Raw genomic sequence first — 56,322 nt, forward strand, 5'->3', positions numbered from 1 at the left:
AATACGTACTCCAAATTTATTTGAGAGTTGCTTTAAGCTGATTCCTTGTTTTTTTAGTTCATAGATTTGCACTTTATCTTCATAACTCAATTTCATAATAAAATACCCCAAAAGTTAGATTTTTTCTATCTAATTTTTGGGGTGCAGATCAGAAGTTCATTCTCTTTTTTTATGTTCAAAACAATGAGAATGTATTTTTTTAAAATTTTCATTTTTAGAGAATGAGTTACACTGTTTCATTTATCGAGAGGATTGTATTATCTCAATCAAATTAAGATTGTTTGGTTTTTAGACTGCTCATGGATGATTATATTTTGTAATAGATTTCCAGGTGAGATGCCTGACGAGTTCACCTATAAATAATACACTCTGGGGAGATTACGCATAGCAATCAATCAAAATTTGAAAATTTTTAGTTCGTACTCCTACCTACCCTATGCTGTTGCTTTTATCATCAGCTACTACATCAAGATTTTGGGGTTAATATAATGCAAGTGGCTGAGCAAAAACTCAATTCATGGTCAAAGTGTAATAATCGCTTATAGCGAAAAAAGCTTAAAATCAAGTTAATTAAAAGATTGATTTTAAGCTTTTTGACTATTTTTATGAATTTTTACCTAGACTCTCAATTTTTATTCAAAAAAAGCTTTGTAAAGTGCTTTTATAGCTGCTTTTTCTTGTTCGGAATTGATAACAATCATGATAGAAACTTCACTAGATCCTTGGGAAATCATTTGGATATTAATGTGATTATCTGATAGTGCTTTAGTTGCGGTAGCAGTCAAACCGATGTGACTTTTCATTTTTTCACCGACAATCATAATGATTGAGAGATCATGTTCGATTTCTGCGTGGTCAACTTCTAACTTTTGTCTTAATTGACGAAGAATTTCTTCCTCTTTAATGGGGGTTAACTCACGATCCCGAAGAATAATAGATAAGTCATCGATACCGGTAGGCATGTGCTCCCAGCGGATATTTAGATCTTCCAATATTTGCAGAACTTTTCTACCAAAACCTATTTCACGGTTCATGAGGTATTTAGACATGTTAATACTGGTGAAATGGGCATCTGCAGCAATACCTACTACAGGGAAGTCCCTGTTGCTGTGCTTTAAAACAATTTTTGTACCAGGATGAGTAGGGTTATTTGTATTTTTTATAACGAGTGGAATTTTCCCACGGTAAGCTGGAATGAGTGCTTCGTCATGTAATACAGTAAAACCTGCATAAGCTAATTCGCGCATTTCGCGATAAGTTAATTCTGGAATGGAGTGTGGCATGTGGATAATGCCAGGGTGTGCTGCAAAAATACCATCAACATCTGTAAAATTTTCATAAAGATCAGCTTTTACACCTGCAGCAATAATAGAGCCAGTAATATCAGACCCACCACGTGAAAAGGTGCAAATCTGGTCGTTTTTTGTTACTCCAAAGAATCCTGGTATAATCAATACTTCATCAGCTTCATTTAATTCTTCGATTTTATCATAACTGGAAGGGAGAAGTCGAGCATTTCCTGGTTCGCTGGATACAATGAGTCCTGCTTCTCTAGGGTGAACATAACGAGCATCTACGCCATTTTGTGTAAAATAAGCCGCAATGAGTTTCGCATTGTTATTTTCACCTGCAGCAAGAAAAGTATCGTACAAGAACTTATTATTTTCGATAGGAAGGCTTGCGAGCTTTTGGAAACTTTTTGAAATTCTCTCTAGAATATTTGGTTTGAGTTGCAGTTCTAACGCCATATCTCGATAACGCTGAATAATCCATTGTTGGTGCTTTGTTACGTCATTACCAGCAACATAGTCTCTATAATATTTAATGAGGGCATCTGTTACCTTTGTATCCTGAGTGCATCGCTTCCCAGGCGCAGAGACAATCACGAATCGACGTTCAGGATCAGCTTTTATAATCTGTAATACTTTTTCTAATTGACCAGCAGAGGCAAGTGAACTTCCTCCAAATTTAACAACTTTCATAAATTCTCCTATAGGCTGATTGTTTAAATTATAGCAAAATTCTGAAATCTTTTCAAATTTACTTGTGCTTACTTGCTAAAGCAAATATTTTATGTTAGAATGTAACCATATTATTTGATATTCAAATAATTTAATTGACAAAGAAAATAATTGTCGGAGGCAATTAAATGCAATTTGAAAATATTTTATATAACGTTAATGACGGTGTTGCAACATTGACTTTGAATCGCGCAGAGGTTTCCAATGGGTTTAATGTTCCCATGTGTGAAGAAATTTTAAGAGCGATAAAAATGGCTTCTGAAGATGAAGAAATCCAAATTTTGCTCATCAATGCAAATGGGAAAGTATTTTCTGTTGGCGGTGATTTGGCAGAAATGCAACGAGCGGTGGAGGCAGATGATATTCAGTCTTTGGTCAAAATTGCTGAATTAGTCAATGAAATTTCTTACTCAATGAAACAACTATCTAAGCCGGTCATTATGAGTGTAGATGGACCAGTTGCTGGTGCGGCAGCTAATATGGTGGTAGCTGCAGATTTCTGTATTGCAACGGAGCGTTCTCGTTTTATTCAAGCTTTTGTGGGGGTAGGTCTTGCTCCTGATGCGGGTGGTCTATATTTACTTGCTAGAGCGATTGGTGTGACGAGAGCAACTCAATTAGCAATGACAGGTGAACCGTTAAACGCAGAAAAAGCTTTAAATTATGGTCTTTTGTATAAAGTTTGTGAAGTTGAAAAGTTAGAAACTACAACGAATCAAGTGATTAAGAAGTTGAAACGTCATTCACTTAATTCTTATCGTGCTATTAAAGAATTGGTATGGAAGAGTTTGTTTACTGGTTGGGATGAGTATGCAAAACTCGAACTACAGTTGCAGAAGACATTGGCTTTCACAGAAGATTTCAAAGAAGGGGTGCGAGCTTATGCTGAGAAGCGTCGACCAAAATTTTCTGGGAAGTAAAAAAGTAGTTGCAATTTAATTTGATATTTGATATACTTTTCTAGTCAAATGTTTTGATGTTGAAAGTTTTTTGTTAGAGGAGGATAGATTTTTGGATTACCAATTGGTCAATGATTATTTAACATCTATTTTCAATAATGTATTGGTTATTGAAGAATCTAGTTTGAGAGGCAGTCGCTTCAAAGATATCTCTATCAAAGAAATGCACACGATTGATGTTGTTGGAAAAAATCCCAATGCGACTCCTAGTAGCGTAGCAAAGGAATTGATGGTGACATTAGGAACCGTAACAACTAGTTTAAATAACCTTGAAAGAAAAGGCTATATTGAACGGACACGTTCAGAAGTTGATCGTCGTGTCGTTCATCTGAATTTGACAAAAAATGGTCGCCTGATTTATCGCTTGCACAGAAGATTTCACAAGAGAATGGTTGAAAGAATCATTGAAGGAATGGATGCTGAAGAGATGAAGGTCATGGGAAAAGGTCTGACTAATCTGTATCATTTTTTAGAGGATTTGAAATAATGAACTATGCTAAAATTAGTCAAGTTGCTCATTATGCTCCAAGTCAGGTAGTTACAAATGATGATTTGGCAAAAATAATGGATACGAGCGATGAATGGATTTCAAGTCGAACAGGAATAGAGCGTCGTCATTTATCACAAATAGAATCAACGAGTGTTTTGGCTACCAAGGTGGCAGAACAATTGTTGAAAAAGGCGAATATCCATGCAGATGAGCTAGACTTTATCATTGTGGCAACTATCACCCCAGACTCTATGATGCCTTCAACGGCTGCACGAGTTCAAGCAAATATTGGTGCAAGGCATGCCTTTGCATTTGACTTAACAGCGGCTTGTAGTGGTTTTATCTTCGCTCTGTCAACAGCTGAAAAGTTGATTTCTTCAGGTCGTTACCAGAAGGGTTTTGTTATAGGAAGTGAAACCTTATCAAAAGTCCTTGACTGGTCTGATCGTTCAACTGCGGTTCTTTTCGGTGATGGTGCTGGTGGTGTTTTGCTAGAGAGCTCAGAGCAGCAGCATTTTTTAGCTGAAAGTCAATATACAGACGGTTCGCGTGGGGAAAGCTTGACTTGTGGTAAAGTTGGTTTATCTTCACCTTATTCTGAAAAGGAAGAGGCGGCACCATATTTGACAATGGATGGTCGAAAAATTTTTGATTTTGCTATTCGAGATGTGGCAAAATCTATAAAAAATACGATTGAATCCAGTGATATTCAAGTGGAGGATATTGACTATTTACTATTACATCAGGCCAATATTCGTATTTTAGATAAAATGGCGAAAAAGATTGGTGTAACAAGGGAAAAACTTCCTGCAAATATGATGGAATATGGGAATACGAGTGCAGCGAGCATTCCAATTCTTTTATCTGATTGTGTTGAAAAAGGACTCATTCACCTTGATGGCAGTCAAACAGTTTTGCTGTCAGGATTCGGTGGAGGTTTGACATGGGGCACACTTATTGTTACAATTTAGTTATTATGTGGTAAACACATGAATATAAATATTTATTTTTAAAGGAGTCTATCATGGCAGTATTTGAAAAAGTACAAGAAATTATTGTGGAAGAACTTGGTAAAGAACCTTCAGAAGTTACTCTTGAGTCAACTTTTGATGATCTTGACGCAGATTCATTGGATTTGTTCCAAGTTATCTCAGAAATTGAAGATGCATTCGATATTCAAATCGAAACCGAAGAAGGATTGAACACAGTTGGTGACTTAGTTGCCTACGTTGAAGAAAAAACAAAATAAAAAGATGAAACGGGGCTGAGATAAGATTCTCGCCCTCTTTTGAAAAAGGTATTGAGGTAGGCAGTAAAGTTGACTGTATAACCGATTTTCTTTTGAGAAAAGAGCAAGAGACAGTTGATTTTGCTGGGGTGGAACAATAAAATCTATGGTTGGATGGCATGTTTCACTCCCTCTTGTTTAGGTAATAGTTTGATTTTCAAAGTATACAAGTGCTTGAACTGAAAGGATTGAGCCATTACTTAAGCAATATAAAGGAAGGTATTATGCAAACACGTGTTACAGAATTGTTAAATATTAAATATCCTATTTTCCAGGGTGGGATGGCCTGGGTTGCTGATGGTGACTTGGCTGGTGCAGTTTCTAAAGCGGGAGGTCTTGGCATTATCGGTGGTGGTAATGCACCGAAAGAAGTTGTCAAAGCTAATATTGATAAAATTAAGTCATTGACAGACAAACCTTTTGGCGTGAATATCATGCTGTTGTCACCGTTTGTGGAAGATATTGTTGACTTAGTGATTGAAGAAGGTGTCAAGGTTGTGACAACTGGTGCAGGAAATCCAAGTAAATATATGACTCGTTTCCACGACGCAGGTATTACAGTCATTCCAGTAGTTCCAAGTGTAGCATTGGCTAAGCGAATGGAAAAAATTGGTGCAGATGCAGTCATTGCTGAAGGAATGGAAGCAGGTGGGCATATTGGAAAATTAACCACCATGACTTTGGTTCGTCAGGTAGTTGAAGCAGTTGATATTCCTGTAATTGCAGCAGGAGGGATTGCCGATGGTCGCGGTGCAGCTGCAGGCTTTATGCTTGGTGCAGAGGCTGTTCAAGTGGGAACACGTTTCGTCGTTGCAAAAGAGTCAAATGCGCACCAAAATTATAAAAATATGATTTTGAAAGCTCGGGATATTGATACAACCATTTCTGCTCAACATTTTGGTCATGCAGTACGAGCTTTGAAAAATAAACTAACTAGAGAATTTGATCAAGCAGAAAAGGATGCTTTTAAGCAAGAAAATCCTGATTTAACTGTTTTTGAGAGTTTAGGAGCGGGTGCTCTGGCAAATGCAGTTGTTCGCGGTGATGTTGAACATGGCTCTGTCATGTCAGGACAAATTGCGGGGCTTGTCAGCAAGGAAGAAACAGTTGAAGAAATTTTAAAAGATATTTACTACGGTGCAGCAGAGGTAATCCAAAAAGAAGCTAGCCGTTGGGCAGGAGTAACTAGAAATGACTAAAACAGCCTTTCTATTTGCAGGTCAGGGTGCTCAGTATCTGGGAATGGCTCGTGACCTTTACGATCAGTTTGATGTAGTGAGGGCAACCTATGATGAAGCAAGTCAAGTATTGGGCTATGATCTACGATATCTGATAGATAATGAGGAAGAAAAGCTCAACCAGACACGCCATACTCAGCCAGCAATTTTAACCACTTCGGTTGCTATTTACCGATTATTGCAAGAAAAAGGAATGCAAGCTGATATGGTAGCAGGCCTTTCTCTTGGGGAATACTCTGCCATGGTAGCAGCAGGTGCTTTGGATTTTAAAACAGCGGTTGCTTTGGTTGCGAAACGTGGTGCTTTTATGGAAGAAGCAGCTCCTGCTGGCTCTGGTAAAATGGTTGCGGTTTTAAATGCCGATTTAGCTACAATTGAAGCAGCTTGTCGAAAGGCAAGCCAGCTAGGCATTGTCTCTCCTGCCAACTACAATACACCTAGTCAGATTGTTATTGGTGGTGAAGTTGAAGTGGTTGACAAAGCAGTGGAATTGTTAAAAGAAGCTGGTGTTAAGCGTCTCATCCCTTTGAATGTCTCTGGTCCATTTCATACAGCTTTGCTAAAACCTGCAAGTGATAAATTGGCAAAAGTTTTAGAAACAGTTGAATTTGCTGATTTCAAACTTCCTTTGGTAGGCAATACCAAAGCAACTGTCATGGAACAAGGACAAATTAAGGAACTCTTAACTCGTCAAGTTATGGAACCAGTTCGTTTTTATGATAGTATTGCAACGATGCAAAAAGCTGGTGTAACTAATTTTATTGAAATTGGTCCAGGTAAGGTTCTTTCTGGTTTTGTTAAAAAAATTGATAAATCAGCAAAGGTTGCTCACGTTGAAGATGTTAGAAGTTTATCTACTCTTCTAGAAAATAAGGAATAGGTATGGAACTGAAAGGTAAAAATGTTTTTATAACTGGTTCAACACGTGGAATTGGTCTTGCAATGGCACATAAGTTTGCAAGTCTAGGTTCCAACATTGTTTTAAACGGTCGCCGTGAGATTGATGAGGTGCTCGTATCTGAATTTTCAGATTATGGTGTACAAGTGGCTTCTATCTCTGGTGATGTGTCAGATAGCACGGATGCTAAGCGGATGGTAGAAGAAGCTATCGAAAAACTTGGAAGCGTGGATATTCTAGTCAATAATGCAGGGATTACAAAAGATAAACTCATGCTAAAATTGACAGAGGAAGATTTTGAACAGGTCTTGAAAGTGAATCTTGTTGGTGCTTTTAATATGACTCAAGCGGTTTTGAAGCCAATGTCGAAAGCTCGTCAAGGTGCTGTTATCAATGTATCAAGTGTGGTTGGTTTGATTGGCAATGTCGGTCAAGCAAACTATGCGGCTTCTAAGGCTGGACTGATTGGATTTACTAAGTCTGTAGCGCGTGAAGTAGCAGCTCGCAATGTACGAGTGAATGCTATTGCGCCAGGTATGATTGAGTCAGATATGACCGATGTTTTGTCTGATAAAGTGAAAGAAGCTACGTTAGCACAAATTCCAATGAAACGCTTTGGGAATACCAGCGAAGTGGCAGAAGTGGCAGCCTTTCTAGCTCGTCAAGAGTATTTAACTGGGCAAGTCATTGCCATTGATGGCGGGTTAACCATGAGGTAGAAGATGACTAAAACGTACGAGTTTTAAGCATGTGATATATTTTCTTAATAAAGGAGTTTGAAATGAAACTAAATCGAGTTGTTGTAACAGGATATGGAGTAACTTCACCTATTGGAAACACACCCGAAGAGTTTTGGGATAGTCTAAAAGAAGGGAAGATTGGTATTGGTCCAATTACGAATTTTGATCCTAGTGTGATTGGTGTACATAATGCAGCAGAAATTAAAGATTTCCCGCTAGAAAAACATTTTGTTAAAAAAGACAAAAATCGTATGGATATGTATTCTATTTATGCCATTCATGCAGCTTTAGAAGCGTTAGAAAATGCTCATCTAGATACCGAGACAGTTGACCATGATCGATTCGGTGTCATTGTATCTAGTGGGATTGGTGGCTTAAAAGAATTGCAAGATCAAATTATCCGAATGCATGAAAGAGGAGCCAATCGTATCCAACCGCTCTTCATTCCTAAAGCACTTTCAAATATGGGAGCCGGAAATATCGCTATTCGTGTGGGAGCTAATGGGGTATGTAAATCTATTACAACTGCTTGTGCGTCTTCTAATGATGCTATTGGAGAGGCATTCCGTGAAATCAAATTTGGTTTTCAAGATGTTATTTTAGCAGGTGGTTCTGAATGCTCTATCAACGAAATTGGCATCGGCGGTTTTGCAGCTCTTACAGCTCTGTCCACAAATGAAGATCCAAAACGTTCATCTATTCCATTTGATAAAGATCGAAATGGATTTGTAATGGGAGAAGGTGCAGGTGTTTTGGTAATTGAAAGCCTAGAACATGCTGAAAAACGTGGGGCAACGATTTTAGCAGAAATTGTGGGGTATGGAAATACTTGTGACGCTTATCACATGACAACACCATCACCAGCTGGTACAGGGGCTGCTAAAGCTATGAAACTAGCCATTGAAGAAGCAGGATTACAACCTTCAGACATTGCCTATGTGAATGCTCACGGGACTTCCACACAAGCCAATGAAAAGGGTGAAAGTCAAGCGATTGTTAATGTTCTTGGAAAAGAAGTACCAGTTTCTTCTACGAAATCCTTCACAGGACACCTTCTTGGTGCAGCTGGTGCAGTAGAAGCTATTGCAACGATTGAGGCAATGCGTCATAACTTTGTACCGATGACTGCAGGAACGCAAGAACTTTCAGATGATATCGAGGCGAATGTCATCTATGGTCAAGGGCAAGAACATGATATTCCATATGCGATTTCAAATACCTTTGGCTTTGGTGGGCACAATGCTGTACTTGCATTCAAGCGCTGGGAGGCTTAAATGAATATCAATGAAATCAAAGATTTGATGGCTCAATTTGACCAATCAAGTCTGCGTGAATTTTCTTATAAAAATCAAAGTGATGAATTAACGTTCAGTAAAAATGAAAGAACAGTTGAATCAATTGCTCCTTCTGCAGAGGATTCAACAGCGAACACCAATCTTGTTTCACAAGTCGAAGTTCCCCAGCCAACTGTTCCTCCAATTGTGGAGGAAACGGTTAGTCCAGAAGTGCTAACAGCTGAAGGCGATGTGGTTGAAAGTCCCTTGGTTGGAGTTGCTTATCTTGCTTCAGGTCCTGATAAACCTTCTTTTGTTTCTGTTGGCGACCAAGTGAAGAAGGGGCAAACCTTGATGATTATTGAGGCCATGAAAGTGATGAATGAAGTTCCGTCACCTAAGGACGGTATTGTGACAGAAATTCTTGTCCAAAACGAAGAAATGGTCGAATTTGGGAAAGGTTTGGTGCGGATTAAATGATTGATATCAATGCGATAAAAGAAGCTCTTCCCCATCGTTATCCTATGCTATTGGTTGACCGTGTGCTGGAAGTGAAAGAAGATGAGATTGTAGCGCTTAAAAATGTTACAATCAATGAGCCTTTCTTTAACGGTCATTTTCCTGAATATCCTGTCATGCCAGGAGTTCTCATCATGGAGGCTTTGGCTCAAACAGCCGGTGTTTTGGAATTGTCCAAGGAGGAAAATAAGGGGAAATTGGTCTTTTATGCCGGAATGGACAAGGTGAAATTTAAAAAACAAGTTGTTCCTGGTGATCAGCTCATCATGACAGCGAAGTTTGTGAAGCGTCGTGGCACCATTGCGGTTGTGGAAGCGAAAGCAGAAGTTGACGGGAAGTTGGCAGCGAGTGGTACTTTAACTTTTGCCCTCGGACAATAAAAAAGGAGATTTCACCATGTTTCGTAAGATTTTAATTGCCAACCGTGGGGAAATTGCGGTCAGAATTATTCGGGCAGCTAGAGAGTTAGGGATTGCGACAGTCGCAGTCTATTCTACTGCTGACAAAGAAGCTCTCCATACTTTACTGGCAGATGAAGCGGTTTGTATAGGTCCAGCAAAGTCGACAGAATCCTACCTCAATATGAATGCGGTTCTTTCTGCCGCAGTTTTGACTGGGGCAGAGGCGATTCATCCAGGCTTTGGTTTTTTGAGTGAGAATTCTAAATTTGCGACCATGTGCGAGGAAGTTGGTATTAAATTTATCGGTCCTTCTGGAGCGGTAATGGATTTAATGGGTGATAAAATCAATGCGCGTGCTCAGATGATTAAGGCTAATGTGCCTGTAATCCCAGGTTCTGATGGCGAAGTTCATACGTCAGACGAAGCACTTGCAGTTGCAGAAAAAATCGGCTATCCAGTCATGTTGAAAGCTTCTGCTGGCGGTGGTGGCAAAGGCATTCGGAAGGTTGAAAAAGCAGAAGATTTAGTAGCTGCTTTTGAATCGGCTTCTAGTGAAGCCAAGGCGGCTTTCGGAAATGGCGCCATGTATATGGAGCGGGTTATTTATCCGGCTCGGCATATTGAAGTCCAAATTTTGGCTGACCAACATGGTCATGTTGTCCACTTAGGCGAGCGCGATTGTTCACTTCAAAGAAATAATCAAAAAGTGCTGGAAGAAAGTCCGTCGGTTGCGATTGGCAAAACGCTTCGTCAGAAGATTGGGGAAGCAGCTGTTCGAGCTGCAAAATCTGTCGGATATGAAAACGCTGGAACGATTGAATTCTTATTTGATGAAGGCAAAAGAGAATTTTATTTCATGGAAATGAATACTCGTGTCCAAGTGGAGCATCCGATAACGGAATTTGTAACGGGGGTGGACATTGTTAAGGAGCAAATCAAAATTGCTGCGGGGCAAGAGCTGCCTTTTAACCAAGAAGATATTCATATAACAGGTCACGCGATTGAATGCCGAATCAATGCAGAAAATCCTGCATTTAACTTTGCACCAAGTCCGGGAAAGATTTCCAATCTCTATCTACCGAGTGGGGGAGTGGGGTTGCGTGTGGATTCTGCAGTTTATCCTGGCTACACGATTCCGCCGTATTATGACAGCATGATTGCCAAGATTATTGTTCATGGTGAAAATCGTTTTGATGCACTTATGAAAATGCAGCGTGCGCTCTATGAATTAGAAATCGACGGCGTTGTGACAAATAGCGGTTTTCAGTTAGATTTGATTTCAGACCCACATGTCATTGCTGGCGATTATGATACAGCTTTTCTTATGGAGAAATTTTTACCAGCTTATCAAAAGAAAAAGTAGAGGAGTAAAGGATATAAGTCATGGCTTTGTTTTCCAAAAAGGATAAGTATATTCGGATCAATCCAAACCGTTCCAGTCGTGAGAAACCTCAAGTGAAACCAGAGTTTCCGGATGAACTGTTTTCAAAGTGTCCAGGATGTAAGCATATCATTTACCAAAAAGATTTGGGAAGTGAACGGATTTGCCCGCAATGTGGCTATACGTTTCGTATTTCAGCTTTTGAACGCCTCAATTTAACGGTAGATGCCAATAGTTTTGAGGAATTGTTTACAGGAATTGAAACATCAGACCCCTTGAAGTTTCCTAAATATCGTGAAAAATTAAGAACTGTCCGTGAGAAAACAGGTTTGGATGAAGCGATACTAACAGGAATTGCGACAATCGGTGGTCAAAAAACTGCACTGGGGATCATGGATTCCAACTTTATCATGGCTTCTATGGGAACAGTCGTTGGAGAAAAAATTACTCGTCTTTTTGAATATGCTACAGAACATCAGTTGCCAGTCACCTTGTTCACAGCTTCTGGTGGCGCTCGCATGCAAGAAGGCATTATGAGTTTGATGCAAATGGCAAAGGTTTCCGCTGCTGTGAAACGCCATTCTAATGCTGGCTTGTTTTATTTGACGATCTTAACAGACCCGACCACGGGTGGAGTGACGGCTTCTTTTGCTATGGAAGGAGACATCATTTTGGCTGAAACGCAAGCGCTTGTTGGCTTTGCAGGCCGCCGAGTAATTGAAACAACTGTTCGTGAAAAATTGCCAGATGACTTTCAAAAGGCGGAATTTTTGCTTGAGCATGGTTTTGTTGATGCCATTGTCAAGCGCTTGGAATTGCGCTCCACCATTGCAATGCTCTTGGCTTTCCATGGAGGTAAACAATGACGAATATTACTCGAATTATTAAAGAAGCACGAGATCAGGCGCGGTTGACAGCTTTGGATTTTGCACAAGGAATTTGCGAGAATTTTATTGAATTACATGGCGATCGTTCTTTTCGAGATGACGGAGCGGTTATCGGTGGAATCGGAACTTTAGATGGTCAGCCCATCACCGTTGTTGGGATTCAAAAAGGGCGCAATCTACAGGATAATTTGCAACGGAATTTTGGGCAACCTCATCCAGAAGGTTATCGAAAGGCACTTCGCTTGATGAAGCAGGCAGAGAAATTTGGTCGTCCTGTCGTTACGTTTATCAATACAGCCGGTGCTTATCCGGGAGTTGGGGCTGAAGAGCGCGGTCAAGGAGAAGCTATTGCGCGTAATTTGCTCGAGATGAGCGATTTAAAGGTGCCGATTATCGCTATTATTATCGGTGAAGGCGGATCTGGAGGAGCGCTAGCTTTAGCTGTTGCAGACAAGGTCTGGATGCTAGAAAATTCAATTTACGCGGTGCTTAGTCCCGAAGGTTTTGCTTCTATCTTGTGGAAAGACGGCAGTCGTGCTATGGAAGCTGCAGAACTCATGAAAATCACTTCTCATGAGCTTCTTGATATGGGAGTAGTGGACAAGGTGATTCCAGAATCAGGACTCAGCAATCAAGATTTATTGTATGCTGTGAAACAAGAAATAGTCGCTGAATTAGCAAATTTGTCTCAACTACCACTTGAACAACTTTTAGAAGCACGTTACCAACGATTTCGAAAATACTAATAAAAATCAGAAGTGGATTGGCTTGTTGTACCGTTCATTTCTGTTTTTTTATTTTTAAAATACGCTTTTCTGTAGTATTTTCTGCTATAATAGAGAATGGACAAAAGGAGAAGAGATGTTTATTATTGATTTTATCTTGCATATTGATGCACACATTTATAATATTGCTCATGCTGTAGGTGGCTGGACGTATTTGATTTTGTTTTTGGTGATTTTTATTGAGACAGCTGCGGTAGTATTTCCATTCTTGCCGGGAGACAGCTTACTTTTTGCTGCAGGCGCTCTATCAGCTAATCCAGCAATGCATTTTAATGTTCTACTTTTTATGCTTCTATTTTTTGTGGGAGCTTTTGTCGGTGATACCTGTAATTTCTTCATTGGCAGAACCTTGGGTTATCGTTTTGTACATTATAAATTTTTCAGTAAATTGATAAAAGAAGAAAATATCAAAGAAGCAGAAGTGTATTTTGAAAAACATGGCTCTACTTCTATTATTTTAGGACGCTATATTCCCATTATTCGCACCTTTGTGCCTTTTGTAGCAGGTATTAGCCAATTCCCTGTTCAGTCTTTTCTGAAACGAGCTTTTATCGCAGCTTTGTCTTGGTCTTTGATTGCGACAGGGGCAGGCTATCTTTTTGGGAATATTCCCTTTGTGAAAACTCATTTTTCAGCTATTATTTTGGGAATTGTCATTGTCACCTTACTCCCAACTGTGATAAGTGTGGTTCGAAGTGCAATGATTAAAAAGCGAAACAATCAAATGAAGAGATAAGAAAACTCTGAGATGATTTGAAAATCTCAGAGTTTTTATGTTATTTTGGAGCAATCACTTTCACACCGCCCATGTATGGACGAAGAATTTCTGGAATAGTGACAGAGCCGTCTTCATTTTGATAATTTTCAAGAATAGCTGCAACGGTACGACCAACTGCAAGACCGGATCCATTCAACGTGTGTAGGAGTTTGACCTTGCCATCTGCTTCGTCACGGTAACGGATTTGGGCACGACGAGCTTGGAAATCTTCGGTATTGGAACAGCTAGAAATTTCACGGTAGGTATTCTGTGCTGGAATCCAGACTTCCAAGTCGTAGGTCTTCGCTGCAGAGAAGCCCATATCCCCTGTAGAAAGTGCAACGACACGGTAAGGAAGATTCAACTTTTGCAGGATATTTTCCGCATTAGCGGTCATTTTTTCTAATTCTTCATAAGAATGCTCTGGCTTGGCAAATTTGACCATTTCTACTTTGTGGAATTGATGCAAACGAATCAAACCACGGGTGTCACGACCGGCAGAACCAGCTTCAGAACGAAAAGACGGACTCATGGCTGTGAAGTAGATTGGCAAGTCTTTTCCGTCTAAAATTTCCCCTCGGTAGTAGTTTGTCAAAGGAACTTCAGCAGTTGGAATGAGAACGTAATTTGTATCGCTCAATTCAAACGTATCTTCTTTGAATTTTGGATATTGACCAGTCCCAAACATAGAATCGTGATTAACCATGTAAGGAGGGATGACTTCTGTGTAGCCCTCTCTTTGATGCTCGTCTAACATGAAATTATAAATAGCGCGTTCTAGACGAGCTCCTAATCCTTTGTAAAAGAGGAAGCGAGCGCCGGTTACTTTTGCCCCGCGTTCCCAGTCGAGAATATCAAGATTTTCACCAAGATCCCAGTGAGCTTTTACATCAAAGTCAAACACACGTGGCGTCCCCCAACGGCGAACTTCTACATTATCGTCTTCGTCAGCACCTACCGGCACACTATCGTGAGGAATATTTGGCAAAGTCGTTGTAAACTCGGTTAATGTAGCGTCAATTTCTGCTAACTCTGCGTCTAATGCTTTAATTTCAGCAGATAATTTTTGCATGGCAGCAATTTTATCATCAGCATTGTCTTTATTACGTTTCGCTTGGGCAATTTCTGCTGAAACCGTGTTACGCTCTGCTTTTAAATTTTCAACCTTGACCAAGAGTTCACGGCGTTTGCTATCAAACTCTTTCATTTTATCAAGTGTTGCAGCGTCAACGCCACGAGTAGCTAGTTTTTTTGCGATGATATCAAAATCTGTGCGAATGCGTTTAATATCTAACATCAGAACCTCCTTAAATAAAAATGCACCTATGGAAAGTGTTGGAGTGGCAGAGCCACGGTTCCATCCAACTTCACATAAGTGCACTTGATTGTTTATGAAATTAGTATCACGGTAGAATTTCAAGCTAGCTCTCTATCTGCTCACAGCTGCCGCAGACTTTCTGAAAGAGATTCTAGATTTACTTATCCGTTTCTTACGATTATACAAGAATTCTTATTTTTTTGCAAATAGATTTTTAAAAAATTGACCAATTGTTTGAATCAGTGTCGGTAGTTTAACGACTTTTTCATTACCAATATGATTTCGAGCGTGTTTCAGAATGGTTCCAGCATCTTTTGAGGCAAAGAGAAATTTGCCTTTGTCAGTAAAGACTTCAAAATGACGACTAATTCGTTTGCCCGAAACATTGGCGCCAATCTGTTTGATAGTATCCCAAGGAATTTGAATGTAGTCTTCGACATTGGCATCTGCATAAAATTCAAGTGCCTTATCTCCAACTAAGAATTTTCCAACTTTCCCTCCAATTCCCAGATAAGAAGTTCCTGTTGTCTGAAAATCAATTTTTGTATTTTGTGACTGTGCCATGTTCAATCCTCGTTTATCTATTATCTTTTCTATTATAGCACATTTATTGTCAATAAAAAAGAAGGCCGAAACCTTCTTTTTCCATGTTTACATCAAACCAATAACTTTGGCAATGATACCAACGATGAAGAGTCCGATGATGATAGTGATTGGTGAAACTTTCTTCTTAAGCAACCACATACAAAGGAAAGTAAGGAGAAGTCCCATCAAACCAGGAATCAATGAATTCAATTGTCCTTGAAGTGTGTTTGCTTTTTCAGGAGTTAAGCTAAGTCCATTTGCAACATCACCTAAGATTTTTTGCAGTTGAGAACCAGTTACAGCTCCCTTAGGGAAGTTGATATAAGCACCTTCAGATAGTTTTGTTGAAGGAAGTTGAAGAGCAAAGCTTACGTTTACCCAGCGTTCAACGAGTACAGCAAGGATAAACATACCAAGGATTGAAGCTCCTTTAGTGATGTCTTGAAGGATGCCACCTGACATGTCTTTAGTAATTTCAGAACCAGCTTTGTAACCAAGTTCTTGAGTGTACCACAAGAAGGCCATACGGATAAGATTCCAAAGAACGAAGAAGAGGATTGGACCCATGATGTTTCCTGTTGAGGCAAGAGAAGCACCAAGAGCACCAAGGATAGGACGAACGGTAAACCAGAAGACTGGGTCACCGATACCAGCAAGAGGTCCCATCATACCGATTTTAACCCCTTGAATAGCAGCGTCATCAATTTCAACACCGTTTGCTTTTTCTTCTTCCAAAGCAAGTGTCACACCAATGATAGGAGCAGCTACGTATGGGTGAGTGTTGAAGAATTCCAAGTGACGTTCAAGAGCAGCAGCTTGGTCTTCTTTTTTAGTATAAAGTTTTTTGATAGCTGGAATTAATGCATAAGCCCAACCTAAGTTTTGCATCCGTTCATAGTTCCAAGAACCTTGCAAGAAAGTTGAACGCCACCAAATTTTTTGACGATCTGATTTTGATAATTGAATTTTTTCTGTCATGATATTAGTAGCTCCTTTCTTAGTAGTCTTCTAAAATATCACCAATTGGGTCGCTTGATGTAGCAGAACCTCCGCCACTACCATTCCCACCTTTTTTAGAAAGGTTCAGATAGATAAGAGCAATTGCAACACCGATTGTACCAAGAGCGATAAGGGTTAATTGACTAACAGCTGCAAGTGCAAAACCGATAGCAAAGAATGGCCATACTTCGCGAGTTGCCATCATGTTGATAACCATAGCGTAACCAACGGCAACGACCATACCACCACCGATAGCCATACCATCTGACAACCATGCAGGCATCATTGCGAGTAAGTTTTGTACAGCTTCAGCTGGAATAGCAAGTAGAAGTGCAGCAGGAAGAGCGATACGCAAACCTTGAAGGACAAGAGCAAATAAGTGAGCGCGTTCTACGCCTGCGATGTCACCTTTTTTAGCAGCAGCATCAGCACCGTGAACAAGGGCAACTGAGATAGTACGTACGATCATTGTAAGGAAAAGACCAGCAACAGCAAGTGGGATAGCAACAGCAGTTGCGACAGCAACACCTTTGTTTGTAAAGTCTCCACCTTGTACCATAATGATAGCGGCAGCAACAGAGGCAAGGGCAGCGTCAGGCGCAACCGCAGCACCGATGTTTGCCCAACCAAGAGCGATCATTTGTAGTGAACCACCAAGCATTACACCTGCTTCCAAGTGTCCTGTTACAAGACCAATCAAGGTACAAGCAACAAGTGGTTGGTGGAATTGAAATTGGTCCAAGATTCCTTCGAGTCCAGCAAGAAAGGCAACGAAGACCACTAAAATCATAGAAATAATTGACATATTCTAAATCCTTTCCATTATTGAACGTTGGCTTTTTTAATTAAGTCAAACAAATCTTTTTTGGAGTCATTTGGCACTTTACGTACGTCAAATTCCACTCCGAGGTCACGCAATTTTTCAAAGGTTGCAACATCATCTTTGTCCATTGACAAAACGTTATTGACCATTGTTTTACCAGTTGAGTGAGCCATTGAGCCAACATTAAGTGTTTTGATATCAACACCGCCTTCAACAGCACGGAGTGCATCTTGAGGAGTTTCAAAAAGAATCAGTGCATGTGTGTTACCAAAACGAGGGTCTTTTGCTACCGCAATCAATTTGTCAATTGGGACAACATTTGCTTTGACATTACCAGGAGCAGCTTGTTTGATCAACTCTTTACGAAGTTTATCAGCTGATACGGAGTCAGAAGCAACGATGATACGGTCTGCTTTAGAATCTGGTGTCCAAGCAGTTGCAACTTGACCGTGAAGAAGACGTGTATCGATACGAGCAAGATTGATTTTCAACTTGCCATCGCCGATAACGGTTCCTTCTGGAATGGCAGCTTGAGCAGTTGGTGCAACCGGTGCACTTGCTACCTCAGCTACAGGATTTAGTTCTTCAGGAAGAGCTTTCACTCCGTCCTTGGCTTCTTTGATGATGTTTGCGGCAACAGCGTCAACGCCAGCATTGGCATCCATCATTCGTTCTGTATAAGCTTGAATCAACATTGGCAGATTCAAACCTGTAATGATCGCGAACTTACGGTCAGGATTTTCACCCATTACGCGGCTAGCTTGGTTAAATGGAGAGCCACTCCAAAGGTCAGCCAAAACTAGAACTTCATCGTTCGCGTCAAAAGCAGCCACAGCGTCATTGAACTTAGCATACAAATCATCAGGACCTTCGTTTGGCATAAAAGTTACAACTTGAACTTTTTCTTGCTCACCAAAAATCATAGAACCTGATTGATGAATACCCGCAGCAAATTCACCATGGCTTGCAATAATGATTCCGATACTCATTATTGTCTTTCCTCCTTATAAAATGTTTGACTTAAGTTTAAGAAAAATTTAAGACTACTTAAGTATAAAACGTTTTCATGAAAAATGCAATAGTTTGAGCTAAAAAAATCAAAATCTTTCATATTTTTGACAGATTGTAAACGGACAAAACTAGCCATTTAAACAATATATTAACCTTGAAAAACGATTGGAAAAATAATGAAAATTTTGAAAAAATAATTCTATCTACATGAATTATTAAATAAGAAAGAGGAAAATCAATAAAAAATCTAGAAACATTTTAAATTTAAAAAACAAAATTTATAATATTCAATTTATAGCATAAATAAACTGATAGGAAATAATTGAAAATCAACAGCTGATGAGACCGCCCCATGATTGCTAGTGCACAATCAGTCGTAGAAAAATGAAATCTGGGAAGATTACGTGTAAATATTAAAGAGTCAGGCAGAAAATCTGTCCAACTCTAAGTCTCATTATAAAAATAGTTTCGATAATTGATGAGCGACTCCGTCTTGGTCATTGGTAAGCGGCAGTTGCTCATCTGCGTAAGGAAGAAGTGTTTGGCTAGCGTTTTTCATGGCATAGCCAGTACCGGCAAAAGCTAACATCTCTGTATCATTGTGCTCGTCACCAAAAGCAATCAAATCTTTTCGCTCTACGTTCAGAACCTCTAATAAATATTTCAAAGCAAAAGCTTTGTTGACGCCTTTTGGAGTGCATTCAAGGATATTGAGCGGACCGCCCCAAGTGTTGATAGATAATTGTTGTTGATAAAATTGATTCAACTCATCCGCCAAAGCATATTTATCATTGGCATGCGTTTGCAAAAGGATACAGTTGGGATTTTTGGTAACCAATTCTGGATTAAATTGATTTTCAGGTTGAAAAGATTCTACACCAAATAATTTCGGGTTGGCAATCGTTTCATTGGGGGCTGTGATATAAAATTTCTTTCGATATTCTCCAGCAATGAAGTCTGCTTCAATCTCTTCCTTCCTTTTGACAATGTCTAATAGATATTCTTTATCTAAGGTGATACATCTTTCCTGTTGCCATTTTTTCTCCGGGATATGGGTCAAAGAGCCATTAAAGTTGATCATTGGAGTGTGTAGTTCCAATTCTTTATAAAATTCCCGTGCCATTCGATAAGGGCGTCCGGTTGTGATGACAACATGATGTCCTTTTTTAGAAATTTTTTTAATTGTTTCTTTTGTAAATTCAGATAGTTTGCTGTCAGAATTGAGCAAGGTTCCGTCTAAATCTACTGCAATTACTTTTTTTGTCATAGTCTACTCTTTCATTTGTGCTGTTTTCTATTATAGCAGATTTTAAGATGAAAGTGCAGAATTTGTGATATAATGTTTTCTTATATAACGAAGGAGGAAATCGAGTATGCGTAAAACAATTATCATTCATATTTTCTTTGCGATTATTTCTGCTATCATTTATGCTGAAGGAATTTTGACAAAAGGTCCAGATTTGATTTGGAATATGTTTCTAGCTTTGGTTGCCTATGATGCGGTTTTTATAGCCATTCAATTTAAGAAAAAATGGTTTTTCTTGCCTATAGCAATTCTTTGGCTAGTGTTTTATCCCAATACGTTCTATATGATTACAGACTTGGTACACATGCACTGGGTGAGTGACACCTTGTGGAACCGAGAAAGTCTACACCTTTTTATGGCCTTTGTTCCAAGTATTTTCTTCGGGGTTCTATGCGGAATAGAGAGCTGGAATTTGATTTCGGGCTATTTGAAGCTCAAATGGTGGCTGGAATATTTGGCTATTGGAGCCGTCTCATTTTTATCGAGTCTCGCAATTTACATTGGTCGCTATGATCGGCTCAATTCTTGGGATCTAGTCAGCCATCCTACGTTAGTCTTTGAGCGGTTGGCAGCTGCTTTGCAGAGGGAGCGCCTGTTATTCATTTTAGGGTTTACCTTTATTCAAATCATGTCCTTGGTCTTTTTGAGTAAAAATCAGTCTAAATAAAGATTTTCTGTATAAAACATTGAATTAATTTGTTTGCTTTTAAAACTTCTGTTGAAATCGTGAATGTTTTGTGATATTATATCTATTATCGTTCGTAAAATTTAAGGAGATTTTAAAAATGGACAAGTTTTTTAAACTAAAAGAGAACGGTACGACGGTTCGTACAGAAGTTCTTGCTGGTTTAACCACTTTCTTTGCAATGAGTTATATCCTCTTTGTCAACCCTGAAATGCTCAGTCAAACAGGCATGCCAGCACAAGGTGTTTTCTTAGCGACTATCATTGGGACTGTTGCAGGGACGCTGATGATGGCTTTGTATGCCAACATTCCTTACGCTCAGGCGCCTGGTATGGGACTGAATGCTTTCTTTACTTATACCGTTGTGTTTGCACTGGGGTATACTTGGCAAGAAGCGCTTGCCATGGTTTTCCTCTGCGGGATTATCAGCATTGTTGTTACGCTAACCAAAGTTCGTACAATTATTATTCATGCAATTCCAGAGAGCTTGAAATACGCTATTTCTGGTGGGATTGGGATTTTCTTAGCTTATATCGGAGTGAAAAAAGCAGGACTTTTGAAATTTTCAATCGATCCAGGAACCTATACTGTTGCGGGAAAAGGCGCTGATAAGGCACAAGCGGCTATTACGGCTAATGGAATGGCAACACCGGGCTTGGTAGATTTTAACAATCCAGCTGTTCTTGTCGCTTTGTTTGGAATTCTCATCAGCATTTTCTTTGTCCTTAAACGCATTCGCGGAGGGATTGTTCTCTCCATTGCGGCAACAACAATCGTAGCCATTTTGGTAGGGGTCGTAGACCTTTCAAAAATCAATTTTGCTTCCAATAATATCGGTGCTGCTGTTCAGGATTTAGGAAAGATTTTTGGTGCAGCTTTAGGCAAAGACGGTTTGTTAGCTTTATTTGCAAAACCAGCTCGCATTCCAGAAGTACTTCTTGCCATTTTGGCCTTTTCATTAACAGATATTTTTGATAATATTGGAACTTTGATTAGTACAGGGCGTAAAGCAGGTATCTTTAATATTGCAGATGAAGAAGCTGCTAAAGATTCGTCTGGGCTTCAGACTAAAATGGACAAGGCGCTGTTTTCAGACATGGTTGGGACAACGATTGGCGCGATTGCAGGGACTTCAAATGTTACGACTTATGTAGAAAGTGCAGCTGGAATTGAAGCGGGCGGTCGTACTGGCTTGACAGCGCTTGTCGTTGCAGCTTTGTTTGCTGTGTCAAGTTTCTTTAGTCCACTTCTTGCTATTGTACCAACAGTAGCGGTAGCACCTATTCTTATCATTGTGGGAATTATGATGCTCTCTAGCATGAAAGATATTGAATGGGACGATTTATCAGAAGCAGTACCAGCATTCTTTACATCCGTTTTCATGGGCTTTACTTATAGTATTACTCATGGTATTGCCGCAGGATTCATCATGTATGCTTTTGTGAAAATCATCAAAGGTGAAGCCAAGGAAGTTCATCCAATTATCTGGGTGTTGGATGCTTTGTTTATCCTAAATTTTATCAGTCTAGCTTTGGCTTAATGATTGAAAAATCGGGAGTGGGACAAAAATCGGTAATTTCGAAGAAATTTGATTTTGTCGTCCCACCCCCGCACAGTTGAGTAGGGATGTAAAGGTTTATTTATCAACCGAATAGAACCCACTCAACCACTGCGACTTGCAAGAAACTCATAAAAATCTGACGAGGTTAAGGACTTTTGCCCCAGCCTCTTTTCTTTTGTTAAATTTCAGCAGAAAATGAAAACTTCTGGTATAATAAAAGAATGTTTAGCCATAATGAAGATGAGTTGATGGCGTGGGGCGAGAAATTAGGCGCTTTACTCCGAAAACAAGATGTTTTGATTTTAACGGGTGACTTGGGTGCTGGGAAAACAACCTTCACCAAAGGTTTAGCGCGTGGACTGGGTATCAAACAAATGATTAAAAGTCCGACCTACACTATTGTACGAGAATATGACGGACGCCTGCCTCTTTATCATTTGGACGTTTATCGCATTGGGGAAGATCCAGATTCTATTGATTTAGACGATTTTCTCTTTGGAGATGGAGTGACGGTTATTGAATGGGGCGAATTGTTGGGAGATAGTTTGCCAAGTGACTATCTCAAATTGACAATTTTAAGAAAAAGTGATGGTCGAGAATTGGTCTTTGACGCAAAAGGACATCGAGCTGAGAAACTGCTTGAGGAATTTGTCAATGGCTGAGTTAGAGCTAGTTATAAGAGAAGCAGAACCTCAAGATGCCAAATCTTTAATTGATTTTCTTAATCAGGTTGGGCAAGAGTCAGATTACATGACATTAGATGACGCAGGGATTTTGATGACAGAAGAGCAGATGAGCTCTTTCATTCAACATCAAGCTGCGTCAGATAATCAGATTTATCTAATTGCACTATTAGAAAATGAAATTGCTGGGCTTGTGAGCATTACAGCTGATTTTCATGAGCGAATTCGTCATATCGGGCAGGTCTTTATCGTGGTTAAAAGAGCATTTTGGAATCAAGGTTTAGGAAAACTTCTTTTGGAAGAGGCAATTGACTGGGCAGAGAATTCTGGAGTGATTCGGCGATTAGAATTAACTGTACAAGTAAGAAATGAACGTGCTGTTCATTTGTATCAGACGTTTGGGTTTGAGATTGAGGGCATTCAAAAAAGAGGAGCCTATCTTGCAGAAGGGAAATTTCTTGATGTTTACCTAATGGGAAAACTGATAGATTAGAATAATATGTTAAAAAAAATTATCTTAATGTTTTTAAGCTTGTGTCTTGTAACGGTTGCAGGACTAGGCGTTTATGGATTTACTATTTATAACCAATCAACAGATGCTTTGTCTAAGACTTACAAGAGTTTTGGGAAAGATACAGATGTCATTGCAGCTACCAAACCGCTTACCTTGCTCTTAATGGGGGTGGATACGGGTAGTGGTTCACGCTCAGATCGGTGGGCTGGAAATAGTGACTCCATGATTCTCATGACGGTCAATCCTAAAACAAAAAAGACCACGATGATGAGTTTGGAGCGGGATATTCTCACCAATATAAAAAATGGCGATGAAACCATGCAAGCAAAGCTTAATGCGGCTTATGCAAATGGTGGAGCTGAGCTAGCTATTTCCACAGTGCAAAAGATGATGAATATTCACATTGACCGCTATGTGCTTATCAATATGAAAGGTCTGGTACAATTGGTTGATGCTGTTGGCGGTATCACGGTCAATAACACACTTGGTTTCCCTATTTCGATTGAAGAAAATGAACCAGAATACAAAGCAGTTGTTGAACCAGGTAAGCAACACATCAACGGAGATCAGGCGTTGGTTTATTCTCGCATGCGTTATCAAGATCCAGAAGGAGATTATGGTCGTCAAAAGCGTCAACGAGAAGTCATTCAAAAAGTGATCCAAAAAGTGCTGAGCTTAAACAGTGTCAGCCACTATCAAGCAATTTTAAAAGCTGTTAGCAACAATATGCAGACCAATGTTGAGTTGTCTTCGGGTAGCATTCCGCAATTATTAGGTTACCAAGATGCTTTTAAAAATATTGAAAGTAAACAATTGAAAGGTGAGGGGGCCACTTTACCAGACGGTGGATCTTACCAAATCGTAACTTCGGAGCATATGTTGGAAATGCAAAATGTTCTGAGAAAATCGCTTGGCTTGGACGAAGTGACTGAATTGGAAACCAATGCAGTTTTATATGAAGAATTGTATGGCAGTGCCGCTCCTAGTTCCAATCAGTCAGGAAATGGCGCAACAACTGGTGCTGCTGATTCTTCTGCGTATTCCAGCAATCCTTATGGAACAGACCAAAATGGACAGTATTACGGTCAATACGGACAATGACATAATAAAAAAGAATTTAGCGTGTGTCTAAATTCTTTTTTATTTCTTAGTTGATGTGAGCCTTCCAGATATCTTGAATTTGCTGAAGTCGAGCAGTAGCGTCTTGCTCAAAAAGTTTGAATTGGTAAGTCAAATCCTGTGAAATTGTTTGGAGATTATCTTTTTGCTCTTGAACGACTTGGAGATTTCGTTGAATATTTTGTAGATTGTCTTGAATCCTGTCCATTAGCTCATAACTTTCAACAGCCTCGTTCATGAGTTTTTCTCTATTTTTAACAAGGAAAAAGCTGGCTGCAGCTGCACCGGTGAATAACAATAGATTACTAAGTTTCATGGTTTCTCCTTATGCTTTTGAAATTTTTTCAGCTAATTCTGCAAGAGCAGGGAAGTTTGGTTCGTGCGCCACGAAAGTCAGTTTTAAATCATCATTTTCTGTATAGCGTGGTGCTAAATGGACATGTGTATGGAAGACAGATTGACCGGCAATTTCTTCGTTGTTATTGATGATATTCATTCCCTTTGCACCAGTCGCCTTCATCACTTTACGAGCAATATCTGGAATGCGTGCAAAGAGTTGACTGGCAGCTTCACCGTCCATTTCAAGCATGTTGCGGAAATGTTTTTTAGGGACAACCAAGGTATGTCCGGGCGTTACTTGTGAGATGTCTAAAAATGCTAGAATTTCATCGTCTTCATATACTTTAGAAGCTGGAATTTCTCCTGCAATAATCTTACAAAAAATGCAATCTGCCATCAAATTTACCTCTACTTTGTTAGATTTTGTTATAATATAAGAACATTATACCAGAATTTGGAGAAAATATGTTAGAAATAAAAGGGCTTACAGGGGGCTATGTGAATATCCCTGTTTTAAAAGATATCAGTTTCACAGTAGGAAATGGGGAATTGGTGGGGTTGATTGGTTTGAATGGTGCAGGTAAATCCACTACAATCAATGAAATTATCGGACTTTTAACTCCTTATAAGGGTGAAATTTTAATTGACGGTGCCAAACTGCAAGATAGTCCTACGACTTATCGTGAGAAAATTGGTTTTATTCCGGAAACACCTAGTTTGTACGAAGAATTGACTTTAAGAGAACATATTGAAACGGTTGCTATGGCTTATGATGTGGAGCAAAAGGTGGCTTTTGCGCGCGTGGAGAAATTATTGACGATGTTTCGCTTGAAAGAAAAATTGGATTGGTTTCCGGTGCATTTTTCTAAGGGGATGAAGCAAAAAGTCATGATTATCTGTGCATTTGTGGTTGACCCCAGCCTTTTTATCGTTGATGAACCATTTTTAGGACTTGATCCAGTTGCCATTGCTGACTTGATAGAGCTTTTGGAGGATGAAAAGGCAAAAGGCAAGTCAATTCTTATGAGTACGCATGTGCTGGATTCGGCAGAAAAGATGTGTGATTCATTCGTGATATTGCATAAGGGAGAAATCCGAGCTAAAGGCAATTTAGCAGAATTACAAGCAGAATTTGCCATGCCAGAAGCTAGTCTCAATGACATTTATCTAGCTTTGACAGAAGAGGCGAGCCTATGAGAAATCTGTTTCAAAAGCGCAGGCAAGTATTTCGCAATCAATGTTTGAAGTATTCACGCTATGTTTTTAATGACCATTTTGTCCTCTTTTTATTGGTCTTTATTGGCTTTTTAGCTGTTCAATACAGTCAACTGTTACGAAATTTTCCTAAAAATCACCTGCCAATCATTCTTGTTTTAGTGGTTCTTTTGTTCTTATTATTGCCTTTGGGACGAATCGCGACTTATATGGAAAAACCAGATAGTTTATTTTTGTTAGTCAAAGAGGAGGAATTAAAAAGCTACTTACAAGAACAAACGCGTTTATCTTATCGATTATGGGCCTTGCTTCAAACGGCTGTTCTATTGCTAGCTGCGCCACTTTTTCTTGCTTTAGGTCTGCCATTTTTGGGATGGCTTATTCTTGTATTTCTTATGTTGCTAGCAAAATGGTTCGTATTTTTGCAGAAAAGTCAAAAATTTTACCAAGGTGCAGGGGTGAATTGGAGCTATCTCATTGCTTATGAAGAAAGACGCAAGCAGACAATCCTACGTTTCTTTGCTCTCTTTACCAATGTTAAGGGAATTTCCAATAGCGTAAAACGCCGAGCATATCTTGATGGTTTGACGAATATTCTACCAAAAAGACAGTCAACTACTTGGCAAAATATGTATTTGCGTTCTTATTTGCGCAATGGTGATTTTCTTGCCTTGACTATACGGTTGCTGTTTCTGTCTCTTTTGGGAATTGGTTTTATCAGTCAATCGTGGATTGCTGCCATATTTGTGGCATTGTTAAATTATCTCCTGCTATTTCAGTTGACAGCCTTGTACCATGCCTTTGATTACCAATATTTGACGTTCTTATTCCCTTTAGAAATCAACTCAAAGTTAAAAGGAGTGAAACAAGTGATTGCTCTTATTGGCTACAGCGTGCTTTTTGTGGAAACAATGATGGCTTTGCTGTTTTTCCAAGATAGAGTAGCTTTGCTTTTTATGATAGGAATCACATTCCTACTCTATGTCATTTATTTACCATTCAAATTAAGAAGTTTGGTTGACTAAAGGAAGTAAAATTAGTAAAATAGATAGGAAACTTTTTACGGAGGGGAACAATGGACTTGGTTGATAATGAGCTAACTCTGACACCAATTGCAGGTAAAAGTGGGAAAGCCTACATGGGCACCTATCCAGATGGGGCGCGCGTTTTCGTCAAGATGAATACAACCCCAATCTTAGTAGGTTTAGCTAGAGAACAAATCGCACCGCAATTATTGTGGAGTCGTCGCATGGCAGACGGCAATGTCATGAGTGCACAGGAATGGCTATCAGGAAAAATTTTGACGCCGACTGAAATGGACAAAAAACAAATTGTAAATATTTTGACACGGCTGCATCGTTCACGTCCTTTGATGACACAGTTGCGTCGGTTGGGTTATGCTTTGGAGACGCCAGCAGATTTATTGGAATCTTGGTTAGAACATGCACCATTGGCAATTGGAAATAATCATTACTTGCGGTCGGTTTTAAATGATATGCGTAGTCATTTACCACAATTTCGCGAGGATTATGCAACAATTGTGCATGGCGATGTGCGTCATAGTAACTGGATTGAGACAGATAGTGGATTGGTGTATTTAGTAGATTGGGATTCTGTTCGATTGACAGATCGTATGTTTGATGTGGCTCATATATTAAGCCATTATATTCCAGAGGTGCGTTGGAAAGAATGGTTGACCTACTATGGCTATCGGTATAATGAAACGGTATTGAAAAAATTGTACTGGTATGGTCAGTATGCTTACCTATGTCAGATTGCTAAGTATTATGAAAATGCAGACTTGGAAAATGTGAATCGGGAGATTTATGCACTACGTAACTTCCGTTCAAAATACGGGAAAAAGGTGTCATGAGAGTTAGAAATCGTAAAGGGGCGACGGAATTACTAGAAGCAAACCCACAATATGTAATTTTAAATCCTGCTGAAGCAAAGGGCAAGTGGCATGAGATTTTTGGGAATAAGCACCCCATTCATATTGAAGTGGGAAGTGGAAAGGGTGCGTTTGTTTCAGAAATGGCAAAAGCTCATCCAGAAATTAACTATATCGGAATTGATATTCAAAAATCCGTTTTGAGTTACGCCTTGGATAAGGTTTTAGCAACTGATGTTCCCAATATCAAGCTCCTTTGGGTAGATGGTTCTGATTTGACCAACTACTTTGAAAATGGAGAGATTGATCGTTTGTATCTGAATTTTTCTGATCCTTGGCCCAAGAAACGCCATGAAAAACGGCGCTTGACCTACAAATCTTTTCTCGATACCTTTAAGCAAATTTTACCAGAACATGGTGAGATTCATTTCAAAACAGATAATCGTGGTCTTTTTGAATATAGCTTAGTGAGCTTTTCTCAATACGGGATGAAACTAAATGGTGTTTGGTTAGATTTACACGCGAGCGACTTTGAAGATAATGTGCTGACAGAGTACGAGAAAAAATTTGTCAACAAAGGTCAAGTCATCTATCGGGTTGAGGCAGAGTTTTAAGGTGAAATAGATAATTGAAAGAGGCTGGGCAAAAAGTGTCCCAGCTTCTATCAGATTTAGTAATAAACGAATAACGCAGTAGGTGATTGGGCTCTTCATTCGCTGTTCAAGCTCGGAAGAGCACTTTTGGCGAAAACTTCGTTTTCTTCATCTACAACCTTAAACAGCTTGATAACTGTTTAAGCACTCTTGCGGGGGTGGGACTACGAACTAAAAATTTTCAATTTTTAGTTCTGTCCCACTCCCTTTTCTGATTTTCAGGAGAAAAGATTGCTAAAAGACAAGAGGAACAAAAGAATGTCTCAAGCGACAAAATGAACGTTAGAAGCTTCATTTAAACATTTTGTTATAAAAACTATTAACAAAATTTACGATTCAGGACATTGTAGAAGATTGTGGTATCAATCGGATGACCTTTTATCATACATATATATGTGTGTGTGTGATTTGGTAGAATGGTCTTGTTTTGAGCTTGCTAAAAAGTAAAACGTTGCTGTCCAAGTAGATGTTCAAGAAATTTTATTAATATAGTAGAACTTTTCTCATTTTGTTCTTTTCTCTTGTGCTTGATTAAGTTTTTATTTATAATAATTCTAAATAAAGTAAAAAGAGAAGGTTGACGATGATGAGAGAACAAGAAATTGATAAGAATTTTAGCGGTCGGCTTAATATTTTGCGAGCTGGAGTATTGGGGGCCAATGATGGTATTATTTCTATCGCGGGTGTGGTAATAGGGGTAGCAAGTGCAACAGAAAGTATTTGGATTATCTTTCTTTCTGGGTTAGCAGCAGTCTTTGCGGGAGCTTTTTCCATGGCAGGTGGTGAATATGTATCTGTCTCCACTCAAAAGGATACGGAGGAGGCCGCAGTTGTCAGAGAGCGAGATCTTTTAATGAAAAATCCAGATATTGCTAGGCAGTCGCTCTATGCAGCTTATATCCAGAATGGCGAGTGTGAGACTTCTGCCCAGCTTTTAACCAATCGAGCTTTTTTAAAGGATCCTCTCAAAGCTTTGGTAGCGGAAAAGTATGGTATTGAAGTGGAAGAATTTACTAATCCTTGGCATGCAGCAATCTCCAGCTTTATCGCTTTTGTAGCAGGAGCTATCTTTCCCATGCTGAGCATTGTCTTCTTTTCTGCTAGTTATAGAATTCCGGCGACAGTAGTCATCGTTGCTTTATCGCTATTGGGAACGGGATACACCAGTGCCAAGTTAGGAAAAGCACCGATAAAAAATGCCATGATTCGAAACTTAGTCATTGGACTTTTGACTATGACAGTAACTTATCTTGTAGGTCAATTATTTGCTATTTAATTTCGAAATAAAAAACCTTTATGAGGAGTGATTTTGATTGTAGATTATTCTATTTGACTTTATAGTCAATTCTTTTTAGAATTATCTGTCAACCACAATGCTGAAATCAATCAATTTTCTTACGATTGATAAGTATAATAGCATCAAATAAAATACAAGAATAAATTTTCTTGTATTTTCCTTTTTCTTATGCTATAATGTAGATAATGAATATGAAAGAGAGGCGAGGAAATATCTTCGCCTCTTATCTGTGAGGAGGTGTAGTCTTATCACAACGATTGTCAAATTAGTAAAAGAAGTTGTTGAACCAGTCGTTCAAGAACCGTATGAATTAGTGGATATTGAGTACGGTAAGATGGGGAGCGACCATGTTCTTAGTATTTTTGTAGATAAGCCGGGAGGAATTACTGTAAATGATACGGCAGAATTGACGGACATCATCAGTCCACTTTTAGATATGATTAAGCCGGATCCCTTTCCTGAGCAGTATTTTCTTGAAGTAACTAGCCCAGGGTTGGAACGTCCGCTGAAAACGAAAGAACAATTAGCAGATGCAGTTGGGCAATATATCCATGTTAGTCTGTATCAGGCAGTTGATAAAAGTAAAACCTTTGAAGGAACATTGCTTTCTTTTGAGGAAGATCATTTAACAATGGAATATAGGGATAAGACGCGTAAGAAAGTTGTTCAAATTCCTTACAGACTAGTATCTAAAGCAAGATTAGCAGTCAAATTTTAGCAAGAAAAAAGAAAGGATTGCTTTTGTTTTTACAAAAGCGAAAAAGACATGAGTAAAGAAATGCTAGAGGCCTTCCGCATTTTGGAAGAAGATAAAGGGATTAAAAAAGAAGACATTATCGAAGCAGTGACTGAGTCACTTCGTTCAGCTTATCGTCGCCGTTATGGTCAGTCAGATAGTGCAGCTATTGAATTTAATGAAAAAACAGGAGATTTTCGTGTCTATACGGTTCGTGAAGTGGTGGACGAAGTTTTTGATAGCCGTTTGGAAATCAGCTTAAAAGATGCTCTTGCTATTAGCTCGGCTTATGAACTTGGTGATAAAATCAAATTTGAAGAAGCACCGGCTGAATTTGGTCGGGTAGCAGCTCAATCTGCTAAGCAAACAATTATGGAAAAAATGCGCAAACAAACGCGGGCAATTACTTACAATAAGTACAAAGAACATGAGAATGAAATCATGTCAGGAACAGTCGAACGTTTTGACAATCGTTTCATCTATGTCAATCTTGGCAGCATTGAAGCGCAGTTGTCTAAACAAGACCAAATTCCTGGAGAAGTCTTTGCTTCACATGATCGCATTGAAGTTTTTGTTTATAAGGTTGAGGACAATCCTCGCGGTGTGAATGTTTTTGTTAGCCGCAGTCATCCAGAAATGATCAAACGCTTAATGGAGCAAGAGATTCCTGAAGTTTATGACGGAACGGTTGAAATCATGAGCGTTTCTCGTGAAGCAGGTGATCGAACCAAGGTTGCGGTACGCAGTCACAACCCAAATGTAGATGCAATTGGTACAATCGTTGGACGTGGTGGCGCAAACATCAAGAAAATCACCAGCAAGTTTCATCCAGCTAAGTATGATGCAAAATCAGACCGTATGATTCCTATTGAAGAAAACATCGATGTGATTGAGTGGGTAGCAGATCCTGCTGAATTCATCTACAATGCGATTGCTCCGGCAGAAGTGGATCAAGTCATCTTTGACAGTCAAGATAGCAAGCATGCTCTTGTCGTTGTGCCAGATAACAAATTGTCTCTTGCAATCGGTCGTCGCGGACAAAACGTACGCTTGGCAGCTCATTTGACAGGTTACAGAATTGACATCAAATCTGCAAGTGAATTTGAAGCTATGGAAGAAGCAGGTGAGCTGGGTGGATTTGCTGAAGAAGCAGATGAATTTGCAACAATTGAAAGTCCTGTAGAAACAGAATTTGTGGAAAGTGAAGTTGAAGCAGCAGACTAAAGGAGGGAAAGAATGGCAAAAACAAGAAAAATCCCTTTACGAAAATCAGTAGTTTCAAATGAAGTCATTGACAAGCGTGATTTACTCCGCATTGTCAAAAACAAAGAAGGTCAAATTTTCATTGATCCGACAGGTAAGGCGAACGGACGTGGAGCTTATATCAAACTTGATAATGAAGAAGCGCTTCAAGCTAAGCAAAAACGAGTCTTTAATCGCAGTTTCAATATGGAAGTGGAAGACGATTTTTACGATGAACTGATTGCTTATGTGGATCACAAGGTCAAAAGAAGAGAGTTAGGTCTTGAATAAGCAAAAACTAGCAAATTTACTTGGCTTAGCACAACGAGCAGGTCGCATCATATCGGGTGAAGAATTGGTTGTTAAGGCAATACAAGATAAGAAAGCAAAGTTAGTCTTTTTATCCAATGATGCTGCTCCAAATTTGACCAAGAAAATTACTGATAAAAGTCATTACTATAAAGTAGAAGTATCAACCGTGTTTTCAACACTGGAATTAAGCACCGCAGTAGGCAAGGCAAGAAAAGTGCTTGCCATCACTGATGCTGGATTTACAAAGAAAATGAGGTCTCTTATGGAATAGAAGAGGAGGACAAGATTTGTCTAAAGTAAGATTGTACGAAATCGCGAAAGAACTGGGAAAAGAAAGCAAGGAAATTGTGGCGCGTGCAAAAGAGCTTGGTATTGAGGTAAAAAGTCATGCCAGCAGCGTGGAAAGTGAAATAGCAACACGTATCACAGCTAGCTTTTCTCAAGCAGCAGCTCCTAAAAAAGAAACGACTCAAAAGCCGACTCAATCGTTGCCTAAAGAGCAACCTTCAGCTCAAACAGCAGCGAAAGAAACGACCGTGGCTGAGAAGAAAGCAGAGCCGAAGGCAGCAGCTCCGACGCAAAAGTCGGAAGTGGAAATGAAGTCGGCGCCTGCAAAACCAAAAAGTCGTAATTTTAAGGCTGAACGAGAGGCAAGAGCAAAAGAGCAAGCAGAACGACGGAATAAACAGCGAGACAATCGTCCGCAAACACAACAAAATGGCGATAAGCGAAATCGAGATGAGAGCAAACAGCGTAATGATCGAAGCAATCAAAATCGCAATGACCGAGGAAATCGCAACGAACAACGCGACAATCGCAATCATCGGAACCAAGACAACCGTCGCCAAGGGCAAAATCGTTCACATGCTACAAATCAAAACCGCCCTCAAACGAATCAAGGACCACGCATTGATTTTAAAGCACGTGCAGCAGCTCTGAAAGCTGAACAAAATGCTGAATACGCTCGTGGTAGTGAAGAACGTTTCAAACAAGCTCAGGCTGCGAAAGCAGCTCAACGCGAGCAGAATAAACGGAAAGAACCTGTAGAAGAATTATTTCAAGTAGCAGCTCCTATCGTGGAAGCAACAAAGCCAGCTCCACAGCCCCAAGTTGCTCCTGAAGCGAGTCAGACTCCCGCAGTTGACACTCGTCGTAAAAAACAAGCTCGACCAGACAAGAAACGCGATGACTCTGATCGCGAAGAAGATGGTCCAAGAAAACAACAAAAGAATCGAAGCAGTCAAAATCAAGTGAGAAATCAAAAGAATAGTAATTGGAATCATAACAAGAAAAATAAAAAAGGCAAGAATAATCGGAACAATAACCAAACTCCAAAACCAGTTACAGAACGCAAGTTCCATGAATTGCCAAAAGAGTTTGAATATACAGAAGGCATGACCGTTGCAGAGATTGCAAAGCGGATTAAGCGCGAACCTGCTGAAATTGTCAAGAAACTCTTTATGATGGGAGTTATGGCAACGCAAAATCAATCGTTGGACGGCGATACCATTGAACTTCTGATGGTGGATTATGGCATTGAAGCACATGCTAAAGTTGAAGTGGACAATGCAGATATCGAACGCTTCTTTGTGGATGAAGATTATCTTGATCCAGATGGTTTAGTAGAACGTCCGCCAGTTGTGACCATCATGGGACACGTTGACCATGGGAAAACAACACTTTTGGATACCTTGCGTAATTCTCGTGTTGCTACAGGTGAAGCAGGTGGGATTACACAACATATTGGTGCTTACCAGATTGAAGAAAATGGTAAGAAAATTACCTTCCTTGATACACCAGGGCATGCGGCCTTTACTTCTATGCGGGCACGTGGTGCTTCTGTCACAGATATTACGATTCTTGTTGTGGCAGCAGACGACGGGGTAATGCCTCAAACAATTGAAGCGATTAACCACTCAAAAGCAGCAAATGTACCAATTATTGTAGCGATTAATAAGATTGATAAGCCAGGTGCTAATCCTGAACGGGTTATCGGTGAATTAGCTGAATATGGCGTTATGTCAACTGCTTGGGGCGGTGATTCTGAATTTGTTGAAATCTCAGCGAAATTCAATCAAAATATTGAGGAGTTGCTCGAAACAGTTCTCCTTGTAGCCGAAATTCAAGAATTAAAAGCCGATCCAAATGTTCGCGCAATTGGTACGGTTATCGAAGCGCGCTTGGATAAAGGAAAAGGTGCAGTGGCAACTCTGCTCGTTCAACAAGGTACTTTGAATGTGCAGGATCCAATCGTTGTCGGAAATACCTTTGGACGTGTACGTGCCATGACCAATGACCGTGGACGCCGAGTGAAAGTTGCGGGGCCATCGACACCAGTATCTATCACAGGTCTAAATGAAACACCGATGGCTGGTGATCATTTTGCAGTGTATGAAGATGAAAAAGCAGCGCGTGCAGCTGGTGAAGAACGTGCAAAACGTGCTCTCATGAAGCAACGTCAAGCAACTCACCGTGTTAGTCTTGAAAATCTCTTTGATACCCTTAAAGCAGGCGAAGTCAAGTCTGTCAATGTCATTATCAAAGCAGACGTGCAAGGTTCTGCCGAAGCCTTAACAGCTTCCCTTCAAAAGATTGAAGTAGAAGGCGTTAAAGTCACGATTGTTCACTCAGCGGTTGGTGCTATTAACGAGTCTGACGTGACTCTTGCGGAAGCTTCAAATGCCTTTATCATTGGTTTCAACGTTCGTCCTACTCCACAAGCTCGTCAACAAGCTGAAGCGGATGACGTCGAAATGCGTCTTCACAGTATCATTTATAAAGTGATTGAAGAAGTAGAAGATGCCATGAAAGGGATGCTTGATCCAGAATTTGAAGAAAAAATTATTGGCGAAGCTGTCATTCGTGAAACCTTCAAGGTTTCTAAAGTCGGTACCATCGGCGGATTTATGGTGGTTAGCGGTAAAGTAACTCGTGATTCTAAGGTTCGTGTGATTCGTGATGGTGTTGTCATCTTTGATGGTGCGCTTGCTAGCCTCAAACATTATAAGGATGATGTGAAAGAAGTCGGAAATGGGCAAGAAGGTGGTCTTATGGTTGAGAACTACAATGACATCAAGGTAGACGACATGATTGAAGCCTACATCATGGAAGAAATCACAAAATAAGATATGAATGGAAGAGAGACAGACTATGATTTATTGAAGTCTGCCTCAACCTTTTTCTAAAGTAAGTGAAAGGAGATATCATGGCAAATCAATTTCGTGTGGATCGTGTGGGCATGGAAATCAAACGTGAAGTCAATGAAATTTTGCAAAAAAAAGTTCGTGATCCGCGTGTTCAAGGAATTACCATTACAGATGTGCAAATGTTGGGCGACTTGTCAATGGCAAAAGTATACTACACGCTGATGAGCAACCTTGCTTCTGAGCAAGAAAAAGCTCAAATTGGTTTAGAAAAAGCCAAAGGAACGATCAAACGTGAATTGGGTCACAACTTGAAGATGTATAAAATTCCTGATTTGACATTTATCAAAGATGAATCCATTGAATACGGGAATAAAATTGACCAAATGCTCCGCGATTTAGAACAAAAATAAAACGTGATTTTAGCTATATCAATATATTTAAAAAGAAAGGAAATTCTATTTTTCTTTCTTTTTTTGATAAAAATGCTAAAAAAGGCTTGTTACTTTTACACTTATCCTTTAAAATAGAAAAGGAGATAATCCGCTACAGATTTTTCGGAGGAGAAAAGATGTCCATCAATTGGCAGCAAATTATATTTAGCTTTTTAGGCGGTTTAGGACTTTTCCTATATAGTATTCGAATGATGGGAGATGGTTTGCAGCAGGCTGCGGGTGATCGGCTTCGTTATTTCATTGACAAATATACCAGCAATCCATTTTTTGGCGTTCTAGTTGGGATTGGTCTAACAGCCTTGATTCAGTCAAGTTCAGGTGTGACAGTTATTACAGTTGGATTGGTGAGTGCAGGCCTTTTAACACTCAGACAGGCAATTGGGATTGTCATGGGGGCCAATATTGGAACAACGGTAACCTCTTTTATCATTGGTTTTAAACTGGGCGATTATGCATTACCCATTCTCTTTTTAGGAGCGATTTGTCTCTTCTTTACCAAAAAACGCTCTATCAATAATATCGGTCGCGTTCTATTTGGGGTAGGGGGTATCTTCTTTGCTTTGAATTTGATGAGTGGTGCTATGGAGCCATTGAAAAATTTAGATGCTTTTCGTGAATATATGATAAAGTTAAGTGGAAATCCAGTCCTTGGTGTGTTTGTAGGAACAGGGATTACATTGCTCATTCAAGCTTCGTCTGCTACCATTGGGATTTTGCAGAATCTGTATGCAAGTGGCTTGATTGAGCTAAAAGGAGCTTTGCCAGTTCTTTTTGGGGATAATATCGGGACAACGATTACAGCGATTATTGCATCTTTAGGTGCCAATATTGCAGCAAAACGTGTGGCAGGTGCTCATGTAATGTTTAACGTGGTTGGTACCATTTTGTGTTTGATTGTGTTAGGACCATTTACAAGCTTGATTCAGTGGTTTCAAACAGCTCTCCATTTAAGCCCAGAAATGACTATTGCCTTTGCTCACGGAACTTTTAATGTTACCAATACCATTATTCAATTTCCATTTATTGGCTTGTTAGCTACCTTGGTAACAAAACTGATTCCAGGTGAAGATGAAGTTGTGAAATATGAACCGCTTTATTTAGATCCGATTTTAATCAAACAAGCTCCGTCTTTGGCGCTTGGAAATGCCAAAAAAGAATTGCTGCATTTAGGACGTTATGCGATGCGTTCATTTGAGTTGGCTTATGATTATATTGTGAACAATACTGAAAAGTCAGCAGACAAGGGACACAAGGTAGAAGAAGCAATCAATAAGATTGATGAAGATCTCACACGTTACCTCATTGATTTATCTAGTGAGCCTCTTAGCCAAAAAGAAAGTGAAGTACTGACAAATATTTTGGATTCATCTCGAGATTTAGAAAGAATCGGGGACCATGGTGAAGCGCTGATTAACTTGACTGATTATATCCGTCGGAAAAAGGTGGAATTTTCTCCAGCAGCTTTGCAAGAGTTGGAATTGATTTACAATATGACGCTCAGCTTCATAAAAGAATCATTGAAGTCTGTAGAAGATAATGATATTGAATTGGCCAATAGTTTGGTGGCTAAGCATGAAGCGATTGATAAAATGGAACGAAAGCTACGGAAAACGCACATTCATCGTCTGAATAGAGGAGAATGCTCAACACAAGCAGGCGTAAACTTTATTGATATCATCTCTCACTATACGAGAGTAGCGGATCACGCCATGAACTTAGCGGAAAAGGTCCAAGCGGAACAAATATAATCATGAGAAATAAACTGCTGGTGCGGTTTATTTTTTTGTACCCTACTTATCTTGTATGATCAAGTAGAAAGTTTATTAATAATGACTCTGTGAGATCAAGTTGGGTACACAAGAAAAAGTGGAACATCTGTGCTGTAATACTGGCTTGACTCTGTTATCAATCCAATGTGATAGAGCAAATAGAGGTAGAGTAGAACTTGAAAGATGTCACAGTTTATCTTTATCAAAGCTTACAAACTCTAAACCAGTTCATCAAGGAGAAAAATATAAATTTCGAAATATACTTTTTACTTTTGATTAAATCTTTCTTGTAAAGTTGCATTTGTTAAACTATTCGAACCTCTTATTGCTAGTTATCAGTGGATTGTGGATATTGGTTTAGAAAAGTTTTTGGTATGTTTTGTAAGATAAACTTATGTTTTTGATGAAAACATCACTGTGATGAGGGCTTGTCATAACTAGTGGTAACGAAATCTGCTCTGAAACTAGTCATATAAAAACCAGTCCTCATTAAGCGAGGACTGGCTAGTTGTTTAGTTTGTTATTAGAACAATATATCAAAAGTTAGTTTAACCACTATGTGCTGAATGGTATACATAAATAATGTAATAAAACCTATAAATTAGCCCTACTGCATTATTCAAAAGTCACCTTAATTGGTATTTTGGCAACAGTTTCTGTAATATCATAAATGACTTCTAAATTGCATTCTAAAACTTTTGGTTTGGTAATACTAGCTGCTTCTAAAGCATTTATTGGTAATTTAATACTACCTTCAGAAGCAGCAGAAGCTTTTAAGGTATCAGAGCAAATGATAATTTTGTGGTCATCATTATTGGAAATATTATTGACTTTACCATTACGAGTTTGCACTTCATATTCTTTATTGGAAGTATTTTTATATGCTAACTTAAGGGTATATTCGTAATCATCTTTTTCTAGCCCTTTATAGGTAAGTGTGACACCTTTGCCTTCGTAAATAACTGTGTCAATAGCTGTGGTAGAAAATTCAATGGTTTTTGAGCTTTGTTCTGCTTTTTGACTAGAACTGGTCTTGGGTATTTCAGAAGATGATGTGTCTGTTGATTTCTTATTATTACCGCAAGCAACTAAAAGCAGAATGGTAAGTAAGGAGACAGCGACTGTAAAGACTTTCTTTTTCATGATACACCTCCAAAGATAAGTGTGCTAGGCGCAGACTAAAGTCGTTTAAAGCCGATTTGTCTTTTTTAAATTGGAAATCAGCTCCTTGCGACAAAAATCAACACAAAATACTTTTTCCATATTTATTATAACACAATACAGACAATTATTCAAATAAAAGATAGAACATAGAAGTGTAAATAATTAGAAAGTAATGTATTAACTTGATGGAGTTTAATAGCTAAATCAACCTATTTGGTAGGATCCATCTATTTCGCACTAGGTAAAATGACATCAATTATACAAATAGATAGGGCTTGCAGAATTAGATATCAATTATCATCTGCAAACAATGGGAAAAGAATTAAGACGATTATAGAAATGGTATGAATTAAATATTAAAAACTATCTAGCAAACAAAAATTTAAATTGGAGTGTCCGCATTATTATCTTTTTTAGAATAAACAGTGTCAAAGCCAGATTTTTCCAATATGAGGCTGGTTAACTATTTAGCTTGTTAGTTAAAATGACGTGTATCACAAATTCATTATACTGTAGCTGAATAGTATAAACAGTAGTGTAAGAGTTAAATTTAATCCCTACAGGATCACCTAAAACTCAGCAAATAGGTCTATACCATTTACAAAAAGAAAAGAAAGCGATATAATGAAAGAGACATAATGAACAATGCGAGAGTGATTTAAAATACCATTTACAGTTGTCTAAAGTGACAGCTTATACAAACTCTCACTGAAAGAAGGAGGTTTTATTATGCCTAAATATATTCAAGCAGATCGATTTTTCTATCCCCATGGTATCCGTCAAGGTGGCTACTTAGAAATCACAGATGGTAAATTTGGCAAATGGACGAAAGCTATTCCGGCAGGTGCGGATGTGATAGATTATACAGGTTATTCTATCGCACCGGGACTGGTGGATACCCATATTCATGGTTTTGGCGGTGTCGATGTCATGGATAACAATATTGAGGGCACCCTTCATACGATGAGTGAAGGTCTCTTGACGACGGGGGTGACTAGTTTTCTGCCAACGACTTTGACTTCAAGCTATGAACAACTCTTGGCTGTGACAGAAAATATCGGTGCTCATTATCAGGAAGCGACAGGTGCTAAGATTCGTGGCTTATATTTTGAAGGTCCGTATTTCACAGAAAAATATAAAGGAGCCCAAAATCCAATTTACATGAAAAATCCTCGAATGGATGAATTTCGTGCTTGGAAAAAAGCATCGAATGGTTTGCTCAATAAAATCGCTTTAGCTCCAGAACGAGAAGGTGTGGAAGATTTTGTTCGAACCATTACTGATGAAGGTGTAACGGTTGCGTTGGGACACTCAAATGCAACTTTTGAAGAAGCAAAAGTTGCTGTGGACGCGGGTGCTAGTGTCTGGGTTCATGCTTATAATGGAATGCGTGGTCTGACCCACCGAGAACTTGGTATGGTCGGAGCTATGTACGAGCTGCCTCATACTTATGCGGAATTGATTTGCGATGGACACCATGTAGATCCGAAAGCCTGTGATATTTTGATGAAGCAAAAAGGACACGAAAATGTAGCGCTCATTACAGACTGTATGACTGCAGGCGGCTTGGAAGATGGAGATTATATGTTGGGCGAATTTCCAGTAGTGGTCGCCAACGGAACTGCTCGTCTCAAATCAACAGGCAACCTCGCGGGCTCTATCTTGAAATTGAAAGACGGACTGAAGAACGTTGTCAAATGGGGCATTGCCAACCCACATGAAGCAGTTATGATGGCAACGCTCAATCCAGCAAAATCAGTTCACATTGATGATGTTTGTGGTCAAATCAAAGAAGGTCACGATGCGGACTTTATCGTTTTGGACAAGGATTTAGAACTCGTTGCAACTTATCTTGATGGTGAAAAACGATACGAAGCTAAATAGAATCTTTTTATCTTGAAAGAGTTGGGAAACCGACTCTTTTCATTTTACTTTTTAAAATACATGTAGTTAAGAAAAGGTTTTTAAGGATTTGAATTGCAATAAGAGGCGTGATATAATGAGGTTATCTGAGTCGTATGCTCATGATTGTAGTTGGCATAACTTTTATTACTTATAGTTTTCTCGGCAGGGGAATGGCACCAACCAAGGAGAATGTCTTTAAACCCAAATCCTTGAAAAAGAAAGCTAAGAAATAGATTTTTTGTTGGAAGGGGTAGTTGACTGGGCTGCCTGCTTGCTTAATAAAGGAGACGGAGATGGAACGTTATCAATTAAACAATGGTGTAGAGATTCCGGTTTTGGGCTTTGGAACTTGGAAGGCTCAAGATGGTGAAGAGGCCTATCAGGCGGTGCTAACAGCACTTGAAGCAGGCTACCGACACATTGATACTGCGGCTGTTTATAAGAATGAGGGAAGTGTGGGTAGTGCAATCAAAGACAGTGGTATACCGCGAGAAGAGCTCTTTATTACGACCAAGCTCTGGAATGGTAATCATACTTATGAGGAGACTCAAGGAGCTTTTGCCCGCTCCTTAGAGCGTTTGGGGCTGGACTATCTGGACCTCTATCTTATCCACTGGCCCAATCCAAAACCTTTGCGGGAGCAGGACGCTTGGAAACAGCGCAACGCAGAGGTTTGGCGGGCTATGGAAGACCTCTATCGGGAGGGGAAAATCCAAGCTATCGGTGTCAGCAATTTCCTGCCTCACCACCTAGAGCCTCTGCTTGAGACAGCGCGTATTTTGCCTGCGGTCAATCAAATTCGTCTGGCGCCTGGTGTCTATCAGGCTGAAACAGTGGACTATTGTCGTAAGCATGATATTCTCCTAGAGGCTTGGGGTCCCTTCGGTCAAGGGGAACTTTTCCGCAATGAAGAAGTCAAGGCTGTGGCCGATAAATACGGCAAATCTGTCGCCCAAATCGCTCTGGCTTGGAGCCTGCAAGAGGGCTTCCTGCCCCTGCCCAAGTCGGTTACGCCTGAGCGAATCAAGAGCAATCTGGACTGCTTTGACATTACCCTCAGTCCAGCAGACCTAGAAGTGTTGAAAAACATTCAAGGTCTTGAAGGCGGCGCTCCAGATCCAGATAAGATGGATTTTTAGATGATGATTGACTGAAACTGTAATCAAAACTTTCTCTTCTGTGCGATAAAGAAATCAAAGGGCTGATTGAGGAGGTTATTGAGCTACTGGGAGTGGGAAGATAAGGAAGAAAAGAAGCAGTCAAGGCTTCAGTCAATATCATTTATCAACGTCCTACTCCAATCTAGGAGTCGAATCGTCTTCCTTACTAAAATTTGGAGGGAATCTAGCTTTCAGATAGTCCTATTTATGAAAATTTCCAAATAATCTATCCCTCGAATGACAGGATTTACTAAAATTGATTGGCATTCTATGTCTAGGATGACACTAATCACTAAAGTTTCTAGGTATTCTAAGTCTTGAATGATCGGATGATTCGTTTTTTATAGACAAATAGTCCCCGTCGGAAGGTTTACTAGCAATCAGATGGGGATTTTTGCTGTCTTTTTTCTTTGAAAAAGAGGAAAATGCTCTTTCGGGTTTTAAAAATAACATTTCAGAGTAGCCTTGCCAAAGATTTATCACCACATGCTATACTTGTTTTATCATGTTTTTGGAAAGGATTATTATGACAAAAACCTACACCATTCGCCCCCTGCCTTACAGCAACTTTACTAACCGTGAGTTTGAGAGCCTGATGACGGACTCACATCAGGTTCTCACTAGCTTTGCCAAGTCCTACAAGGATGAGGCTATGTATGATGAGCATCTTGAAGTCTTTGACAGTAAGCTGGAGCAATTCCAAGCCCAGTTGGCCAGCGTAGAAAATAAACAAACCTTGAGTCTAGCAGAAGTGGATAAGGAGCGGGACAGTGCCCTAGTCGGACTGTTTACCTTGCATAGGGGCTTTGCCAAAATCAAGGAGCCCAATCTCAAAGCTGCCCACGAAACCCTAACGCCAGTCCTTGCGAAGTATAAGGACATCACCAAGCATACCAACGATGTCGCAACTGCTGAAATCAAGAGTCTCCTCAAAACCCTCAAGGAGGAACCTTATGATGCAGCAGTGACTACCTTGGGTCTTCTGCCGATGCTTACCGCCGTGGCAACAGCTCAGGAAGACTATGACCGGGCAGAAACTCTGGCGCGTGCAGCCAAGTCCAGCAAAGAAGTCGGCAAAACCAAGCAGTTGCGTACCGAGCTCTCCCGTATCTATGACCTCTTTATGCGCTATACCGCAGCCTCCGCAGAAGCCTATCCCGAAAAACTCCACTTTGCTAAACTCCTCAAAGACCTCAACACCATCCGCGACAGCAAGCGCCGCCTATCCAGTCCAAGCAAGAAAGCAAAAACGGAACAAGTGGCAGAGATGGCAGGGTAAAGTCAATCCCTTAGAATGATTTCTAGGGGATTTTTGGTGGTTTCGTGGTATAATTCTATCAAAAGAAACCTACACAAACTTGATGAAACTGCAGGTGAGTGAAAAATGGGAAGCGAATTATTATGAACGAAGAAAAATTATTGGGAAATATATCATTTATACTTTCTATTACAAGAAACGATGGAAGCAAAGCAAATTTTATATATAATAACTAATTTTACCGACGATTTTGATAATTCTGAGATATTCATACCACTTTTCCCGTTTTTATCATCAATTTGTTTAGGCTGGATTGAGAAGTTTCAAGAACAAGGAATCATTTTAGAATTACCAAACATCAGAGATGTAAACCTTGTAACCATGATGAAAAAAATTAGAATTGGCGTGAAGCTCTATTCTGATAATAAATTTGCAAAAGCTTGTAATAAGTTAAGTAATAGTGCGGTTGAAAGAAAGCGCCTATTAGAGTCGAACTATAATTTTTATCAAAAATTTTTTGTTTATTGCTTTGTGCAGCACGATTTGGGAGTTTTACTATTGATGATATTCCTTATGGAAACATTAGTCAAATGAGTATATATTTTGAGGTTAAATAAATTTACAACTATAGAAAAGTGGGAACAAGAAATAGAACCAATTTTTATTGATTATTCTCGTGATCTGTCTGCTTTTATCAATTCGGTCACTTCAAATTTTGAAAAAGATTTTAATTTAGATCCAGCAATGAAACTGGATATTTCAAGTTGTAAATTAAGACATATTGATAAGTTTTTAATGGATAACAGAAGGCAAGATATTTTACTAGGGAATCTGCCACTTGAAGTTCAATTACAGTTATTCAATATTCTATGTCAGAACAATTTTCTAAATAGCTTATTCCCGAAAGTATTCTAAAATAAAGGTAATATATTCTATCGTTCAAAAATCCAATCTTATCTAGTTAGCGTCAATTCTTTAGCAAAAATTCTAAGTAAATATTCCAAAAGTATTAATTCTGGTTTAGCAGAAAAAATACAAACTACTATTTACGTAAAAGGTAATATTTTCTTAGAGATAGTCAATTTAGAAATAATATTTTTCATTATTCTATTAAAGAAATTCCTTATTCCCAGTTTTCAACTCCGGACAATTATTTTAGGGATTTTATTGAGTATTATGTAGATATTAATTTTGACAATTTCATGAAAATAGTTGATGAAGAGATAGATAAAATTAATGAAGTTGTTGAGGAATTAATAAAATATAGATAAAGGAGAATTATTGTGGTTGATACTATTTGGATTTTGGGAATGGTTTTGATATTGTGATGGTACGAAAAACGTCTTTTCTTTATGTGTGCTAAACGAAAGAATGCTAGAAGATAATTGAAAAGTTAGGGAGAAGAGATGAATTTATTGACTATTAGAGGATTTATTGGGACAATTTTACTATTTTGTATGTATTATTTTCTAAAAAAGATTCGGATGAAAATAATTTAAGGCTTTATTTGTCCTGATATACAGCATAAATCTCAGGATATATTGAATATTTGAGGTGATGAATATTCTTCAAGATCTAATACATAATTAGATGAATTGAGAATTTCAATTAATGTTTGACGAAAATTAAGAGTGTAGACGGAGAATATTATGGAGAAATTAGATATTTTTCAAAGTTTGATTGATTTTTTTAATTCACAATTTGTCAGTTCAACGCTTGGAGCATTGGTTGGTGGTGGGATAGCTGTGTATGTCGCACATATCCAGAATAAACAACAAACAAAGCAATTACAAGAAGAACATAAGCTACAACGAGAATATTTTGATAAACAAGAGGAAAACGAACGAGAACGCATCTTCTTACAATTTACGATTGAACGAGCTGAAAGATCTTATCAAATTTTGAATGAGTTGAAAAAGGCTGAGACAATGTTTCGTGATGAGGGGATATGGTTTGTCGAAAATGTTGCAGAGAAATTGGATTTCAAAACTGAGTTCGTTAAATATTATTATAAACACTTAATTAATAAATATTATCACTATATAGATTTAAGAGATGATTTGTTATTAAGTATCGTCATTCAAGATGATGTCAAACTTTCTCAGTTAAAAACAGCAGTTAATGAGGAAGTTGTCCTATTTAGTAATTTTTTTGAAAAAATTTCTAAGGTAAATAACTTTGATGAATATACAAAAATTGCCGATGAATTCTCGGAGAAAACGAGATTAATTGAAAAATGTGATGAATTTAAAACCTACTTAACTAAATATATTAGGGATAGTACATTTAGATTAGTAACCCCAGAAAAAATGGCTGAAAAGATATTAAAACAAACAACGGGAAATTCAAAAATTCAATTTGAAATTGTGAGAAAGCAAGAAATGAATGAACAAGGTAAAAAATAGATTTGAAAACTTTAGTGAAGAGTGCAAGAAAGAAAAATTAGACACTTTTGTTGACTTTTTTTGATACCCAATGTAAAATAAAATATTTTCCTTTTACAAATTTCCTATTTCTTGCTATAATGTTTTGTATGAAAGAAGTCTCATGCAATTACTTGCTAGCGAGTCTGGGATGGTGGAAGCCAGATAAGAGCTAAATGAAGATGGAGCTTTCGGTAAATTTTAGTCCTTGATGTTATCTTAAGGCTATATTAACAATGAAGTAATAAACTAGGGTGGAACCGCGTTTTGACGCCCCTATGCAATTTGTGTAGGTGTCGTATCGATGCAGTTCCACTTTTTTGATGATAAGGGATAAGGAGTTATAAATGTCTAAAAAATTAACCTTTCAGGAAATTATTTTAACGTTGCAGCATTTTTGGAATGAACAGGGCTGTATGCTCATGCAGGCCTATGATAATGAAAAAGGTGCTGGAACCATGAGCCCATATACTTTTCTTCGTGCCATTGGACCTGAGCCATGGAATGCGGCTTATGTAGAGCCTTCACGTCGCCCAGCAGACGGTCGTTATGGGGAAAATCCAAATCGTCTTTACCAGCACCACCAGTTTCAAGTGGTGATGAAACCAAGTCCAAGCAATATTCAAGAACTGTATTTGCAGTCTTTGGAGTTATTGGGAATTGATCCGTTGGAACATGATATTCGCTTTGTAGAGGACAATTGGGAAAATCCTTCAACAGGTTCTGCAGGTCTAGGATGGGAAGTATGGCTTGACGGTATGGAAATCACGCAGTTTACTTATTTCCAACAGGTCGGTGGTTTGCCTACCAACCCAGTGACATCTGAAGTTACCTATGGTTTGGAGCGCTTGGCATCTTATATCCAAGAGGTGGATTCTGTTTATGATATTGAATGGGCTGATGGCGTAAAATACGGAGAAATCTTCCGCCAACCAGAATTTGAACATTCAAAATACAGTTTTGAAGTGAGCGACCAAGCTTTGCTTTTAGCAAATTTTGATCATTTTGAAGCAGAGGCGAAGCGCTGTTTAGAATACAATCTCGTTCATCCTGCTTATGATTATGTATTGAAATGTTCTCATACTTTTAATTTATTGGATGCTCGCGGAGCTGTTTCGGTGACGGAGCGGGCAGGTTACATTGCTCGGATTCGCAATTTGGCACGTATTGTTGCTAAAACTTTTGTGGCAGAGCGCAGACGACTAGGCTATCCATTATTAGATGAAGCAACACGTGAGAAATTATTGGCTGAGGAGGAATAAAAATGACAAAGAATTTATTGGTTGAGTTAGGGCTGGAAGAAATGCCGGCCTATGTCGTAACACCAAGTATGAAGCAATTACGTGATAAAATGGCAGCCTTTTTAACAGACAATCGTTTAACTTTTGATAAGATTGAAATGTTTTCAACTCCTCGTCGCTTGGCTGTGCGCGTGTCCAATTTAAGTGAGAAGCAAACGGACTTAACAGAAGATTTTAAAGGTCCAAGCAAGAAGATTGCTTTGGATGCAGAGGGAAATTTCACCAAAGCCGCGCAAGGTTTTGTTCGTGGAAAAGGCTTGACGGTTGAAGATATCACATTTCGTGAAGTAAAAGGTGAGGAATATGTCTATGTGACCAAACAAGAAATCGGAAAACCTGTTGAAGAATTAATTGATGGAGTGACTGATGTCTTAACCTCTCTGAGTTTTCCGGTCAATATGCATTGGGGTACCAATACGTTTGAGTATATTCGCCCTGTTCATACCCTCACCGTGTTATTGGATGATGAATCTTTTTTGATGAATTTGTTCGATATTGAAAGCGGACGGACAAGTCGGGGTCATCGTTTTCTAGGTCATGAAGTGAAGATTCAGTCTGCAGATTCTTATGAAGAGGACTTGCGCGAAGTTTTTGTCATTGCCAGTCCAATGGAACGGGAAAACATGATTTTGGATCAAATCAAAGAAATTGAGAGAATGCACAATGTTCATGTGGAGATTGATGAAAATTTGCTAGATGAAGTGCTGAACTTGATTGAGTACCCCACTGCTTTTATTGGGCGTTTTGACGATCGTTATCTGGAGGTACCTGAGGAAGTCCTCGTGACTTCCATGAAAGTCAATCAACGCTACTTTGTTGTTCGTAATGAAAATGGCAAACTGCTTCCATATTTCGTATCGGTACGCAACGGAAATGCAGAACACCTTGAAAATGTCGTCAAAGGAAATCAGAAAGTTTTAGTGGCTCGGTTAGAAGATGCAGAATTTTTCTGGCGTGAAGATCAACGATTGGTTATTTCTGACTTGGTGGACAAGTTGAAAAATGTGACTTTCCATGAAAAAATCGGCTCTCTAGCAGAGCACATGGAGCGAACAGCAAAAATTGCAGCCCTTTTAGCAGAAAAAGCCCATTTATCTAAGCAAGAAATGAAAGATGTAGCGCGAGCTGCAGCCATTTACAAGTTTGATTTGTTGACTGGTATGGTTGGTGAATTTGATGAGCTGCAAGGTATCATGGGTGAAAAATATGCCCTGCTTGCAGGAGAAAACACAGCAGTAGCTAAAGCCATTCGGGAGCATTATTTGCCAACTGCCAGTGATGGTGAATTGCCAGACACGAAAATTGGTGCCATTTTAGCCATTGCAGACAAGATGGACACGATTCTTTCTTTCTTCTCAGTCGGGCTTATTCCAAGCGGTTCAAATGACCCTTATGCTCTTCGTAGAGCAACGCAAGGTGTCGTGCGTATTCTTGATAAATTTGGTTGGCACATTGCTTTAGATGAATTGGTAGAAGAGATTTATGCGCTGCAATTTGACAGTCTCACATATAGCAATAAAGAACAAGTGCTTGATTTCTTCCGTGCACGTATTGAAAAAATGATGGACAGCGATGTTCCAAAAGATATCGTGTCTTCTGTTTTAAATAGTTCAACGTTTGTTGTGCGGGACTTGGTTGAAGCAGCAAGTCTTTTGGCAGAAAAAGCACAAGAAGATTCTTTCAAATCGTCGGTCGAAAGTTTAGCACGTGTCTTTAACTTGGCAGAAAATGCAGAAACGGCTAGTGTTGTGGACGAGAGCCTCTTTGAAAATGCCGAAGAAAAAGCTCTTCATGCAGCAGTAGAAAACTTAACGTTATCTGATGACTTAGCAGATAATATTGAGCAACTCTTCGCTTTAAGTCCAGTGATTGATGATTTCTTTAACAATACTATGGTTATGGCTGAAGATGAAGCAATCCGAGCAAATCGTTTGGCACTCTTAGTTGCCTTAACAACAAAAGCCAAAAAAGTGGCACAATTTAACCAAATCAATACAAAATAATCCAAGGAGGGAAAAATGGAACCAAAGAAAATTGAACGCATCAATGAACTTGCCAAAAAGAAAAAAACAGTTGGCCTAACGCCAGAAGAAAAAGTAGAGCAAGCTAAATTGCGTGAAGAATACATTGAAGGCTATCGTCGTAGCGTTCGCCACCACATTGAAGGGATTAAAATTGTGGATGAAGAGGGCAATGATGTCACGCCAGAAAAACTTCGCCAAGTCCAACGTGAAAAAGGTTTGCACGGTCGAAGTTTGGATGACCCAAATTCGTAATAAAGGTAACAAAAAATCGCTGAGAAACATTCTCGGCGATTTTTGCTGGGCTATTTTGTAATATCTTCAAAGTGGTCAAATGTTTGACTGTCAATAACCGCCATCAACAGTTCGTCCTTTTTAAAGGTATAGTCAGGTGATGTATCAATGTTGAGAACACCGTCGGGCGTTTCTCGAAAACCAATGATATTGAGGTTGTAGTTTTGACGAAGTTTTAATTGAGCTAAATTTTTACCAATCCAAGACTGAGGTGGATAAAATTCAATAATAGATACATTTTTATCTAGTTCAATGACGTCAGTCGTAGCTTGATGCAGGATATTTTTTGCAAGTGAAATTCCTGTTTCACGCTCAGGGGAGATGCAGCGGTCTGCTCCAACCTTTAGCAAGACTTCTCTGGTTGTTTTACTTTTCACCTTGGCAATTACTTTTTCAACGCCTAACGATTTGCAGTGCATAACAGCAAGGACACTCGATTCTAGATTGTCTCCAGTAGCGACCACGACCGTATCACAGGTATCAATCCCTGCCGCTTGAAGCAAATCATGGTCTGTAATATCGCCGACCACACCTCGCGCTAAAATGGGTTCAAAATGATTGATGACATCTTCATGGTCATCGACAGCGATAATATCGCAGTTGTATTTGCGAAGTGTGTTAATGATACTGCGACCGAAAACTCCCAGCCCCAGTATACCGATTGTTCGTTTATCCATAAGATTCCTTCCTATCCAATAATAATATTTGCATTGGCAAATTTAATTGTGTCTTTTTTCTTCGGTTTTCGATTGGAAAGACTTACAATTAAGGTCAATGGTCCGATACGTCCGATAAACATCAAAAACATAATCACCGTTAAGGCGGCATGATTTAAAGTAGGCGTTAGATTTGCCGTTACGCCTACCGTTCCAAGAGCGGACATGGCTTCAAACATTAAGTAAATAAAACGATGTCCGTTATCAGCGACCATAGTCAAAAAAGTCAAGCCAATGATAAAGGTTGTTGTAAAGACAATCAAGACACTAAAGGCTTTTTGAATGGTAGAGGGAGAAAACGTATGGTGTCCAAAATTAGTATGAGGCAAGCCAAGGATTTCCGTTCGGGCAAAGGCTAATACGACCAAAAAAGTAGTGATTTTCAGTCCCCCTGCTGTTCCTCCGGGAGCACCCCCTAGAAACATTTGAATGATGTAAAGGAGAAGTGTCACTGGGCGAGCTTGTGTATAGTCAATTGTTGCAAAGCCGGCCGTCCGCATGGTGACGGTTTGAAAGAAGCTGACTAAAAGTTTCTTTTCAAAGGGAAGTCGACCAATAGTAGCTGTATTTTGATATTCTGTCAGAAATGTCAAGCAGGTTCCACTGATTAAGATGAAAGCTGTTAAAGCAAGAACCAATTTTGTGTGAAAGCGTAATTTCCGCTTGTGTCCTTTTGTCTGGATATTTGTTTTTAAGTCAAACCAAACTGAAAAACCCAAGCCTCCCATGATAATCAAGGCAGCAATGGTCAAATTGACCAAGGCATCTGTTTTATAAGCTAGCAAGCTAGTGCTTCCTAAATTGTCAAATCCAGCATTACAAAATGCAGAGATAGCAAGGAAAATGGAGGTTAGAATTCCTTTTCCCCATCCTAAAAGGGGGACAAAGCGAAAACTGAGGATAAATGCTCCAAGAGCTTCAATGCTGAAAGTAATGAGAAAAATGGAGCGAAGAAAGTCGCGAATAGAATTTGTCTCATCTCGACTAAGACTTTCTTGTAAAGTAGTACGATTGGAAAAACTGAGTTTCTGATTGGAGCGGACATAAATCAGCCCAATAAAGCTAATCAGCCCCAATCCGCCAATCTGAATGAGGAGCATACAGATAATCTGTCCCCAAACATTGTAAGTATCTGCAACAGACTGCGTAAAAAGCCCCGTCACACAAACCATTGAAACTGATGTAAAGAGGTGGTCAAAATAATTAGCTTTAGAAGTCGCTGTCTGCATAAAAGGCAGATTTAAAAGAAGAGAGCCCACCACAATTACAAGGGCAAAGCTCAATAAAATGCGCCTAGCAGGAGATAATCTTGATAAAAAACGTGACATTCGTATCTTCCTTCATAGAATAATGACTTTATTTTACCACAAAGCAGCTTAAAAGACGAGAAGGAAGGCGTAAGAAGTCTAGCCCTTCTTTAAAAGTTTTCGACCGAGAAAGATGCAGCAAGCAATCACTGCCACATCTATCCAAAACAATATCGGATCTGTCAAGGTGAAGAAAAAGTAGAAGGAAATGATAAGGAGAATAGCTAGAAGAGGTAAGATAATTTTTTTGTATTGTTGAAGATTCATTTGAATTTAGTCTTTCTATTTTTTACTTGTTCCCAAAAAGTGTGTTTAGGTCTGTCTTTAAAGCTAGTGCTAGGTTAATGCAAAGTTCTAGTGTGGGATTATATTTGTTGTTTTCAATCATGTTAATTGTCTGCCGCGAAACGCCGATTTGTTTGGCAAGGTCTAGTTGCGAGAGTCCTAGATTTTTTCGGAAATCTTTCACGTGATTCATGCATTTCTCCTTATCCTAGTGTCAAATATAAGTGACTTTTGTCCTTTTATTATAAATATACTTGTGAAATATGTCAAATATAATTGACAAAAAACTTTACATGATTCTAAAATTCTTTTTTTAAATCTTTGTGGTATAATAGTAAAGATATGACAAATGAATTTCATCATGTAACAGTTCTTCTGCACGAAACCATTGATCAACTTGATATAAAACCAAATGGAGTCTATGTTGATGCAACATTAGGTGGAGCAGGACATAGTGAATATTTATTGAGTAAATTAGGGAAAAACGGTCATCTATATGCTTTTGATCAAGATCAGACTGCTATTGAGCATGCTCAAAAACGCTTAGCGTCGTATGTTGAACAAGGAATGGTGACTTTTATCAATGACAATTTTCGTCATTTAAAAGCTCGCTTGAATGAACTAGGTGTTGAAGAAATTGATGGTATTTGTTATGATTTAGGAGTTTCGAGTCCGCAACTTGATGAGCGTGAGCGTGGCTTTTCCTATAAACAAGATGCCCCGCTTGATATGCGAATGAATCGTGAGGCAAAGCTAACAGCTTATGAAGTAGTTAATCAATATAGCTATCATGATTTGGTGCGGATTTTTTTTAAGTATGGGGAAGATAAGTTTTCAAAACAAATTGCTCGTAAAATTGAGCAAATGCGTGAAAAGAAACTGATTGAGACCACTACGGAGTTGGCAGAGATTATTAAATCTGCTAAGCCTGCCAAGGAATTAAAGAAAAAAGGTCACCCAGCTAAACAGATTTTTCAAGCCATTCGTATTGAGGTCAATGATGAGTTGGGAGCGGCAGACGAGTCCATTCAACAGGCGATGGATTTGTTAGCGGTTGATGGGCGGATTTCTGTGATTACTTTTCATTCGTTAGAAGACCGCTTGACCAAGCAACTTTTTAAAGAGGCATCAACAGTGGATGTGCCGAAAGGCTTACCATTTATTCCAGAGGATTTACAACCTAAAATGAAATTGGTTACTCGAAAACCTATTTTACCAAGTAAAGAAGAACTAGATAACAATAATCGCGCGCATTCAGCCAAGCTGCGTGTAGCGCAAAAAGTACATAAGTGAGGATTGAGATGGCAAATAATAGACCAAGAACGACTAGTCAGATACTTCAGGCGCGTATCCAAAGATTTTCTCGTGTTGAAAAGGCATTTTATGGCGCTATAGTCTTGACAGCGGTTATCTTAGCAACCAGTGTTGTCTTTATGCAAACAAAATTATTGCAGGTGCAACGTGATTTAACGACTGTCAATTCAAAAATTGAAGCAAAGCGCACAGAACTAGATGATGCTAAACAAGAAGTAAACGAATTGATTCGTAGTGAACGTTTGTCAAAATTAGCAAGTTCACAGGAAATGACTCAGAATAATGAAAATATCAGAACGGCGGAGTAGAGCATGAATGGACTCAGAAGACGAATTTTAAACCATGCTTTGAAAAATCGTAGGAATCCTGGTTACAACCGTAGACGAGTAGGGAAAAATCTAAGCGTTTTGACGGTTTTTGTCTTTTTTGTTTTCCTAATCAATTTTGCAATTATCATTGGAACGGGAAAGAAGTTTGGCGTGAATTTAGCTGAACAGGCAAGTCAAGTGCATCAAATCACAAAGATCGTCCCAGCTAAACGTGGAACTATTTATGACCGTAATGGTTTGCCAATAGCTGAAGACGCGACTTCCTATAATGTTTATGCTGTTATTGATAAAAGTTATAAGTCAGCAACAGGAGAAATTCTCTATGTAGAAGAATCTCAATACGATAAGGTAGCTGATGTATTTAACAAGTATCTTGGTATGGACAAGGACTACGTCAAAAAACAACTATCTCGAAAAAAATTACAACAAGTTTCGTTTGGTGCTCAAGGGAATGGTATCAGTTATAGCAATATGAATACCATTCGTGAGGAATTGAAAAAAGCAAAAGTAAAGGGAGTTGATTTCACAACTAGTCCAAATAGAAGCTATAAAAATGGGAATTTTGCTTCTGTTTTTGTTGGATTGGCTCAGTTACAAGAAAATAAAGATGGTAGTAAAACACTTGTTGGAACAACAGGTTTAGAAGCTGCTTTAAACAAGACGTTAGCCGGAACAAATGGTGTCATCACCTATGAAAAAGATAAAAACGGAAATATAGTACCGGGATCAGACAAGGTTTCAAGGCAAACACAAGATGGAAAAGATGTTTATACAACCTTATCCTCAGACCTACAGTCTTTCCTTGAAACGCGGATGAATGCTTTTGTGGAAAAAGCTAAGGGAACTTATGCCAGTGCCACATTAGTTAGTGCAAAAACTGGAGAAATCCTTGCAACGACGCAGCGTCCAAGTTTTGATGCTGATACAAAGCAAGATCTGACAAAAGACTTTGCTTGGTCTAGTGCTCTCTATCAAAATCAGTATGAACCTGGCTCAACGATGAAGGTTATGACACTAGCTGCAGCTATAGACAATAACACTTTCCCAGAAAATGAAACGTATAATAATAGTGGTTTACAAATTGCGGATGTAACGATTCGAGACTGGAATGTCAACATGGGACTTTCTGAAGGACAGACATTAACCTATGCTCAAGGCTTTGCTCTTTCTAGTAATGTGGGAATGGCTTCTCTTGAGAAAAAAATGGGTGACGAAAAATGGCTAGACTATCTTAGCAAGTTTAAATTTGGACTACCCACACGCTTTGGAATGAATTATGAAGATTACGGCGGTCTTCCAGCAGATAATATCGTAACCTATGCAATGAGTGCTTTTGGTCAAGGAATTTCGGTTACTCAAATACAAATGTTACGTGCTTTTTCTTCCATCGCTAATGACGGTGTAATGGTTGAACCAAAATTCATCAGTGCCATTTATGATTCCAAAAGCGGGAGTGCGCGTAAGGCTTCTACAGAAATTGTCGGGCACCCTGTTTCCAAAGATGCTGCTAAGTCAACGAGAGACCATATGGTGACTGTAGGTACAGATCCTATTTACGGAACATTATATAGTAAGGCAGAGGGCGGTCCAATTATCAAAGTACCTAATCAAAATGTGGCGGTTAAATCCGGTACAGCGCAGATTGCAGGAGAAAATGGCAGCGGTTATCTGACAGGGGCAAATGATTACATCTATTCTGTTGTGGCAATGGCACCAGCAGAAAATCCTGATTTTATCATGTATGTAACTCTGAAACAGCCCTCAGAATCTTTCCAACCAATCTTCTGGAAAGAGGTGGTCAATCCAGTGTTAGAAGAAGCTGCAGCGATGAAGGATACGTTGAACTTGACGACGCAATCACCTGTTTTAAAGTCAGTTTCAAAAGAAATAACTTATAAAATGCCATCTACTAAAAATACCAGCCCTGGTGATTTAGCGGATGAGTTACGACGTAATCTTGTACAACCTATTGTTTTGGGAACCGGTAAAAATATTAAGAAAGTTTCCGCGAAAGCAGATGAAGAGCTGAAGTCCAACCAGCAAATTCTTATCCTAACAGATGATTTTACAGAAATGCCTGATATGTATGGTTGGACGAAGAAAAATGCTGAAACATTTGGTGATTGGTTAGGCATAAAAGTGCATGTTAAGGGCAAAGGCTCTAAAGTCGTTGCCCAAAGTGTTAAAACCAACGCATCACTCAAGAAAATAAAAGAAATAACAATTACATTAGGAGATTAGCATGTTACAAGCTATCGTTGCAGGTGTTGTGACCTTTATTCTAACTCTGGTTGGAATACCTGCTTTTATTCGTTTTTATCATAAAGCCCATATTTCTGGGCAACAAATGCACGAGGATGTGAAGCAGCACCAAGCAAAAGCGGGAACTCCAACCATGGGTGGGACTGTTTTCTTGCTAGCTTCCGTTTTGTCCAGTTTTGTGATTGCGCTTATATCAAGAGAACTCTCAAGCGCTGCCTTGATGATATTGTTTATTCTTGTTTTGTACGGCATTGTTGGTTTCTTAGACGACTTTTTAAAAGTTTTTCGCAAAATAAATGAAGGCTTAAATCCCAAGCAAAAATTAGCTCTTCAAATTATTGGTGGTATTGTTTTTTACTTCTTCTTTGACACCCACGGTGGAGGCGATTTGCTTAATGTTTTTGGTTTCCCACTTCATTTAGGTTATCTTTATATCGCTTTTGCCCTCTTTTGGTTGGTTGGTTTTTCCAATGCAGTCAATTTGACAGATGGCATTGATGGATTAGCCAGCATTTCTGTTACAATCAGTTTGACAGCTTATGCAGTTATTGCGGTGGTTCAGCATCGTTTTGATATTTTAATTGTTATTTTGAGTATGATTGGCGGTCTGCTTGCCTTCTTCATTTTCAATCATAAACCAGCTAAAATTTTTATGGGTGATGTAGGGAGCTTAGCACTTGGTGGTATGTTAGCAGCCATTTCGATGGCGCTTCATCAAGAATGGACGCTGCTCATCATTGGAATTGTCTATGTCTTTGAAACAACTTCGGTTATGATGCAGGTTTCTTATTTCAAATTGACCGGCGGCAAACGTATTTTTCGGATGACACCAGTTCATCACCATTTTGAACTGGGAGGTCTATCAGGGCATGGTAAAGCTTGGAGTGAATGGAAGGTCGATTTCTTTTTCTGGGGAATTGGTCTTGTAGCTAGCTTACTAACACTTGCAATTTTATATTTATAAGAGAAACGAGGTGGGGACAATATTATTTCTGCCTCGCTTTTTTGTGACGAAAACTTCGTCCCTACCTCACTAGTCTTCTAGATTGCTGAATAACCACCCCTCTGAGAGAGGAGGTTAGAAACTAAAAAATGCAAATTTTATCTTGTACTGACCCCCAAAAGTTGGACAAATAATTATTGAAAGGATTTAGTTCTGTATTGCACAGGGCTAAGTCCTTTTAGTTTGACCTTAATTCGTTTGTTGTTGTAATAATCAATGTAGTTCACAATAGCTTGTTCAAGGTCTTCTAAAGACCTAAAGTGATTCTCATAGCCATAAAACATTT

58 protein-coding genes and 1 pseudogene are annotated in these 56,322 nt (G+C 39.1%); 44 read left to right on the plus strand and 15 right to left on the minus strand.

Annotation, left to right across the window (positions count from 1 at the left end; all coding sequences use genetic code 11):
- Both IYQ23_RS08680 and IYQ23_RS08685 read right to left on the minus strand, forming a co-directional pair.
- A pseudogene (locus IYQ23_RS08680) lies at nt 1-96 on the minus strand (transposase); the annotation flags it as partial.
- A 536-nt stretch (nt 97-632) separates the two neighbouring features.
- Complete coding sequence (locus IYQ23_RS08685; RefSeq protein WP_195674670.1) at nt 633-1,982, minus strand: aspartate kinase; 1,350 nt, start codon at nt 1,980-1,982, stop codon at nt 633-635.
- A 167-nt stretch (nt 1,983-2,149) separates the two neighbouring features.
- On the opposite strand from IYQ23_RS08685, the gene IYQ23_RS08690 reads away from it, so the two are divergent.
- From IYQ23_RS08690 to IYQ23_RS08755, 14 genes are all read left to right on the plus strand, one after another.
- Nucleotides 2,150-2,941: an enoyl-CoA hydratase gene (locus IYQ23_RS08690; RefSeq protein WP_195674671.1), complete on the plus strand. Its 792-nt coding sequence runs from the start codon at nt 2,150-2,152 to the stop codon at nt 2,939-2,941.
- Nucleotides 2,942-3,032: 91 nt separating this feature from the next.
- Nucleotides 3,033-3,467 carry a MarR family winged helix-turn-helix transcriptional regulator gene (locus tag IYQ23_RS08695; RefSeq protein WP_022527109.1) on the plus strand — a complete coding sequence of 145 codons (435 nt, stop codon included), beginning with the start codon at nt 3,033-3,035 and terminating at the stop codon, nt 3,465-3,467.
- On the plus strand, nt 3,467-4,441 hold the full coding sequence (locus tag IYQ23_RS08700; protein WP_195674672.1) for a beta-ketoacyl-ACP synthase III: 975 nt from the start codon (nt 3,467-3,469) through the stop codon (nt 4,439-4,441). The genes IYQ23_RS08695 and IYQ23_RS08700 overlap by 1 nt, the downstream gene beginning before the upstream one ends.
- 53 nt (nt 4,442-4,494) lie before the next feature.
- On the plus strand, nt 4,495-4,719 hold the full coding sequence (locus IYQ23_RS08705; protein WP_003026017.1) for an acyl carrier protein: 225 nt from the start codon (nt 4,495-4,497) through the stop codon (nt 4,717-4,719).
- Between the two features lie 263 nt (nt 4,720-4,982).
- Nucleotides 4,983-5,957: an enoyl-[acyl-carrier-protein] reductase FabK gene (fabK, locus tag IYQ23_RS08710; RefSeq protein WP_049508712.1), complete on the plus strand. Its 975-nt coding sequence runs from the start codon at nt 4,983-4,985 to the stop codon at nt 5,955-5,957.
- A complete protein-coding gene (gene fabD, locus IYQ23_RS08715) occupies nt 5,950-6,876 on the plus strand; it encodes an ACP S-malonyltransferase (RefSeq protein ID WP_195674673.1) in 927 nt (308 codons plus the stop codon). The genes fabK and fabD overlap by 8 nt, the downstream gene beginning before the upstream one ends.
- Nucleotides 6,877-6,878: 2 nt before the next feature.
- Nucleotides 6,879-7,613 (plus strand): 3-oxoacyl-[acyl-carrier-protein] reductase, encoded by a 735-nt coding sequence (fabG, locus tag IYQ23_RS08720; protein ID WP_003033081.1) that lies wholly within the window; start codon nt 6,879-6,881, stop codon nt 7,611-7,613.
- A 62-nt stretch (nt 7,614-7,675) separates the two neighbouring features.
- A complete protein-coding gene (fabF, locus tag IYQ23_RS08725) occupies nt 7,676-8,908 on the plus strand; it encodes a beta-ketoacyl-ACP synthase II (protein ID WP_021001274.1) in 1,233 nt (410 codons plus the stop codon).
- Nucleotides 8,909-8,935: 27 nt separating this feature from the next.
- Nucleotides 8,936-9,388 (plus strand): acetyl-CoA carboxylase biotin carboxyl carrier protein, encoded by a 453-nt coding sequence (locus IYQ23_RS08730; protein ID WP_420705603.1) that lies wholly within the window; start codon nt 8,936-8,938, stop codon nt 9,386-9,388.
- The gene (fabZ, locus tag IYQ23_RS08735; RefSeq protein WP_003043557.1) at nt 9,385-9,807 is read left to right on the plus strand and encodes a 3-hydroxyacyl-ACP dehydratase FabZ; all 423 of its coding nucleotides are present in this window, start codon (nt 9,385-9,387) and stop codon (nt 9,805-9,807) included. Before IYQ23_RS08730 ends, fabZ begins: the two co-directional genes overlap by 4 nt.
- Nucleotides 9,808-9,823: 16 nt before the next feature.
- Nucleotides 9,824-11,191, plus strand: a complete 1,368-nt coding sequence (locus IYQ23_RS08740; RefSeq protein WP_004224972.1) for an acetyl-CoA carboxylase biotin carboxylase subunit — start codon at nt 9,824-9,826, stop codon at nt 11,189-11,191.
- A gap of 20 nt (nt 11,192-11,211) precedes the next feature.
- Nucleotides 11,212-12,075, plus strand: coding sequence for an acetyl-CoA carboxylase, carboxyltransferase subunit beta (gene accD, locus IYQ23_RS08745; RefSeq protein WP_049517085.1), 864 nt, complete (start codon nt 11,212-11,214; stop codon nt 12,073-12,075).
- Nucleotides 12,072-12,842 carry an acetyl-CoA carboxylase carboxyl transferase subunit alpha gene (locus IYQ23_RS08750; RefSeq protein WP_195674675.1) on the plus strand — a complete coding sequence of 257 codons (771 nt, stop codon included), beginning with the start codon at nt 12,072-12,074 and terminating at the stop codon, nt 12,840-12,842. Before accD ends, IYQ23_RS08750 begins: the two co-directional genes overlap by 4 nt.
- 115 nt (nt 12,843-12,957) lie before the next feature.
- Nucleotides 12,958-13,617, plus strand: coding sequence for a VTT domain-containing protein (locus IYQ23_RS08755; protein WP_003025995.1), 660 nt, complete (start codon nt 12,958-12,960; stop codon nt 13,615-13,617).
- 40 nt (nt 13,618-13,657) lie between these two features.
- On the opposite strand, the gene serS is transcribed toward IYQ23_RS08755, so the two are convergent.
- The 6 genes from serS to IYQ23_RS08785 all read right to left on the minus strand — a co-directional run bounded on the left by serS (nt 13,658) and on the right by IYQ23_RS08785 (nt 19,641).
- The gene (serS, locus tag IYQ23_RS08760; RefSeq protein ID WP_195673010.1) at nt 13,658-14,935 is read right to left on the minus strand and encodes a serine--tRNA ligase; all 1,278 of its coding nucleotides are present in this window, start codon (nt 14,933-14,935) and stop codon (nt 13,658-13,660) included.
- Between the two features lie 213 nt (nt 14,936-15,148).
- The gene (locus IYQ23_RS08765) at nt 15,149-15,520 is read right to left on the minus strand and encodes a DUF956 family protein (RefSeq protein WP_144210781.1); all 372 of its coding nucleotides are present in this window, start codon (nt 15,518-15,520) and stop codon (nt 15,149-15,151) included.
- Between the two features lie 87 nt (nt 15,521-15,607).
- Nucleotides 15,608-16,519 (minus strand): PTS system mannose/fructose/sorbose family transporter subunit IID, encoded by a 912-nt coding sequence (locus IYQ23_RS08770; RefSeq protein ID WP_174721240.1) that lies wholly within the window; start codon nt 16,517-16,519, stop codon nt 15,608-15,610.
- Between the two features lie 19 nt (nt 16,520-16,538).
- Nucleotides 16,539-17,345 (minus strand): PTS mannose/fructose/sorbose transporter subunit IIC, encoded by an 807-nt coding sequence (locus IYQ23_RS08775; RefSeq protein ID WP_106100801.1) that lies wholly within the window; start codon nt 17,343-17,345, stop codon nt 16,539-16,541.
- Between the two features lie 17 nt (nt 17,346-17,362).
- Nucleotides 17,363-18,352, minus strand: coding sequence for a PTS sugar transporter subunit IIB (locus IYQ23_RS08780; RefSeq protein WP_195674676.1), 990 nt, complete (start codon nt 18,350-18,352; stop codon nt 17,363-17,365).
- Nucleotides 18,353-18,828: 476 nt separating this feature from the next.
- Nucleotides 18,829-19,641, minus strand: coding sequence for a Cof-type HAD-IIB family hydrolase (locus IYQ23_RS08785; RefSeq protein WP_195674677.1), 813 nt, complete (start codon nt 19,639-19,641; stop codon nt 18,829-18,831).
- A 106-nt stretch (nt 19,642-19,747) separates the two neighbouring features.
- Between IYQ23_RS08785 and IYQ23_RS08790 the strand changes: the two genes are divergently transcribed.
- The 5 genes from IYQ23_RS08790 to brpA all read left to right on the plus strand — a co-directional run bounded on the left by IYQ23_RS08790 (nt 19,748) and on the right by brpA (nt 24,224).
- The gene (locus tag IYQ23_RS08790; RefSeq protein WP_195674678.1) at nt 19,748-20,347 is read left to right on the plus strand and encodes a DUF1361 domain-containing protein; all 600 of its coding nucleotides are present in this window, start codon (nt 19,748-19,750) and stop codon (nt 20,345-20,347) included.
- A 118-nt stretch (nt 20,348-20,465) separates the two neighbouring features.
- The gene (locus IYQ23_RS08795) at nt 20,466-21,905 is read left to right on the plus strand and encodes an NCS2 family permease (protein WP_022527024.1); all 1,440 of its coding nucleotides are present in this window, start codon (nt 20,466-20,468) and stop codon (nt 21,903-21,905) included.
- Nucleotides 21,906-22,147: 242 nt separating this feature from the next.
- Nucleotides 22,148-22,588: a tRNA (adenosine(37)-N6)-threonylcarbamoyltransferase complex ATPase subunit type 1 TsaE gene (gene tsaE / locus IYQ23_RS08800; RefSeq protein WP_003033807.1), complete on the plus strand. Its 441-nt coding sequence runs from the start codon at nt 22,148-22,150 to the stop codon at nt 22,586-22,588.
- Entirely contained in the window at nt 22,581-23,102 is a 522-nt protein-coding gene (locus IYQ23_RS08805) for a GNAT family N-acetyltransferase (protein ID WP_174721243.1), read from the plus strand. The genes tsaE and IYQ23_RS08805 overlap by 8 nt, the downstream gene beginning before the upstream one ends.
- A gap of 6 nt (nt 23,103-23,108) precedes the next feature.
- A complete protein-coding gene (brpA, locus tag IYQ23_RS08810; RefSeq protein WP_195674679.1) occupies nt 23,109-24,224 on the plus strand; it encodes a biofilm formation/cell division transcriptional regulator BrpA in 1,116 nt (371 codons plus the stop codon).
- A 46-nt stretch (nt 24,225-24,270) separates the two neighbouring features.
- On the opposite strand, the gene IYQ23_RS08815 is transcribed toward brpA, so the two are convergent.
- Nucleotides 24,271-24,558: a hypothetical protein gene (locus tag IYQ23_RS08815; RefSeq protein ID WP_022527021.1), complete on the minus strand. Its 288-nt coding sequence runs from the start codon at nt 24,556-24,558 to the stop codon at nt 24,271-24,273.
- 9 nt (nt 24,559-24,567) lie between these two features.
- The gene (locus IYQ23_RS08820; protein WP_003025977.1) at nt 24,568-24,978 is read right to left on the minus strand and encodes an HIT family protein; all 411 of its coding nucleotides are present in this window, start codon (nt 24,976-24,978) and stop codon (nt 24,568-24,570) included.
- A 68-nt stretch (nt 24,979-25,046) separates the two neighbouring features.
- On the opposite strand from IYQ23_RS08820, the gene IYQ23_RS08825 reads away from it, so the two are divergent.
- From IYQ23_RS08825 to IYQ23_RS08880, 12 genes are all read left to right on the plus strand, one after another.
- Nucleotides 25,047-25,778 (plus strand): ABC transporter ATP-binding protein, encoded by a 732-nt coding sequence (locus IYQ23_RS08825; RefSeq protein ID WP_195674680.1) that lies wholly within the window; start codon nt 25,047-25,049, stop codon nt 25,776-25,778.
- Nucleotides 25,775-26,821, plus strand: a complete 1,047-nt coding sequence (locus IYQ23_RS08830) for an ABC transporter permease (RefSeq protein ID WP_195674681.1) — start codon at nt 25,775-25,777, stop codon at nt 26,819-26,821. The genes IYQ23_RS08825 and IYQ23_RS08830 overlap by 4 nt, the downstream gene beginning before the upstream one ends.
- A gap of 50 nt (nt 26,822-26,871) precedes the next feature.
- On the plus strand, nt 26,872-27,669 hold the full coding sequence (gene ccrZ / locus IYQ23_RS08835; protein ID WP_106383744.1) for a cell cycle regulator CcrZ: 798 nt from the start codon (nt 26,872-26,874) through the stop codon (nt 27,667-27,669).
- Nucleotides 27,666-28,301, plus strand: a complete 636-nt coding sequence (gene trmB, locus IYQ23_RS08840) for a tRNA (guanosine(46)-N7)-methyltransferase TrmB (protein ID WP_003033795.1) — start codon at nt 27,666-27,668, stop codon at nt 28,299-28,301. The genes ccrZ and trmB overlap by 4 nt, the downstream gene beginning before the upstream one ends.
- Before the next feature lie 625 nt (nt 28,302-28,926).
- The gene (locus IYQ23_RS08845; RefSeq protein WP_026248194.1) at nt 28,927-29,616 is read left to right on the plus strand and encodes a VIT1/CCC1 transporter family protein; all 690 of its coding nucleotides are present in this window, start codon (nt 28,927-28,929) and stop codon (nt 29,614-29,616) included.
- 250 nt (nt 29,617-29,866) lie between these two features.
- Nucleotides 29,867-30,355, plus strand: a complete 489-nt coding sequence (rimP, locus tag IYQ23_RS08850; protein WP_004224979.1) for a ribosome maturation factor RimP — start codon at nt 29,867-29,869, stop codon at nt 30,353-30,355.
- A gap of 48 nt (nt 30,356-30,403) precedes the next feature.
- Nucleotides 30,404-31,597 carry a transcription termination factor NusA gene (nusA, locus tag IYQ23_RS08855; protein ID WP_195674682.1) on the plus strand — a complete coding sequence of 398 codons (1,194 nt, stop codon included), beginning with the start codon at nt 30,404-30,406 and terminating at the stop codon, nt 31,595-31,597.
- Nucleotides 31,598-31,609: 12 nt separating this feature from the next.
- Complete coding sequence (rnpM, locus tag IYQ23_RS08860; RefSeq protein WP_003033741.1) at nt 31,610-31,906, plus strand: RNase P modulator RnpM; 297 nt, start codon at nt 31,610-31,612, stop codon at nt 31,904-31,906.
- Entirely contained in the window at nt 31,899-32,198 is a 300-nt protein-coding gene (locus IYQ23_RS08865) for a YlxQ-related RNA-binding protein (protein ID WP_003033813.1), read from the plus strand. The genes rnpM and IYQ23_RS08865 overlap by 8 nt, the downstream gene beginning before the upstream one ends.
- Nucleotides 32,199-32,214: 16 nt before the next feature.
- Nucleotides 32,215-35,052 (plus strand): translation initiation factor IF-2, encoded by a 2,838-nt coding sequence (infB, locus tag IYQ23_RS08870; RefSeq protein ID WP_195674683.1) that lies wholly within the window; start codon nt 32,215-32,217, stop codon nt 35,050-35,052.
- Between the two features lie 80 nt (nt 35,053-35,132).
- Nucleotides 35,133-35,483 (plus strand): 30S ribosome-binding factor RbfA, encoded by a 351-nt coding sequence (rbfA, locus tag IYQ23_RS08875; protein ID WP_049516895.1) that lies wholly within the window; start codon nt 35,133-35,135, stop codon nt 35,481-35,483.
- A gap of 158 nt (nt 35,484-35,641) precedes the next feature.
- Nucleotides 35,642-37,273: a Na/Pi cotransporter family protein gene (locus IYQ23_RS08880; protein WP_195674684.1), complete on the plus strand. Its 1,632-nt coding sequence runs from the start codon at nt 35,642-35,644 to the stop codon at nt 37,271-37,273.
- A 636-nt stretch (nt 37,274-37,909) separates the two neighbouring features.
- Here IYQ23_RS08880 and IYQ23_RS08885 read toward each other — a convergent pair.
- Entirely contained in the window at nt 37,910-38,437 is a 528-nt protein-coding gene (locus IYQ23_RS08885; protein ID WP_195674685.1) for a hypothetical protein, read from the minus strand.
- Between the two features lie 750 nt (nt 38,438-39,187).
- Between IYQ23_RS08885 and nagA the strand changes: the two genes are divergently transcribed.
- The 9 genes from nagA to IYQ23_RS08925 all read left to right on the plus strand — a co-directional run bounded on the left by nagA (nt 39,188) and on the right by IYQ23_RS08925 (nt 48,781).
- Nucleotides 39,188-40,342: an N-acetylglucosamine-6-phosphate deacetylase gene (gene nagA, locus IYQ23_RS08890; RefSeq protein ID WP_195674686.1), complete on the plus strand. Its 1,155-nt coding sequence runs from the start codon at nt 39,188-39,190 to the stop codon at nt 40,340-40,342.
- A gap of 314 nt (nt 40,343-40,656) precedes the next feature.
- Nucleotides 40,657-41,502, plus strand: a complete 846-nt coding sequence (locus IYQ23_RS08895) for an aldo/keto reductase (protein WP_195674687.1) — start codon at nt 40,657-40,659, stop codon at nt 41,500-41,502.
- Between the two features lie 547 nt (nt 41,503-42,049).
- Entirely contained in the window at nt 42,050-42,802 is a 753-nt protein-coding gene (locus IYQ23_RS08900; protein WP_195674688.1) for a DUF6261 family protein, read from the plus strand.
- Nucleotides 42,803-42,982: 180 nt separating this feature from the next.
- Entirely contained in the window at nt 42,983-43,375 is a 393-nt protein-coding gene (locus IYQ23_RS09600; protein ID WP_224785098.1) for a hypothetical protein, read from the plus strand.
- A gap of 9 nt (nt 43,376-43,384) precedes the next feature.
- Entirely contained in the window at nt 43,385-43,696 is a 312-nt protein-coding gene (locus IYQ23_RS09605; protein WP_004224255.1) for a hypothetical protein, read from the plus strand.
- A gap of 734 nt (nt 43,697-44,430) precedes the next feature.
- Complete coding sequence (locus IYQ23_RS08910; RefSeq protein WP_195674689.1) at nt 44,431-45,186, plus strand: hypothetical protein; 756 nt, start codon at nt 44,431-44,433, stop codon at nt 45,184-45,186.
- 365 nt (nt 45,187-45,551) lie between these two features.
- Nucleotides 45,552-46,466 (plus strand): glycine--tRNA ligase subunit alpha, encoded by a 915-nt coding sequence (gene glyQ, locus IYQ23_RS08915; protein ID WP_049493571.1) that lies wholly within the window; start codon nt 45,552-45,554, stop codon nt 46,464-46,466.
- Between the two features lie 2 nt (nt 46,467-46,468).
- Nucleotides 46,469-48,508, plus strand: a complete 2,040-nt coding sequence (glyS, locus tag IYQ23_RS08920) for a glycine--tRNA ligase subunit beta (protein WP_195674690.1) — start codon at nt 46,469-46,471, stop codon at nt 48,506-48,508.
- Nucleotides 48,509-48,523: 15 nt separating this feature from the next.
- The gene (locus IYQ23_RS08925; RefSeq protein ID WP_070670346.1) at nt 48,524-48,781 is read left to right on the plus strand and encodes a DUF896 family protein; all 258 of its coding nucleotides are present in this window, start codon (nt 48,524-48,526) and stop codon (nt 48,779-48,781) included.
- Nucleotides 48,782-48,831: 50 nt separating this feature from the next.
- Here IYQ23_RS08925 and IYQ23_RS08930 read toward each other — a convergent pair whose 3' ends face one another.
- The 3 genes from IYQ23_RS08930 to IYQ23_RS08940 form a co-directional block, all read right to left on the minus strand.
- Nucleotides 48,832-49,497: a potassium channel family protein gene (locus tag IYQ23_RS08930; protein ID WP_195674691.1), complete on the minus strand. Its 666-nt coding sequence runs from the start codon at nt 49,495-49,497 to the stop codon at nt 48,832-48,834.
- 11 nt (nt 49,498-49,508) lie between these two features.
- Nucleotides 49,509-50,864, minus strand: a complete 1,356-nt coding sequence (locus tag IYQ23_RS08935; RefSeq protein WP_195674692.1) for a TrkH family potassium uptake protein — start codon at nt 50,862-50,864, stop codon at nt 49,509-49,511.
- Between the two features lie 268 nt (nt 50,865-51,132).
- Nucleotides 51,133-51,321 (minus strand): helix-turn-helix transcriptional regulator, encoded by a 189-nt coding sequence (locus tag IYQ23_RS08940; RefSeq protein WP_049516887.1) that lies wholly within the window; start codon nt 51,319-51,321, stop codon nt 51,133-51,135.
- A gap of 149 nt (nt 51,322-51,470) precedes the next feature.
- Here IYQ23_RS08940 and rsmH point away from each other — a divergent pair, with 149 nt between their 5' ends.
- From rsmH to mraY, 4 genes are read left to right on the plus strand one after another with little or no spacing between them, the layout of a single operon-like run.
- On the plus strand, nt 51,471-52,421 hold the full coding sequence (rsmH, locus tag IYQ23_RS08945; protein WP_049516886.1) for a 16S rRNA (cytosine(1402)-N(4))-methyltransferase RsmH: 951 nt from the start codon (nt 51,471-51,473) through the stop codon (nt 52,419-52,421).
- An 8-nt stretch (nt 52,422-52,429) separates the two neighbouring features.
- On the plus strand, nt 52,430-52,750 hold the full coding sequence (gene ftsL, locus IYQ23_RS08950) for a cell division protein FtsL (protein ID WP_003031041.1): 321 nt from the start codon (nt 52,430-52,432) through the stop codon (nt 52,748-52,750).
- A 3-nt stretch (nt 52,751-52,753) separates the two neighbouring features.
- Nucleotides 52,754-55,012 carry a penicillin-binding protein PBP2X gene (gene pbp2X, locus IYQ23_RS08955; protein ID WP_195674693.1) on the plus strand — a complete coding sequence of 753 codons (2,259 nt, stop codon included), beginning with the start codon at nt 52,754-52,756 and terminating at the stop codon, nt 55,010-55,012.
- A 1-nt stretch (nt 55,013) separates the two neighbouring features.
- The gene (gene mraY, locus IYQ23_RS08960) at nt 55,014-55,997 is read left to right on the plus strand and encodes a phospho-N-acetylmuramoyl-pentapeptide-transferase (protein ID WP_101749743.1); all 984 of its coding nucleotides are present in this window, start codon (nt 55,014-55,016) and stop codon (nt 55,995-55,997) included.
- Between the two features lie 173 nt (nt 55,998-56,170).
- Here the strand turns inward: mraY and IYQ23_RS08965 are convergent.
- On the minus strand, nt 56,171-56,322 hold a 152-nt coding region (locus IYQ23_RS08965; RefSeq protein WP_195673944.1), incomplete at its 5' end, for an IS3 family transposase.

The organism is Streptococcus sp. HF-100 (assembly GCF_015594635.1).
GTDB classification, from domain to species: Bacteria; Bacillota; Bacilli; order Lactobacillales; family Streptococcaceae; genus Streptococcus; species Streptococcus vaginalis.

What these genes read in the sequence shown, in the direction of transcription:
- brpA (WP_195674679.1), top strand. Translation starts at nt 23,109, where the DNA reads ATGTTAAAAAAAATTATCTTAATGTTTTTAAGCTTGTGTCTTGTAACG.
- IYQ23_RS08885 (WP_195674685.1), bottom strand. Translation starts at nt 38,437, where the DNA reads ATGAAAAAGAAAGTCTTTACAGTCGCTGTCTCCTTACTTACCATTCTG.
- IYQ23_RS08930 (WP_195674691.1), bottom strand. Translation starts at nt 49,497, where the DNA reads ATGGATAAACGAACAATCGGTATACTGGGGCTGGGAGTTTTCGGTCGC.
- IYQ23_RS08880 (WP_195674684.1), top strand. Translation starts at nt 35,642, where the DNA reads ATGTCCATCAATTGGCAGCAAATTATATTTAGCTTTTTAGGCGGTTTA.
- IYQ23_RS08780 (WP_195674676.1), bottom strand. Translation starts at nt 18,352, where the DNA reads ATGAGTATCGGAATCATTATTGCAAGCCATGGTGAATTTGCTGCGGGT.
- rbfA (WP_049516895.1), top strand. Translation starts at nt 35,133, where the DNA reads ATGGCAAATCAATTTCGTGTGGATCGTGTGGGCATGGAAATCAAACGT.
- nagA (WP_195674686.1), top strand. Translation starts at nt 39,188, where the DNA reads ATGCCTAAATATATTCAAGCAGATCGATTTTTCTATCCCCATGGTATC.
- trmB (WP_003033795.1), top strand. Translation starts at nt 27,666, where the DNA reads ATGAGAGTTAGAAATCGTAAAGGGGCGACGGAATTACTAGAAGCAAAC.
- IYQ23_RS09600 (WP_224785098.1), top strand. Translation starts at nt 42,983, where the DNA reads ATGGAAGCAAAGCAAATTTTATATATAATAACTAATTTTACCGACGAT.
- IYQ23_RS08765 (WP_144210781.1), bottom strand. Translation starts at nt 15,520, where the DNA reads ATGGCACAGTCACAAAATACAAAAATTGATTTTCAGACAACAGGAACT.
- fabF (WP_021001274.1), top strand. Translation starts at nt 7,676, where the DNA reads ATGAAACTAAATCGAGTTGTTGTAACAGGATATGGAGTAACTTCACCT.
- rsmH (WP_049516886.1), top strand. Translation starts at nt 51,471, where the DNA reads ATGACAAATGAATTTCATCATGTAACAGTTCTTCTGCACGAAACCATT.
- fabZ (WP_003043557.1), top strand. Translation starts at nt 9,385, where the DNA reads ATGATTGATATCAATGCGATAAAAGAAGCTCTTCCCCATCGTTATCCT.
- IYQ23_RS08700 (WP_195674672.1), top strand. Translation starts at nt 3,467, where the DNA reads ATGAACTATGCTAAAATTAGTCAAGTTGCTCATTATGCTCCAAGTCAG.
- IYQ23_RS08815 (WP_022527021.1), bottom strand. Translation starts at nt 24,558, where the DNA reads ATGAAACTTAGTAATCTATTGTTATTCACCGGTGCAGCTGCAGCCAGC.
- IYQ23_RS08910 (WP_195674689.1), top strand. Translation starts at nt 44,431, where the DNA reads ATGGAGAAATTAGATATTTTTCAAAGTTTGATTGATTTTTTTAATTCA.
- IYQ23_RS08775 (WP_106100801.1), bottom strand. Translation starts at nt 17,345, where the DNA reads ATGTCAATTATTTCTATGATTTTAGTGGTCTTCGTTGCCTTTCTTGCT.
- IYQ23_RS08685 (WP_195674670.1), bottom strand. Translation starts at nt 1,982, where the DNA reads ATGAAAGTTGTTAAATTTGGAGGAAGTTCACTTGCCTCTGCTGGTCAA.
- tsaE (WP_003033807.1), top strand. Translation starts at nt 22,148, where the DNA reads ATGTTTAGCCATAATGAAGATGAGTTGATGGCGTGGGGCGAGAAATTA.
- IYQ23_RS08740 (WP_004224972.1), top strand. Translation starts at nt 9,824, where the DNA reads ATGTTTCGTAAGATTTTAATTGCCAACCGTGGGGAAATTGCGGTCAGA.
- glyQ (WP_049493571.1), top strand. Translation starts at nt 45,552, where the DNA reads ATGTCTAAAAAATTAACCTTTCAGGAAATTATTTTAACGTTGCAGCAT.
- fabD (WP_195674673.1), top strand. Translation starts at nt 5,950, where the DNA reads ATGACTAAAACAGCCTTTCTATTTGCAGGTCAGGGTGCTCAGTATCTG.
- IYQ23_RS08935 (WP_195674692.1), bottom strand. Translation starts at nt 50,864, where the DNA reads ATGTCACGTTTTTTATCAAGATTATCTCCTGCTAGGCGCATTTTATTG.
- IYQ23_RS08750 (WP_195674675.1), top strand. Translation starts at nt 12,072, where the DNA reads ATGACGAATATTACTCGAATTATTAAAGAAGCACGAGATCAGGCGCGG.
- IYQ23_RS08925 (WP_070670346.1), top strand. Translation starts at nt 48,524, where the DNA reads ATGGAACCAAAGAAAATTGAACGCATCAATGAACTTGCCAAAAAGAAA.
- IYQ23_RS08795 (WP_022527024.1), top strand. Translation starts at nt 20,466, where the DNA reads ATGGACAAGTTTTTTAAACTAAAAGAGAACGGTACGACGGTTCGTACA.
- IYQ23_RS08690 (WP_195674671.1), top strand. Translation starts at nt 2,150, where the DNA reads ATGCAATTTGAAAATATTTTATATAACGTTAATGACGGTGTTGCAACA.
- IYQ23_RS08805 (WP_174721243.1), top strand. Translation starts at nt 22,581, where the DNA reads ATGGCTGAGTTAGAGCTAGTTATAAGAGAAGCAGAACCTCAAGATGCC.
- fabK (WP_049508712.1), top strand. Translation starts at nt 4,983, where the DNA reads ATGCAAACACGTGTTACAGAATTGTTAAATATTAAATATCCTATTTTC.
- IYQ23_RS08705 (WP_003026017.1), top strand. Translation starts at nt 4,495, where the DNA reads ATGGCAGTATTTGAAAAAGTACAAGAAATTATTGTGGAAGAACTTGGT.
- fabG (WP_003033081.1), top strand. Translation starts at nt 6,879, where the DNA reads ATGGAACTGAAAGGTAAAAATGTTTTTATAACTGGTTCAACACGTGGA.
- IYQ23_RS08895 (WP_195674687.1), top strand. Translation starts at nt 40,657, where the DNA reads ATGGAACGTTATCAATTAAACAATGGTGTAGAGATTCCGGTTTTGGGC.
- IYQ23_RS08770 (WP_174721240.1), bottom strand. Translation starts at nt 16,519, where the DNA reads ATGACAGAAAAAATTCAATTATCAAAATCAGATCGTCAAAAAATTTGG.
- rnpM (WP_003033741.1), top strand. Translation starts at nt 31,610, where the DNA reads ATGGCAAAAACAAGAAAAATCCCTTTACGAAAATCAGTAGTTTCAAAT.
- IYQ23_RS08940 (WP_049516887.1), bottom strand. Translation starts at nt 51,321, where the DNA reads ATGAATCACGTGAAAGATTTCCGAAAAAATCTAGGACTCTCGCAACTA.
- ftsL (WP_003031041.1), top strand. Translation starts at nt 52,430, where the DNA reads ATGGCAAATAATAGACCAAGAACGACTAGTCAGATACTTCAGGCGCGT.
- nusA (WP_195674682.1), top strand. Translation starts at nt 30,404, where the DNA reads ATGAGTAAAGAAATGCTAGAGGCCTTCCGCATTTTGGAAGAAGATAAA.
- IYQ23_RS08825 (WP_195674680.1), top strand. Translation starts at nt 25,047, where the DNA reads ATGTTAGAAATAAAAGGGCTTACAGGGGGCTATGTGAATATCCCTGTT.
- IYQ23_RS08830 (WP_195674681.1), top strand. Translation starts at nt 25,775, where the DNA reads ATGAGAAATCTGTTTCAAAAGCGCAGGCAAGTATTTCGCAATCAATGT.
- ccrZ (WP_106383744.1), top strand. Translation starts at nt 26,872, where the DNA reads ATGGACTTGGTTGATAATGAGCTAACTCTGACACCAATTGCAGGTAAA.
- mraY (WP_101749743.1), top strand. Translation starts at nt 55,014, where the DNA reads ATGTTACAAGCTATCGTTGCAGGTGTTGTGACCTTTATTCTAACTCTG.
- IYQ23_RS08790 (WP_195674678.1), top strand. Translation starts at nt 19,748, where the DNA reads ATGCGTAAAACAATTATCATTCATATTTTCTTTGCGATTATTTCTGCT.
- glyS (WP_195674690.1), top strand. Translation starts at nt 46,469, where the DNA reads ATGACAAAGAATTTATTGGTTGAGTTAGGGCTGGAAGAAATGCCGGCC.
- accD (WP_049517085.1), top strand. Translation starts at nt 11,212, where the DNA reads ATGGCTTTGTTTTCCAAAAAGGATAAGTATATTCGGATCAATCCAAAC.
- IYQ23_RS08785 (WP_195674677.1), bottom strand. Translation starts at nt 19,641, where the DNA reads ATGACAAAAAAAGTAATTGCAGTAGATTTAGACGGAACCTTGCTCAAT.
- IYQ23_RS08755 (WP_003025995.1), top strand. Translation starts at nt 12,958, where the DNA reads ATGTTTATTATTGATTTTATCTTGCATATTGATGCACACATTTATAAT.
- IYQ23_RS08820 (WP_003025977.1), bottom strand. Translation starts at nt 24,978, where the DNA reads ATGGCAGATTGCATTTTTTGTAAGATTATTGCAGGAGAAATTCCAGCT.
- IYQ23_RS08730 (WP_420705603.1), top strand. Translation starts at nt 8,936, where the DNA reads ATGGCTCAATTTGACCAATCAAGTCTGCGTGAATTTTCTTATAAAAAT.
- serS (WP_195673010.1), bottom strand. Translation starts at nt 14,935, where the DNA reads ATGTTAGATATTAAACGCATTCGCACAGATTTTGATATCATCGCAAAA.
- pbp2X (WP_195674693.1), top strand. Translation starts at nt 52,754, where the DNA reads ATGAATGGACTCAGAAGACGAATTTTAAACCATGCTTTGAAAAATCGT.
- IYQ23_RS08845 (WP_026248194.1), top strand. Translation starts at nt 28,927, where the DNA reads ATGAGAGAACAAGAAATTGATAAGAATTTTAGCGGTCGGCTTAATATT.
- IYQ23_RS08900 (WP_195674688.1), top strand. Translation starts at nt 42,050, where the DNA reads ATGACAAAAACCTACACCATTCGCCCCCTGCCTTACAGCAACTTTACT.